The sequence below is a fragment of the Robiginitalea myxolifaciens genome, from assembly GCF_900115205.1.
Taxonomy (GTDB): Bacteria; Bacteroidota; Bacteroidia; order Flavobacteriales; family Flavobacteriaceae; genus Robiginitalea; species Robiginitalea myxolifaciens.
This window is the reverse complement of record NZ_FOYQ01000002.1, coordinates 171342-228227: the sequence shown is the minus strand read 5'-3', so window position 1 is coordinate 228227 and position 56886 is coordinate 171342. Positions and strand designations below refer to the sequence as shown.

The following is a 56886-nucleotide window of genomic DNA, read 5'->3' as shown; positions in this document are numbered from 1 at the left end:
TATCGGAGTGGTGACTGCTAAAAGCAGAAAATCAGGGGTTTTTATAGCTCTAAAAATCCCATTCTACATGCCTTCTGACAATTAAATGTTCCCTATCTTCCTTATAGTGTTGTCAATCTGCCTAAATTGTAGGTCTAAACTTAAAATCATGCGATTATTCTCACTTTTCCTCCTGCTTGTATTATGCTGTCAATGTGCCGAAAAAAAGGAGCCTGAAGCACAGGATCCCGATGTCCTGGCACAGGAAATTCACTCCAGGGTCATTACCATTGACACCCACGACGATATCAATGTTGCCAATTTCACGGATAGCGTGAATTATACCCAACGACTCAATACGCAGATAAACCTTCCCAAGATGGAGGAAGGTGGATTGGATGTAGCCTGGTTAATCGTCTACACTGGGCAGGATACCCTGACAGCCGAAGGCTACCAGAAAGCCTCCGAAAATGCCCTGTCCAAATTCGAGGCCATACACCGGCTTTGCGAGGAATTTGCCCCGGATCAAATCGGTCTTGCCACAACTTCACAGGAGGTTCGGGAAATACATGCTTCCGGGCGGAAAGTAGCCATGATCGGCGTGGAAAACGCTTATCCAATGGGCGAGGATATCGCAAATTTTGAACGGTATTATGAAATGGGCGCCCGATATGTTTCCCTGGCGCACAACGGGCATAGCCAGTTTTCAGATTCCAATACCGGGGAAGCCGATTCGGTTTGGCTGCATAATGGCTTAAGTGAATTGGGCAAACAAGCCGTTGCCGAAATGAACCGACTGGGCATTATGATAGACCTTTCGCATCCTTCCAAAGAAGCGAATATGCAGATGCTGGAATTATCTCAAGCTCCCGTAATTGCGTCGCATTCCTCGGCCCGTGCGCTATGTAATCACAGCCGTAATATGGACGACGAATTATTAATGGCATTGAAAGAAAATGGCGGGGTTATCCAGACTGTTGCATTTGCCTCCTACCTGAACGAAGAGAAAAGCGCAGCCCGGGCCGAATTTCTAACAGAACTCCGTAAAAAAGTAGCGGATTCCCTGGATTTGGAGTGGTACGATCGCTCCCAGTTTGCGAGCCTTACGCCTGAGCAACGCCAGGCCATGTTTGCCAACTGGCCCAGAATTCGCGCTGCTGCCGATGAACTTGCAGAGCAATCTCCCGACGCTCCCCCTGGAGTGGATGTATCCGACTTTGTAGATCACATTGACTATTTGGTCGATTTAATTGGAATTGACCATGTCGGTATAAGTTCAGATTTTGACGGTGGAGGCGGAATTGTTGGTTGGTCCGATGCTTCAGAAACGCTGAACGTAACCAAAGAATTAGTAGCCAGGGGCTATACCGAGGAGGAAATCGCTAAACTTTGGGGCGAAAACCTCTTGCGAGTCCTGGATGATGTCCAAGCCTATGCCCAAAGCCAGAAGTAAAATTCGGCGCTGTTTACGACTTTTTTGAAGCTTCTCCCCCTTCCCTGGCAAGGCGGTCAGTCACATATTCGATTTGTGTCTTGCCGTGGGGAGTGGCCTTGCCGGCCTCATTCAGGTTAACCATGATCAGCTGATCCACGGTAACGATACTTTCCTGGGTCATCTTGTTGCGCGCTTCACACTTTAACGTCAGGGAGGAAGTGCCAAAACGAACAACTTCGATCCCGATTTCCACGATATCTCCTGCTTCTGCTGTGCTCAGGAAGTTTATCTCGGACATGTATTTGGTGACCACCCGCTTATTCTCCAACTGAATAATGCTGTAGAGTACGGCTTCTTCGTCGATCCATGACAGCAGCCGCCCGCCAAAGAGGGTGCCATTGGCGTTTAGATCTTCGGGCTTTACCCATTTCCTCGTATTAAATCGCATGTCTCCGAGCTTTACCCAAAGATATTTCAACCCAGTTGAATACGGATACCCAGGAGCTATTTCCCGAAAAGAATTAAGATATTCCTAAAAAACGCCAGAGTGGTTTTAAAGTTTTGCTAAAATGCCCAAGGGACAGCTTTCAATTCCCTAATTTCAGGGTAACCAAAAACAAGCTAATCGTGTACACTTTCGTCAAAATCCTAATATTGCTGGCATTGAGCCTGATCACTTACCTCTTCTAGACTGCATTGTTGCTGTTCATAAAGCCGTTGACAACTGCCGAGGTCAAGTAGCGGAGCATGTTCCAATATCCCTACCTTTAATTAAAACTCCACCATGGACACCCGTAGTGAGGCTTTAAAAGCTATCCGGCCGGTAATTCAGCTTGCCGCTGGCCGGGAAGAGAGTTCTGACGAAGAGCACTTTCAAAACCATACCCTAAGACCCATAATCAAATTTCAAAACGAGCTACTTCTAGTGGCTTTTCGGAATTACGTGGTTAAGCACAAGGGGCACTTTTTTACCCTGAATCCGGAGAAGCAATTGAATTATATCGAGAATGCTATCCAGAAGGATATTAAATTTCGCAATAGCCTGAAGGGTATGATCATCGGACAGTTTACCGTCCCGGAATACGAAAACTATATCCTGAATTCCTCCCGCCTCAATAAACGAATGATGCGGATGGTAATGGAAAGGTTAAAGAGCCAGCTGCAGTTATTGCAGGATCATCTCCCGGTATAGTCGGATATAGAAGCTATTGGCCTGACTGGAATTCTCAGGATTCGAGCAGTGAAACCCCGTTAAGATCCGTGGTCAGGATGTCGCTCATTAGATCGAACCAGGGCCTTATCGCTCTAAAGTTTTGGTCTACCTGATCCATAAAACCCGGGGCAGTCACTTCTTTATCCGATAACTCACGAACGAATATAAACTGCTTGTGGCGAATCAGGTCAATATCCGGATGCTCTTTGTCGAATCCCTTAGGTGCAGTTTTAACAGCATCGCCCTGCAGTGTACCCCAGCTTTCCTTGAGCGTTTTAGCTTCAATAGTTTCCCGAAACTCCTGGGCATCTAATTCGAGTTCTTTCCGAATGCGTAACAGGTCGTCCTTATTGGGATCCCAGAACCCTGCAGCCATAAAGGACTCTCCGGGGCGCACCCGCAAATAGTACCCGCCTCTCCGGGCGGCTCCTTCCCGGGCAAAAGAAGCGGCAAAATGCGGTTTATAGGGTGTTTTATCCTTTGAAAACCGAACGTCGCGGTAGATCCTGAATAGCTTGTACTTTTCGATCTGATCGTGAGCGTTCATTTTTGTGATGAGCTGTTCCAACCATTGCTTCATTGCCGTCTGGTGATCCTTGAACTGAGACTTGTGCGCTTCGAACCAGGGGCGGTTGTTGTTCTCTTTCAAATCTTTTAAAAAGCTAAGCAATGCTTTATCCAGTTTAATGGCTCCCATAATAAATGATATTTTATTGGACTTTGCCCGACTAAATGCGGGATTCGGGCCTGAAGACGAATGCTAAAGTTACGCAAATATCAAACCCCGCCTTCCCTATAATACCTACATTTGAAGTAAGCCAATTACGATGGATAGGAGCAAAATTACCCGAGCGATACTCGAACATAAAAACAATCCCGGTCTGAAGTTTCGGCTGAAACATCGTACCGAAGCCTTTACAGACCGGTTATTTCTAACCTTATTTGATCAGGAAACGCCTGTTGCAGAGAACATGAACGTTCTGGAAAGGGAGTTTGAGGAATTAGTAGAACTCGCGTGCTGGGATCCCGATTTGCAATGCAAAAAGCTATGGGATCAGTATCTGGATCTGCTTCCGGACATTCTCAGACGCCTGAACATGGACGCCCAGGCTATTGTAAACTGCGACCCGGCTAGCCTTTCTATCGAAGAGGTGTACATGGCGTATCCTGGTTTTTACGCTATAGCCATTTACCGCCTGGCCCATGAACTCTTCAGTTTTGGTTTTCCCCTGGTTCCCCGCTTAATGACCGAATATGCGCATCGGCAAACCGGAGTAGACATTCACCCGGGCGCCAAGATCGGCGACTCCTTTTTCATTGACCACGCCACCGGGGTAGTCATTGGTGAAACGGCGGAAATACACAACAACGTAAAAGTTTATCAGGGGGTAACCCTGGGCGCCTTGTATGTAGCAAAAAGCCTGCAACGTACTAAAAGACACCCCACTATTGAGGATAATGTTACCATTTATGCCAATGCCACTATTCTAGGGGGAAGCACGGTTATAGGAGCGAATTCCGTTATAGGCGGTAATGCCTGGTTAACCGAGTCGGTACCCCCGTATTCCAAGGTCTTTCACAGTCCGGAAATCGTTATTAAAACCCGGGCAAATGTCGAATAACATCGAAGGACTCATTGGCAACACTCCCCTGGTTAAATCCCGGGCATTATGTCAAAAAGAAGGCGTATCCCTCTACTTTAAACTCGAAGGTCAGAATCCGGGAGGAAGCGTTAAGGACAGGGCAGCCTACAACATGATTAGCGCCGCCCTGGAACGCGGGGATATCAACGAGGATATCCCGCTGATTGAAGCGACGAGCGGTAATACCGGAATAGCCCTGGCCATGATTGCCAGCCTTTACAAACTCAGGATGGTTCTGGTGATGCCTGAAAATGCCACGCAGGAACGCGTCGATACCATGCGTGCCTTTGGCGCCGAAGTAGTATTGACCCCTGCCAGTGACGGGATTGAAGGCGCGCGGGATTATGCCGAAAAGCGCAGGGACAAAGATGGCTACTTTATGCTCAATCAGTTTGGCAACCCGGATAACTGGAAGGCGCACTATAAAACCACGGGGCCTGAGATCTGGGCAGATTCCAAAGGGAAAGTGACGCATTTTGTATCGTCCATGGGCACTACTGGAACCATTATGGGCACCAGCAGGTATCTGAAAGAACAGTCCGAGGATGTTCGGATAATCGGGGTGCAACCCAACGAAGGATCGAGTATCCCAGGGATCCGTAAATGGCCTGAAGCTTACCTGCCTAAAATTTACGAACCACCCCGTGTGGATACCATTTTGGAGGTCTCAGAATCGGAGGCGAAGGCAATGGCCAGAAGATTGGCCAGGGAAGAGGGAATATTTGCAGGCATGAGCAGTGGCGGTGCAGCAGCCGCGGCCTTGAAGCTTGCAGAAACCCTGGACTCGGGCTATATCGTTTCCATTGTCTGTGACAGAGGTGATCGTTATCTGTCTTCTGATTTGTTTTCGACAGATTAGACTAATCCCGATATAAAACAAACAAAAAAGCGTCCGAAAGGGACGCTTTTTGATTCATATGGGATGCGCCGGCTTAGGCAACGACTTCTTTCAGGTTATCTGAAGTGTTTTTGCTCCATGCATTCAGCATCCAACTGGTCTTCTCCAGTTCTCTGATATAGGCTCCGATAAGGTCAATGGTACCTTCATCTCCAATTTTATCGGCTTCTTCAACTGCTTTGGTCATTTGTGCCAACAGCATTTTATGCGCCTCTAAAATCTCTGATACCATCGTTACATCGTCCAGATTACTTTTGCTTTCGGGGATATTGGAAGTTTGCAGATACTCCGTGAGGTTACTCAGTGGATGGTAGCGCAAAGTCAGAATTCGCTCGGCTATCTCATCGATTTTGGTACGGGCATCTTCGTATAATTCTTCGAACTTCTCATGTAAATCAAAGAAATTACGCCCCATAATATTCCAGTGGAAGTTTCGTAGCTTTTGATAGTACAGATGGTAATCTGCCAACAAGGTGTTGAGCTCTATTACTACTGGGGTTACTTTTTCTTCGTTGATATTCAGGTAATTCATATTATTATTTAAATCTATTTTTAGGATTAATCAATTATTAATTCTTTCATATATAGTATAATATATAATATGCTTAATATCAAATATTTAACTAAGTTTAATATTATTTAAAGAAGATTGTGTTAATCGATGTTAAAGCCAGCCTTTTCTCTTAAAGAAAATTAACAATCCGATGAAAGTTACGACCATTACGCCCCAGACGGTCTCGTACCCATATTCCCAACTAAGCTCTGGCATATCCTGAAAATTCATCCCGTATATCCCGGCAATAAAGGTTAACGGAATAAATATGGAGGCCATAATAGTCAACACCTTCATCACCTCATTCATCCGGTTACTCACGTTACTCATGTACATATCCATGAGGCTGACGGCCATTTCCCGCTGGATTTGCAGGGTGTCGTTGATTTCAAAGGTGTGGTCGAGGACATCGCGGAGGAATATCCGCGTTTCCTTCTGAATTAGCGGGGAATCGGACTCCATAAGCCGGTTAACCAACTCCCGAACAGGACTGATCCATCTTCTGAGCGCATTGATTTCCTTTCTCAGCTGCTGAATATGGAAGGGTGTATCCGAATCCGGTTTCTGAAACACTGTGTTTTCTAATTCGTATAACCGCTCTTCCGTTAGCTCCAACACTACCAAATAGTTGTCCACAAGCGCATCGAGCAAGGCAAAGAACAGGTAGTCCGCGCCTCTCTGGCGAATCTTGCCCCACTTCTGTTCGATTCGACCACGTACACCTCCAAAAACATCGGCTTCCACCTCCTGGAATACCAGGACACGCTGAGAGGTTAATACCAAAGCCACGTGTTCCTTTACAATTTTCCGGGCTTCATTGAGGTAACACATCTTAAAGACAGCGAAAATATGATCTTCGTATTCATCGAGCTTGGGGCGTTGCTGGGTATTGACGATATCCTCCAAAACCAGGTTATTCAGCCCGGCCAAAGACCCGATCTCACTAATAGCAGATTCATCGCTCAACCCAATAACATTAATCCACTCCGTCCGGTCGTTGGCAGGTTTGTTCTTAAGGAATTGGTAGTTGGTAGGTTCTTCGCCTTCCATGGTTTTCAGGTCGTAGGAGAGTTTCTCGACCTGAGTACCTTCCCCTTCGCGTTCTCCAAGGTAGGTAATGGTCCCCGGGGCTTTTCCCAGGGTCCTGCCACGCCTGGGGACTTTTGCATTGGGGATTCTGAACTTTGGTTTCTTAACCATGTTGCTCGTTATTTATTCTTAAAGATAGCGGGAATGCCGCAATCTCAGAAGGAAGTATGCATCAGATGCAGCCCTGAACCCGGCGCAATAGACTTGCCTGGCCAGGGCGCACCTTTATCCAGGGACTCCCGTAAATCAGATAAACCGGCCTCTCCCCTGCCAATGACTACCAGGGCCGACATCATAAGACGAACCTGATAGCGGCCAAAACCGGCACCCCTGGCATGCATAACATAGGATTTCTCCGGGAAAAAGCTTGCCGTTAAGGCCGTATTCTCGGAAATCTCACAACGGACTATCCTCCGCCGATTTGCCCCCGGTTTATCAGATGAAATAAAGGCTTGAAAATCATGTTCTCCCTGGAATAAAACTGCGGCCTCCTTCATGCAATCAATATCCAAAGGTCCGGGGAAGTAACCCAGCAATGGGGCGCAATACGGGTGGGGCTTTTCACCAAATGAAAAATAATAAGCATAGTGTTTTTCGCTGGCATCACGAATTGCGTTGAATGTCCCTGCCACTGGTTCTATGGAATGAGCCATCATATCCTGAGGCAGATTGTCATTGATACGTTCTAAGACGGATTCCAGAGGCTCTACAAGGTCCGGGTCGCACCCAAGCTGAACTGCGAAATCAAAGGCCGAAACCTTGGCATCCGTTCTCCCAGCCCCCAAAATACTTACCCGATGGTCAGGGAGTACAAAGCGAAATGTCTTCTGTAATTTTTCCTCAAGGGTGTGCTGACCGGGTTGTACTTGCCAACCGTGATAGCGGAATCCCAGAAAAGCGATTCGCAACAGGTATTTCCCTCCCTTGGTTGTACTCATAGGGCTAAAGTTCTTACATTTCTTTTAGGTTAGCGTAACAATTCTGGAATTTAGACATCTTATAAGCAACAACCCAGCAATTAATTACAAGCCAACGACATGAGTACAAAAAGAATGACCATCATAGACGCGCTAAGGGGATTTGCGCTCGCGGGAATCGTAATTGTTCACATGACGGAGCAGTATGTTGGTGGGCCCGTCCCCGAAGCCGCTTCCAGCCAACTTTATTCCGGAATAGCCGATTCCATTACCATGGGGCTGATTCAGTTGTTCCTCAGAGGTAAGTTCTTTGCCCTGTTCTCCTTCCTGTTTGGTCTTAGCTTTTTTATTCAAATGTCCAAGGCAGATAGTGCCGGACGCCGTTTTGAGGGCCGATTTTTGTGGCGACTCCTGATATTACTCGCTATTGGATACCTGCACCATCTCTTTTACCGTGGCGACATCCTGACCATTTATGCCGTACTCGGAATCTTACTTATTCCGTTTTACCGGGTTCCGAACAAGGTCTTATGGCTTATTTCCGGATTGCTTTTCCTTGGGATAGCGCGTTACATCCTCTTTGCCACTACCCACAGCACATCCCTGTTTATGGAGAATGTTACCGATCCGAACGCCCCTTGGATTGCTTCCTACTTTGAAACTATTAAGAATGGTAGTTTTTGGGAAGTGGCCCGTTCCAATGCCTGGTCCGGCCATATTATGAAAGCAGACTTTCAGCTCAACACCTTCGGCCGCGGGTATCTGACCTTTGGCTTTTTCCTTTTAGGACTCTGGGTAGGGCGAACTTCCTACTTTCAAAATTTCAGGGAAAACCTCTCGATCACCAAAAGACTACTGTGGATTTCGTTGGGTGTTTTTGTGCTGAGCATCATTGCCACTATCGGGATTTTCGCGACCATGGGGCCTACCCCAAATATGGAATCGTGGACAGCGATGTTCGGCTTGACCGCTTACGATCTCAATAATCTGGGAATGACTGGACTGATCCTTGGGCTTTTTGTACTGGCTTACCGCAAATCAAAAATCAGTGGATGGCTGGAGTCTTTTGCTCCCTACGGCAGGATGGCCCTCACGAACTATGTAGCCCAAAGCATTATTGGGACATTTTTCTTCTACGGTTGGGGGTTGGGATTCCTGGCCGAAATTGGAGTCTTTTATTCGGCGCTGATTGCACTGGCGATCATATTTGTTCAAATGAAATTCAGTAGCTGGTGGTTGAAACGCTACCATTATGGTCCTCTGGAATGGGTTTGGCGCAGCCTCACTTTTGGTAAAAGCTTTCCATTCCGACGGGAAAGCCTGGCCTAATTTGCAGTTCGTCGATAGCGCTTTGGAATAAAATTGTGAGTTTACCACAGTTTTGCCTGCCTTGACAACATTGGATGTCGTTCATCGAAAAGGCAGAAATAATGAATATCGCTTGCCGTTTTCTATGGTAAAGCAAGCAAATCTGTGAACCCCGACACCACGCAACATACGGATAAATTACAAAAGCACTGGAGAATATGCCTGTATGGAACCCTGTGTATTTTGCCTTTATCCGTGATTCTGAATTACTACGGCCTATATACGGATAAGTTCTACTTCTTTAAGATAGATAACTATATCCTCCCGGTTCTAGTTATCCTCCACCTTATCTATTTATACGCTATACATTTTAAGCTACGGGAAAATGAATATCCCGATGCCCCCCTGCGCAATGTTGAGTTTGGAATGTACGCACTGCTAGCCATTTATCTTTTCAAGGCCCTGGATACGTTTTGGATTTTGATAACTTCTGGTCAGTATAGTGAAGTGCTCATCCCAGGAGCATTCTTTCCCATGGGAATATTTATCATCTTACTCCAATTGACTCTGGTAGCTTTTACTTGCTACACATTCTTTATTCGAAAAACGTTAATCGGCAGTTTCGATATCGATTTCAATGAGAATGTGGATTCGTTTTCCTAAAGGCCGCTGATATAGCTTCCGTATAAATCCCGGAAACTGAATCCCTCTTCAAATCGGCTTTTGTTGAGCTTATCGTGAGCGACTAATCCCCATAAGACTAATTCCATGAGGAAGTATTTTTCATCTGGATCGGCATCGGGTTGATGCGTTGTGACCAGAGATTTCAAAGGCGACACGCTATCGAGCATTTCCCGATAGATATCATCAGAAGCTTCGTCGTCTAATTCAATGCCCTCGCCTTCAAAAAACCAGAGAATCAAGGAGTCGTAAGGAGTTTCTTCGTCCTTTCTTTCCAGTTTCTTGATCTCCGGAAATTTTGCGCTGAACAAAGACTTTGCCGCAGACTCAATTAAGTGCATGGCAACTGAATCTGCCCCTTCCTGTTCCCCTTCATATACCAATTCGATTTTCCCGGTTATGGCTGGAATCACACCCACAAAATCGCTTAAACGAATAGTGGTGCTCGTTTCCCCGCTTCGGAGCATCCTGCGTTCTGCAGTAGACACCAGATTTTCAAAGGCAGTGATACTGGTACGGGCACTTACCCCACTTTTCCAGTCTACATAATCGCTTTCGCGTGCTTCAAAACTGATTTGCTCCAAAAGGTCGCGGGCAATTTCAGGGAGGGTGATCCCTTTGGCATCGAGATCCCCGGTTGCCGCCTCCTGGGCGGTAATTTTCTTAGCCGTTTCCAGGTCGGTGGGATAATGCGTGAGAATTTGAGATCCAATCCTGTCCTTAAGCGGAGTCACGATACTACCCCGGTTCGTATAGTCCTCGGGGTTTGCGGTAAACACGAATTGAAGGTCCAGCGGCAAGCGCACTTTGAACCCACGGATCTGGACATCGCCTTCCTCCAGGATGTTGAATAACGCCACCTGAATCCGGGATTGCAAATCGGGCAATTCATTTATGGTGAAGATGCAGCGATTGGCGCGGGGAATCATTCCAAAATGGACAACTCTATCGTCGGCGTAGCTCAGGCGTAAATTGGCAGCCTTTATGGGGTCCACGTCTCCTATCAGGTCGGCAACGGTCACATCGGGAGTGGCCAATTTTTCGTAAAACCGCTCGTTTCTGGAGACCCAGTTAATCGGGCAATCATCTCCCATTTCGGCAATCTTTTCGCGCGCAAATCGGGATATAGGATTTAAGGGGTCGTCATGGATTTCAGAACCTTCAATTTCCGGCATCCAGGGATCCAGCAGGTCTACCATGAGCCGGGCAATCCGTGTTTTAGCTTGCCCCCGAAGCCCCAGTAAATTAATGTGGTGTCCGGACAAGATAGCCTGTTCTACCTGGGGAATCACAGTATTTTCGTAGCCCCAAATCCCTTCGAAACTCGGTTTTCCGGATTGAATTCGTTCCACCAGGTTTTGTCGGAGTTCCTCCTTGATGGAGCGAGATGTGTACCCTGACTTCTTTAACTCTCCTAATGTCTTAATCGTTGGTTTTGCCTCAGCGTTCTTTTTCATAAGTTATTTTCGCAAGCGTTTTCTTCGATTTGTTTCGTAGTCCTCAAAAATCATTTCTCCCAGTCCTTTAATCCCTGTGAAGAGGGCCTTTCCTTTATTGGCTTCTGTGAAGTGACGCACAAATTGCATCAGGTAGGGATCTTTAGCAATCATAAAGGTGGTAATGGGAATATGCAGTTTCCGGGCCTGGGCAGCCATATTATAACACTGCTCCACAATCATTTCGTCCAGTCCTACACTATTCTTATAATAAGTGCCATCGGACATGCGTAAGCAGGAAGGTTTCCCGTCGGTGATCATGAATATTTGCTTGTTGGTGTTGCGTTTACGCCGCAACATATCCAACGCCAATTGCAGGCCGGCTACCGTATTGGTGTGATAGGGCCCTACCTTCAGGTAAGGCAGTTCTTTTAAGCTAATGGGCCAGGCATCATTACCAAAAACAAGGATGTCGAGGGTGTCTTTTGGATACCGGGTGGTAATGAGTTCGGCCAGGGCCATGGCTACTTTCTTGGCCGGGGTAATCCGGTCCTCCCCATAGAGGATCATACTATGGCTAATATCGATCATCAGCACCGTACTCATCTGGGCCTTAAAATGCGTGTCTTCTACGACCAGGTCGTTTTCATCGAGCATGAAGCTGTCCATGCCGTGATTAATTTGCGCATTCCGAAGGCTTTCCGTCATGGATATGCGTTCCAGGGCATCGCCGAAGCGATACGATCGAAAATCCCCTGTATGTTCATCGCCCTGTCCGGACTTTCCGGTCCGGTGGTTCCCGCTACCCCTGCGTTTGAGTTTCCCAAAAATCTGGTTTAGTGCCCTCAGGCGAAGCATCCGTTCGAGTTTATCGGACATGGTAAGACCCGGATTCCCGCCTTCGCCAGCTTCCCCATCCGGGTTATCCGGCCCGAAACGCGGCTCCTCCCTGAGGAATCCTTTTTCCTTCAGGTCTTCTATAAAATCGTCTATCGTGTAGTTCTCATCCGTAAGCTCATACTCCTTGTCCAGCTCGCGCAACCAATCCAGGGCCTCGTCCACATCACCAGAGGTGTGGGTTATGAGTTCCTGAAAGATGTCGAAGAGCTTTTCGAACGGACTGAGTTCCGGGGCTTCATAAGTGGTGAAGCGAAAGCCTTTTCTTCCTTCCATAGCAGTCCCCTAAAATTAATGCATTTTAGCGGGAATTGTGGCGGTCTTTCAAAACTCTTAACACATCGTTCAGACGGAATCCCCGGGCCTGTAAAAGGATGAGTTGGTGAAACAGTAAATCGGCGTTTTCATTGAGAAATAAATCATCCGGACCATCCAGCGCTTCGATAACGGTTTCTACCGCCTCCTCACCTACTTTCTGAGCAATTTTTGCTTTCCCCTTTACGAAGAGGCTGCTGACATAGCTATCCTTTTTTCCCTGCTCCTGCCCGGCATTCCGCTTGCGGTCAGCGATGATATCTTCCAACGTATTGATAAATCCCAGCGGGTTTTGATTTTCTTCCTCCCAACAGGTATCGCTACCGGTATGGCAAACCGGCCCGGTTGGCCGTGCCTGGATCAAGAGCGCGTCCTTATCACAATCTGCCTTTACCCCGACAAATTCCATGAAATTGCCGCTTTGTTCCCCCTTAACCCAGAGTCGGTTCTTGCTTCGACTAAAGAAGGTGATTTTACCAGAGCTTTTGGTTTTCTCCAAAGCTTCTTCGTTCATGTAGCCGAGCATGAGGACCTTCGCTGTTTCCGCGTCCTGGATTATTGCAGGAACGAGTCCGCCTCCTTTTTCAAAATCTATTTTCATGATGTGCTATATTCTAACGGGTAACCCCGCTTTATTCAAGTAGTTTTTTAATTCAGGGATGGGTATCTCCCCAAAGTGAAATACACTGGCCGCTAAGGCTGCATCGGCCTTACCCTGGACAAAAGCATCTTTGAAATGCTCTCGGGTTCCAGCACCTCCGGAGGCAATTACCGGGACGCTAACCCGCTCACTCAAAGTCGCCAGCGCCTCATTGGCGAAGCCGTTTTTGGTGCCATCGTGATCCATGCTGGTAAATAGGATTTCCCCACAACCGCGATCAACTACTTCTTCGGCCCACTCAAAAAGGTCGAGTTCTGTGGGTACCTTTCCCCCTACGAGATGGATTTTCCATTCCCCGTTAATTTGCTTGGCGTCTACCGCCACGACAATACACTGCGATCCAAATTTTCCAGCTAATCGATTGATCAATTCAGGATCACGTACCGCAGCTGAATTGATAGATACTTTATCCGCCCCGTTTTTAAGCAATACATCGACGTCTGCAACGGAAGAAATCCCTCCGCCTACAGTAAATGGAATGTCGATCTCTGCCGCGATCCTCAGCACGAGTTTGGCCAGGGTAGCCCTTCGCTCCTCTGTAGCTGAAATATCGAGGAATACCAATTCGTCGGCACCGGATTTGGCATAAGCCGCAGCCAATTGAACCGGGTCTCCGGCATCCCGAAGGTCTACAAAATTTATGCCCTTGACGGTGCGTCCGTCTTTAATATCGAGGCAGGGTATTATTCGTTTTGTTAGCATGCTATGGCTTCTAGGGGATATTATAAATCAACATCTGATTTGTTGGCCTATTCATTGTGGATATTCAGATCAATGCCATCGTAAAAACCCAAATCCTGGTCGTTTCGCAGTTTTAGGGCAAAGGCAATTTGACCGGTATGATAGCTGAGGTGTTCCACTGCATGCACAACCATCCCCATTCCGGTTAGCTCAAATCCCTGCACCGTACGCGTGCTTAACAGGGAATCGGCATCTGCCTCTTTTATCGCCAGAATCCCCTGGTCGAGGGTGCTTAGGAATAACTCCCACACCTCCCCGGGATTTCCCTGGGGTTCCGGAAGGAATTCACGATCCCGATCCCTGGTGTCCGGTGCTCCGGCAAGACCACTCAACAGGTATTGACGCAAATTTCCGCTGAGATGTAAGAGCAGATTCCCGATGCTGTTGCTGGAGGGATTTGGTCGGGCCCAAAAATACTCCTCCTCCAGCTGTTCCCTGCAGATCTCGAGCATCCTCCGAGATTCAGAAAGTCTGAAAACACAACTGGTTTTAAAGGCATCCAGCCAATCTGCTTGTTCTTTCTTGCTACTTAACTCAGTTCCCATTATTCGCGGGTTATCCTATTTTATTTCCGAGGGCAAATCTTCAAATGCTATTCTGCCCTCATAGATTGCTTTTCCAACGATAGCTCCCTCACATCCAATAGCGGCGAGTTGTTCCAAATCGTTCAGGTCGCGTATGCCACCACTGGCAATGAGTTTAATCCCTTCGTTGGTTGGTGCATTTTCACTTTGCGAAATGATTTCAGCATATAACTCGGTAGCAGGACCTTGCAACATTCCATCACGGGCTATGTCGGTAGTTACAATATAGCTGATCCCCTGCTTTACATATTCCCGGATAAAAGGCAGCAACTCCTGATCGCTTTCTTCTTTCCATCCGGAAACGGCTATTTTCTTATCGCGCGCATCGGCTCCCAGAATAATTTTATCCGGGCCGTACTTCCCCAGCCATTGCAGTACAATTTCCGGATTCTTTACTGCAATACTCCCTGCCGTGATTTGATTTGCCCCACTTTCAAAGGCGATCCGGATGTCCTCGTCGGATTTAATACCTCCGCCAAAATCAATTTTCAAAGCGGTTTTGCCAGCCAGTTTTTCCAGGACCTTATAGTTTACGATTCTGGAAGAACGGGCGCCATCGAGATCCACCAGGTGGAGGTACTTAATCCCAACCCCTTCGAATTTCAGCGCTACTTCAAGCGGATCTTCGAAATAAGTGGTTTGCCTGCTGTAATCGCCCTGTGAGAGCCGGACGCATTTACCATCGATGATATCAATTGCCGGAATTACCCTCATAATCAGCGATTCAGAAAATTTTGCAGGATGCGAGCTCCTGCGGTACTGCTCTTTTCCGGGTGAAACTGAACCCCGGTAAAATTATCACGGGTTAATGCCGCGCTATATTCAAACCCATACTCAGCGACCGCTGCGGTATCCACGCCTAAAGGAACGTAGTAACTGTGCACCAGATAAATAAAGGTACCCGGGTCAATCCCTTCAAATACGGGACCACGGAGTCGGTCAATGCTATTCCACCCGATCTGCGGCACCTTAAGGCCAGCGGGAAATCGTTTGACTTCTTCCTCAAAGATTCCAAGACCTTCGGTATTGCCTTCCTCACTGTATCGGCACATCAGTTGCATCCCCAGGCAAATGCCCAATACGGGTTGTTTCAACTCTGGAATTAGCTTGTGCAGGCCAGACTGTTTTAGTTTGTCCATGGCGTTGCCCGCTTCCCCAACTCCAGGAAAAATAACATGCTCTGCTGAAGCTATTCTCTCCGGATCGCTGCTGAGTACACCCGTTACGCCTAATCGTTCCAGGGCAAATTGTACGCTCTGGATATTACCGGCTCCATAATCTATTATTACTACCTGATCACTCATAATACTCCTTTGGTAGAAGGTAAAAACGGATGGTCGGGATCCCTTTTCACGGCATGCTTAATGGCCTTTGCAAAGGCTTTAAAAATTGCCTCGATCTTATGGTGTTCGTTGGTTCCACTCGCCTGGATATTGATATTGGCTTTAGCACTGTCGGCAAAGGATTTGAAAAAATGAAGGAACATTTCTGTAGGCATATCCCCGATCTTCTCACGTTTAAACTCGGCATCCCATACCAACCAACTACGCCCGCCAAAATCCAAAGCAACCTGGGCCAGACAATCGTCCATGGGCAGGCAGAATCCGTAGCGTTCTATCCCCAGCTTATTTCCCAATGCCTGGGAAAATGCTTCCCCTAAAGCAATGGCCGTATCTTCTATGGTGTGGTGTTCATCTACCTCCAGGTCGCCCTTTGTGGTAATACGTACGTCCATCTGTCCGTGCCGCGCCAACTGATCCAGCATGTGGTCAAAGAATTTCAGCCCTGTTTCGTTCTCTGCCTTGCCGCTACCGTCTAATTTTATATAAACCGAGACATCTGTTTCCGCTGTTTTTCGGTGGACTTCCCCGGTGCGATCCCCCATTTTTAACAGGGTATAAATTTCTTTCCACGAAGTACCCCGCCAGGCAATGGTCTCGGATAGACCTTCCAGGTTCGTAGTCACTTCCTCTGCCCCCATTTCCGGGTGGGTATCGATAAATAATCCCCTGGCGCCCAGATTCGCGGCTAATTCCATATCGGTATAGCGATCTCCGATTACAAAGCTGCCGGGCAGATCATAATCGCCTTTGATGTAGTCCTGAAGTAATCCCGTGCCCGGTTTTCGCGTGGGTAACCCTTCGGCCGCAAAGCTGCGATCGATATGAATGGCGGAAAATTGAATGCCCTCCCCTTCCAGGATTTTTAGCATCAAATTGTGGACCGGCCAAAAATTATCCTCCGGAAAACTATCGGTACCCAGACCGTCCTGGTTGGTAACCATGACCAGTTCGTAATCCAGTTCCCGTGCAATACGACCTAAATAGGACAGGGTTTCGGGTAAAAATTCCAACTTCTCGAACGCATCGATCTGTTGGTCTTCGGGTTCCTTTATCAGGGTACCGTCGCGGTCTATAAAAAGTACTTTTTTCATTTCAGATTATGGCTGTCTGAGTTCCTATGATTTCCTGGCTTTTAAGGCGGCCACCAGAGCTTTGTTCTCCTCCGGCGTACCTACCGTAAAACGCAAGGTGTTTTCGCAATTCAATTGTTTGGATCGATTGCGCACTACAATACCCTGGCCAATCAGGTATTGATAAAGATTATCCGCATCGTCTACACGAGCCAGGATGAAATTTGCCGCTGACGGCAACACTTCCTGTACGCATGCTATTTCCTCAAGAGCCTCTGCAAGCCTGGCTCTTTCCGTTTTAAGGATGCTTACCTGCTCTGACTTTAGTTTCAGTTCATCCAAAGCCTCCAAAGCTGCCTTTTGTGTAAGCCCGTTGACATTATATGGAGGTTTTATCGCATTGAGGTACCCAATTACTTCCTCCCGGGCAAACAACATCCCCAAACGAATTCCAGCGAGGCCCATGGCTTTGGAGAAGGTCTGCACAACAACCAGGTTGGCATATTGGTCTAATAGCTCAGTAAGGCTGTCTTCATCGGTAAAGTCAATATAGGCCTCGTCTACTACTACAATTCCATCAAAGCCCTCTAGCAATTCAATAATCGATTCTCTAGGCATAAGGTTCGCCGTGGGATTATTCGGGGAGCAGACAAAGACCATTTTAGTCCGGTCGCTATTGCATTCGAGTATGCCGGAAACATTGGGGTGGAACTCCGCATCGAGGGGTATCGCCACGGTTTCCACACTATTGATTGCCGCCAGCACACTGTACATCCCGTAGGTAGGTGGAAGGACCACAACCCGATCCTGTTCGGGTACACAAAAGAGACGAAAGAGTAAATCCAGTACTTCATCGCTGCCATTACCCAGTAAAATTCGCTCAGGCGCAACATTCCTCCAGCTGGCAATCCGCTCTTTCAATTCGCGCTGCAACGGATCCGGGTAACGGTTCATTCCCGAATCAAAAGGATTTTCATTGGCATCCAGGAAAATCATATCCTCCCGGCTTTCCCCGTATTCATCGCGTGCCGAAGTATACGGCTTCAAGTTGGCCATCGCAGGCCTGATCCAATGCTTTATCCGGCTGTCCATATCAGGCGTTTCGATTTACAACGGTGTTATCTTCTTTGGCTTCTATATCGGCCAACCTCAGGCGAACGGCTTCTCCGTGTGCACTAAGGCCTTCGGCTTCGGCCATTTCCACGATGGCAGGCCCAATAGTTGCAAGGCCAGTGGGACTTATTCGCTGATAGGTAATTTGCTTGGTAAAGCTGGCGAGATTAACCCCGCTGTATTGTTTCGCAAAACCGTTGGTAGGTAGCGTGTGATTGGTACCGGATGCATAGTCTCCGGCGCTTTCCGGACTGTAATTCCCGAGAAACACGGAACCGGCGTTGCGCAAGTGCTGTAAGAGGAAGGCTTCTTCCCTGTGGCAGATAATCAGGTGCTCCGGGGCGTAGGCGTTTACGAAATCTGCCAGTTCCTCCCGATCCTCCATCACGACGAACCGACTATTTTCCAGGGCCTTGGTAGCCATGTCTTTTCTAGGCAATTGAGACAGTTGCTGTGCTAATTCAGCCTGAACACCCTCGGCAATTTCTTCCTGATCCGTTATCAGGATCACCTGGCTGTCGTTCCCGTGCTCGGCCTGACTCAAAAGGTCTGCGGCCACATATGCGGGATTTGAAGTGGTATCCGCAACCACGAGCACCTCGCTGGGCCCGGCAGGCATATCGATTGCTACCCCCAGGCGGGATGCCCATTGTTTGGCCTGGGTTACGTACTGGTTTCCAGGTCCGAATATTTTGTACACTGCAGGAACTTGTTGGGTGCCATAGGTAAGGGCTGCAATAGCCTGAATGCCACCAACACGGCAAACCGTGGTTATTCCGCACTTAATTGCTGCGTAACAAATGGCAGAATGCAATTCCCCCTGGGCATTCGGTGGGGAGCATAGCACTACCTCCCTGCAACCCGCGACCCGGGCAGGTACACCAAGCATTAATACGGTAGAGAATAATGGAGCCGTTCCCCCTGGTATATAGATTCCAACCTTATCGATAGGTTTCTGTTCTACCCAGCAACGCACCCCTTCCTGAGTTTCCATATCTACGGTAGCAGGCTGCTGAGCCTGGTGAAAACGCAATATGTTCTCATAGGCCTGGTCTATCGCCTGCTTCAGGCTTTCAGGAGTCTTAGCTGCCTGGCTGGCAACGGCTTCCTGGCTGTAGGCTATATCCTGGCTATCCCATGCATCAAAACGCCGGGTATACCCCGATACCGCACTGTCGCCCTCTTGCTGAACGGCATTGAATACTTCCATCACTACCGCCTCCAGATCTTCCTTCGAAGTCTGTGGTCGTGAAATGATCTGATTCCACTGCGCACGCTGGGGTCTCGAGTATGTCTTCATAATGTTGTTCATACCATTATTCAATAGGTGGTGTTCCCTATCAGAGTACCATTTTTTCAATAGGGCAAACCAGGATACCTTCGGCACCTGCCGCCTTAACCTTGTCGATTACTTCCCAAAAACTATCCCGGGCAATCACGGAGTGTACGGAACTCCAACCTTCTTCGGCCAAAGGCAGGACCGTGGGACTACGCATACCGGGTAACAAATCGATTACTTCGGTTAAGCGGTCGTTTGGGACATTCATGAGCACGTAGCGATTTTGCCTGGCCTTCAGGACCGACTGGACGCGGAAGCGCAATTGCTCTAAAATTGCCGTAAGGGATGCTGTGATTTTCGGGGAAACAGCCAGAACAGCTTCGCTTTTCAAAAGGATTTCCACCTCCTTAAGGTTATTCTTAAAAAGCGTGCTTCCGCTGGAAACGATATCACAAATAGCATCTGACAACCCAATATTCGGGGCAATTTCTACCGAACCATTGATAATATGGAGATCCGCATTGACACCATTCTTCTTTAAAAAGTGTGCCACCGTGTTGGGATAGGAAGTCGCGATACGTTTCCCTTCCAAATCCTTGATGTTTGTGTACGACTGCGCTTTTGGCATAGCCAGGGAAACCCGGCATTTGGAAAAACCAAGGCGTTCGCAAACCGTAATATCCTCTCCTTTTTCAAAGAGTACATTTTCTCCTATGATGGCTACATCAACCACCCCATCTCTGAGGTATTGGGGTATGTCGCCATTTCTCAAATAGAGGACCTCCAGGGGAAAGTCCCTGGCGGCAGCCTTTAACTGATCCCGGCCGTTATCGATAGATATCCCGCAATCCTTCAGGATCCTTAGGGAATCTTCGTTGAGTCGGCCACTTTTCTGTATGGCAATTTTTAGCTTCTCCATTACAAGTTTTAAGTTCAGGAAATAAAAAAACCCGCTTGAATACTCAAACGGGTCTTGATTTATGTTGATAACACAGCATACATCGTCACCTCGCCTGAGCGTGCGAAATCAGATGATGATGTGTATGGGTTGTTTTCATTTGAGGTCAAAAATAAGGCAAAGTATTTTTAATTAAAAATTAATTGTTGCCTAAAATTATCGGCAATCCCTCGTCGCCAGATCCTACAACCACAATTTTAGAGTTCGGAGACTCGGCTAATTTCAGGGTAGCTTCGATTCCCTTATCGGTGAGAATTTTATCGGTCAGGGAAGCACTCAGGATGCGGTTTGCGTCCGCCTTACCCTGAGCTTCGATTCGTTGGCGCTCTGCCTCCTTTTCGGCACTGACCAAACGAAATTCATACTCCAGGGCTTCCTGCTCCTGGCGTAACTTCCGCTCAATAGCTTCCTTAATAGTCTCTGGCAGGGTCACATCGCGTACCAGTACCTCATTAAGCTGGATGTACTGATCGTCTACAATGCGCTTGGTTTCTTCAAAAATTTCCTGTTGGATAGCATCTCGCTTGGTGGAATAGAGCTGTTCCGGAGTATACCGACCCACAACAGATCGGGCAGCCGAGCGAATGGCTGGCAACAAGATGCGCTCTTTGTATTTATCGCTCTTCTCCTGGTGTAACTTCCCTAAAACTTCAATTTTAGGCTGATACCAGGCCGAAGCATCTAACTGAATATCCAAACCATTACTGGATAGTACTTTCATGTTTTCGTAAACCTCCTGCTGGCGCACTTCATAAATGTACACCCTGTTCCAGGGGGCTACCAGGTGGAATCCTTCGCCCATAGGAGGTTGGTCAGTAACTACTCCCCCACCAAAGGTACGGTACAGGACCCCGGCTTCTCCGGATCCGATAGTCACCGCACTTTTGGCAATGAGAACTGCGAGTAAAATAAAAATGATGATTGCCGGTAAGGCAATCTTAGGTAATCTGTCCATAGTATTTTTAATTAAATAAGTCCGTAATATTTACGGGTAAACCACTCTCCGGCCAGGAAGGCGATGATAAGCGGGAGCAGCCACCTGTAATCGATTAAAGATACGACTTTAACCTGGCTTTTTTCCATAGGACGGAAGCGATCTGCCCCTAATAAGCTGTCGCGCAACACCCCAAAAGATTGTGGAAAAAACAAACGCCCACCGGTTCTAGCTCCCAACTGATTCATCAGGTCCAGGTCGCTGCTCGTTTGTCTGGCCTCCAGGTCAAAAGCACGTAAAACAAAATTCCCGGAAGCGGTAAAGGCTGTACCCACAGCTTCCACGGTAAAATTGTATTCTCCAGGAGGAATTGCGGCCAAATCAAACTCGAAATATCCCGTTCTCAAACTCATAGGCCGCACGGGCAAGTCCTGGCCGCTGCTGTCTTGCAGGCGAATGCGCAACTGGGCCTGCTGATCAAAATCATAAGCCTCATCCACAAATCGTGCACGAATTCGGGCACCCTGAATCCCTTCATAAATGGGTTCGTAATCCAGGGTTAGGCGTTGCTCAGCCGCAGAGGCAGCCAAAAAGAGTACGATACGGGAGAGCGCCTGATCAAATTCAAGAGTACTGCCCGTATTCCGGTATTCCCCCAGGCTCCATTGCCATAATCCCGATCCGAATAACACCGCCTCCCTGGGTTCCCCCTCGAGGAGTGCTAATAAGGGCTGGTCAAGGTTTATACCCCGAATGCGTTGTTCCAGGAGTACCTGGTGCGGCTCATAAATCGAATATTCACCTAAAAGCCCGCTGAGCGGAGGATACTCAGCAACTTCCCAACTGCTGTTGTCAAAATAGTCGAAAGAAGCATTGCGCATGGGAAAGAGGTCTTCTGGCGGTCCCTGCTCTTCGAGGCCAAACCGCGATTGTGCCTGATTCAGAAAAGTCCAGGAGGTTCCCGGTCCGGTAATAGTAAACAAGGGTATGCTTCTATCCTTGATGGCGCCATACAATTCCCTGAATTGCCTGTTTGGATTAAAGAAGATCAACAGGTCTATGTCCTGCAGGGTTCTCAGTGCTTCGGAGGGGGTTACGATTTCACATCGGCGTTGCGGATTGCGTAACAGGCTTCGTTTCAACGCACCCAAATCGGGATGATTATCACTACTTACGATTCTGATTTCCAAGCTCTCATCGAGCACCTCCAGACCCGCCGTACGCGTATTGTTACGGGTATTTCGCTCCTCCGGGAGTGCTTGTAAACCAGCGCTTATTCTGTGTACTCCAACTTCCCGGGCCTCGATAAAGAATTCCTCCTGCCGGCTTTCCGCGCCAGAGGAGAAAGTCAGTGTTTTACGGGCTACTACCCTACCGTTATCCCGAATCACCAATTCCGAGGTAGCGGCCGTTGTACCCGTGTAGGAATAGAGGACTTCCACAGGAAAACTATTGCCCAGGAAAGCAAACCGGTTCAAATCAATACGATCGATTCGGATATCGCGATACTTGGTGGTGTCTCCGAAAATTACGGGATAGATAAGCGGCCCCTGATCGGCTATGCCGCTAATGTCCATGCCGGTATTATCATTACCGTCGCTTAAAAGAACAACAGTGGCTTCGCGTTGCTTCAGGGCCGATCGTATTCCCTCGAGAGAACCGGCAATATCCGTTGCTTCCGAATTAAAGTTGAGGGTGTCTGAACGGTTGGCAGAATTGCCAAAACTATAGGGCGAAATAGTAAATCGCTCCTGTAATTCGCCGTCCTGGATCAGGGCATTCCTGAAGGCTAGCAGGTTGGTGTCTGCACCCTTGAAACGAACGGATCTGCTATTGTCGGTAAGTACAACAAGTTCATGTTTGCGGATTTCAGAGGTGCGTTTACTGATCTTGACATCCGCAAGGAGGAGCAAAATTCCCAACAAGGCAAAGAATCGCAAGATTGCTAATGGCCAGTGGAAGGGCTTGGCAGGCCGCTGTGCCAAATAGTGGATCCAAACCAGGGCCGCACTAACAAGCACACAAAGCAAGATCCATAAAAAGGGGTATTCACCCATGTACGCTACATTCAGGTAAGCATTCCGCCATCGACATTGAGAACCTGCCCGGTAACATAGGCCGAAAGGTCAGAAGCCAGGAACAAACAGGCATTTGCGATATCTTCCGGACTTCCGCCGCGCTTAAGCGGAATAGCATCGCGCCATCCCTGAACTGTTTTCTCGTCGAGCTTATCAGTCATCTCAGTTTCAATGAAGCCAGGGGCTATCGCATTGCAGCGAATATTACGGGAGCCCAATTCCAGGGCAACACTTTTGGTAAACCCGATCATTCCGGCTTTGGAGGCAGCATAATTGGCCTGGCCAGCATTTCCTTTTACCCCAACAACACTACTCATATTGATAATACTTCCATGTCGCTGCTTTAAAAAGGTTCGTTGTATGGCCTTGGTCATGTTAAAAACCGATTTGAGATTGACCTCGATAACCTTGTCAAAATCGGCTTCGCTCATGCGCATGAGCAAATTGTCCATGGTGATTCCTGCGTTGTTGATCAGTATGTCCACACCTCCAAAATCCTCCAGTACCTGGGCTACAAGGGCTTCGGCTTCTTCATAGCTGGCGGCGTTACTTTTGTATGCCTTTGCTTTTACCCCTTCTTTCTCCAGGGCTGCCTGAAGCTCAAGGGCGGGGCCTTCACTGCTGCTGTAGGTAAAGGCAACATTGGCACCTTCACGGGCAAAGACCTCTGCGATTCCTTTACCGATACCCCGGCTTGCTCCGGTAATAATTGCTGTTTTTCCTTTCAGGATGTCCATGGTATGTTTTTTAGTTGGTTTGTTTTGGCCAAAAGCCTCGTCCGAACAGGAGCCGGCTTCTACTCAAAGATAGTTATGTTTCGTGCTGGTAGCAACAAAAAAGCCCGCCTGAGCGGACTTTAATATAGAATTAACGAGGTTTAAGAAAGTACTTCTTTTACCTTGATTCCGATTTGTGCGGGAGATTCAACTACGTGAATTCCGCATTCTTTCATGATTCGTTTTTTGGCTTGTGCCGTGTCGTCACTACCGCCTACAATGGCACCGGCATGTCCCATAGTCCTTCCTGCAGGAGCCGTTTCACCAGCGATAAACCCGACAACCGGTTTCTTGCTTCCGCTTTCCTTATACCAGCGGGCAGCCTCTGCTTCTAATTGGCCTCCGATCTCCCCGATCATTACCACACAGGAAGTTTCCGGATCGCCAACGAGCATTTCGAGTGCTTCTTTGGTAGTAGTTCCGATAATCGGATCTCCTCCGATACCGATTGCAGTAGTGATCCCCAATCCCTGTCGAACAACCTGATCGGCTGCTTCATAGGTAAGGGTACCCGATTTTGAAACAATTCCTACATTACCTTTTTTGAAAACAAAGCCAGGCATGATTCCCACTTTGGCTTCCCCCGGAGTGATCACTCCCGGGCAGTTTGGACCTACAAGCCGCGCCCCACGGGATTGCACATAATCGTATGCTTTGATCATGTCCGCAACGGGAATACCTTCAGTAATGGTAATAATTACGCCAATCCCTGCATCCGCAGCTTCCATAATGGCGTCGGCTGCAAAAGCCGGGGGGACAAAGATTATCGTGGTATCGGCACCAGTTTCTTTAACCGCATCTGCAACGGTATTAAAAACGGGTTTTCCCAAGTGTTCCTGACCGCCTTTACCTGGAGTTACCCCACCGACTACGTTGGTCCCGTATTCGATCATCTGGCCGGCGTGGAAAGTTCCTTCGCTACCGGTAAATCCCTGGACGATTATTTTAGAATCTTTATTGACTAGAACACTCATTTAGTAAAATTTTGGTTTACGCAAAAATAGCCTATAACGATTAATTCGGCTAAGCTTTGCCTTGCTTTTTTAGGGTTTCCAGGATGGCTGGAATTTGGCGTACCCCTGCGAGCTGCTTGAGTCGGTCCCGTGCTTCTTCGGCTGGGCTGCCGAAATAGGTTTTTCCACCTTCAAGCGATTTGGCAATCCCCGATTGCGCCAATACAACAGCACCTTTTCCAACCGTGATGGCACTGGTAACGCCTACCTGACCCCAAAGGGTAACCCCATCCTCAATAATCACACAACCTGCTATTCCCGCCTGTGAGGCAATCAGACAGCCGGCTCCAATTACGGTGTCATGGCCAACATGGACCTGGTTGTCCAGCTTGCTTCCGGTTCCGATACGGGTATCGCCGGTAACCCCTCGATCAATGGTACACAAGGCTCCTAATTCTACCCTGTCCTCCAGGATTACCCGTCCTCCGGAAATCAACCGATCATAGCCTTCAGGCCTTTTTTTATAGTAGAAAGCATTAGAGCCAATTACCGTGCCTGCCTGTACTACCACATCCTTCCCAAGGATACAATTGTCTCCGATACTCACATTGGGATGGATAACGGATCCAGCACCAATAACTACGTTGGCTCCAATGACCACATTAGCCCCAATTATAGCGTCGGGACTAATTTTGGCAGTTGGGTCAATCGGCTGTTTGGGTACCGCCGGTGGGCCAAAATGGTTGATAAGCTTATTAAAATCGCGAAATGGATCGTCTGAGATAAGAAGTGCTTTACCGTCCGGGCAGTCTACGCTTTTATTGATCAACACTACGGTTGCCTTACTTTCCAGCGCTTTGTCGTAGTATTTCGGGTGGTCTACAAAGACGATGTCCCCGGGCTCTACAACGTGAATCTCGTTGAGTCCTAAAACGGGAAACGATTCAGGGCCAACGAACTCAACGCCCAGTAGCCCTGCAATTTCTTTAAGGGTATGTTCCCGTGGGAATTTCATTATTCCTTGGCGCGTTCCAGATAGGAACCATTGGAGGTATCTACCTTGATTTTGTCGCCTTCATTGATAAAGAGGGGAACATTTACCTCAGCGCCAGTCTCCAGCTTAGCAGGCTTGGTCGCGTTGGTAGCGGTATTTCCCTTTACGCCGGGTTCGGTATGGGTCACCTCCAGGATTACACTGGCTGGCATATCTACAGAAAGCGGCATGCTATCCTCCGTATTAAAGACAATGGTTACCACTTCCCCTTCCTTCATGAGGTCTGGGGAATCCAGCGCACTTTCCTGAAGCGCGATCTGGTTGTAATCGTCCGTATTCATAAAGTGATACGTCTCCCCTTCTGAATACAGGTATTGATAGGAGCGCGTTTCGACACGTACGTCCTCGATCTTATGTCCTGCTGAAAAAGTGTTATCCAACACTTTCCCTGTAGTCAGGCTTTTCAGTTTAGTTCTTACAAAAGCGGGGCCTTTACCAGGTTTTACATGGAGGAACTCCACGATTTTGTAGATATCGTTATTGTAACGGATGCACAATCCTTTGCGAATGTCCGAAGTACTTGCCATAATTATGTGTTGCTGCTGATATAACCTTTCATAATACCACGCTGGGAATCCCGGATAAACTGCAGGATTTCGTCCCGCTCGGGAGTTGCCTCCATTTCCGCCTCAATAATTTGGGTAGCACGGGTATTATTATAGTTCTGTTGATAGAGTATGCGATATATATTCTGGATTTCCCGGATTTTTTCGGCCGTAAATCCACGGCGACGCAAGCCAACAGAGTTTATCCCTACATAGGACATTGGCTCCCGCGCCCCTTTGACAAAGGGAGGAACGTCTTTCCGAACCAGGGATCCCCCGGTTACAAAAGCATGGTTCCCAATCGAAACAAACTGGTGGACGGCAACCAGTCCTGCGAGGACCACATTATCCCCGATAGTGACGTGGCCGGCGAGCGTACTGTTGTTGGAAAAAATACAATTATTCCCTACCACGCAATCGTGCGCCACGTGGCAATACGCCATAATAAGGCAATTGTCCCCTATAGAAGTCTTCATCCGGTCCGAAGTACCCTTGTTAATGGTGGCACATTCGCGGATGGTAACGTTGTTGCCGATTTCCACAGTGGTTTCTTCGCCCTGATACTTTAAATCCTGCGGGGTGGCCGAGATAACGGCTCCCGGGAAAATATTACAATTCTTGCCGATACGTGCACCTTCCATAATGGTGACGTTCGAACCAATCCAGGTCCCCTCCCCTATAGTTACATTATTATGTATAGTGGCAAAGGGCTCAATCACTACATTTTTAGCGATTTTGGCTCCCGGATGCACGTAGGCCAGCGGCTGATTCATGCTAGTCGTTTTTTGTTTTGACGATCTGCGCCATCAATTCCGCTTCTGACACCAATTTTCCATTGGCATAGGCATAGGCTTGCATGTGGCAGATTCCCCTACGGATAGGAGACATCAGGTCGCATTTAAATATTAGGGTATCCCCGGGAAGTACCTGCTGCTTGAATTTTACGTTATCGATTTTCATAAAATACGTCAGGTAGTTCTCCGGATCAGGAACCGTACTTAGTACGAGTATTCCCCCTGTTTGGGCCATTGCTTCAATCTGGAGGACCCCAGGCATAACCGGTGCTCCCGGGAAGTGTCCCACAAAGAATGGCTCGTTCATGGTCACATTCTTAAGCCCTACCACATGAGTATCGCTCAATTCCAGGATCTTATCGACCAGGAGGAATGGTGGCCGGTGCGGCAACATGCCCATGATCTGTGTGGTATCCATAAGTGGAGTCTGATTCAGATCGTATTTAGGGACGTTGTTGCGCTTTTCGAGTTTAATTTGCTTGGCCAGTTTTTTAGCAAACTGGGTGTTTACGTAATGGCCTGGTTTATTGGCAATTACCTTACCTTTTATGCGGGTTCCGATTAAGGCCAGATCCCCGATCACATCGAGAAGTTTGTGCCGCGCAGCTTCATTGGGATAATGCAGGGTAAGGTTGTCCAGGATTCCATTCGGCTTAACGGAAAGCTTCTTCTTTTTGAAGGCTTTCTCCAGCTTTTTCATGGTAACCTCTGAGATCTCCTTATCTACATATACGATTGCATTATTGAGGTCTCCTCCCTTAATGAGGCCATGCTCCAGCAACATTTCCAGTTCATGGAGAAAGCTAAAGGTCCTGGCGTCTGCAATTTCGGTTTTGAATTCGCTTAAATGCTCCAGCGTGGCATTCTGTGTTCCCAATACCTTGGTTCCAAAATCCACCATGGTAGTTACCTGGTACTCATCCGAAGGAATCACCGTAATTTCACTACCTGTAGCTTCGTCCCGGTAAGAGATCACTTCGGTGATCTCAAAGACTTCTCGTTCGGCTTCCTGCTCTACGATACCTGCCTTTTCCAGGGCTTCCACGAAAAACTTGGAAGAGCCATCCATAATAGGAGGCTCGCTGGAATCCAACTCAATCATCACGTTGTCGATCTCCAACCCTACCAGGGCGGCCAACACGTGTTCTGAGGTTTGGATTTTAACCCCGTTCTTTTCGAGGTTTGTTCCTCGCTGGGTATTGATCACATAATTCGCGTCTGCCTCAATAATAGGCTCGCCTTCCAAATCGACACGCTTAAAGGCATACCCATGGTTTTCAGGGGCAGGTACAAACTTCATCGTAACGTTTTCGCCGGTATGCAATCCCACTCCCTGGAGTGTTATAGCTTCGGCAATTGTACGTTGCTTGGTCATATTATGATTCGCCGTTATTTTTTTCCAGGTCCTCAATCCTACTCACCAGTTTGGGGAGGTTGCGGAAATGGACATAAGATTTGTTGTAGTCTCCGTAATTAAGGGCCGGACTACCCTGTAATACTTCATCGTCTTTGACATTGCGGCCAACCCCAGTCTGTGCCTGGATTTTAACCCGGTCTCCGATAATGATATGGCCAACAATACCAACCTGTCCGCCAATCATACAATGCTTCCCGATTTTGGTCGATCCCGCGATACCCGTTTGCGCTGCGATAACCGTGTGCTCGCCAATCTCTACATTGTGTGCAATCTGGATCTGATTGTCCAGTTTCACTCCCCGGCGCAATACCGTCGAGCCAAGGGTTGCCCGGTCTATTGTGGTGCCGGCACCCACGTCTACATTATCTTCGAGGATTACATTTCCCGTCTGGGGTACCTTGGTGAATTCCCCCTTCTCGTCCGGGGTAAATCCAAATCCATCGGCGCCTAAGATTGCTCCGCTGTGAATGACACAGCCTTCGCCGATAATACTTTCAGAATAGATCTTGGCACCCGCAAAAACCTGGCTATTATCGCCTATGGTTACATTATCGCCAATATAGACGTTGGGGAAAATCTTGACATTATCCCCAATCTTGACGTTGTTCCCGAGATATGAGAAAGCCCCGAGGTAAAACCCTTCCCCGTATTGGGCGGTTTCGGAAATAAATGAGGGTTCCTCAATCCCCAGCTTATTATTTTTTACCTGGTTGTAATACTCCAACAATTTGGAAAACGACTTATAGGCATCGTCTACCTTAATAAGCGTTGGTTTAACCGATTGTTCGGGGGTAAAATCCTTATTTACAATAATAATAGAAGCCTCTGTACGGTAGAGATAAGGCGTATATTTTGGATTGGCCAGAAAAGTCAGGGAGCCTGCCTCGCCTTCTTCTATCTTAGATAATTTATGGACCGCAATCTCCGGGTTGCCTTCAACCTCGCCTTCCAGGATGCCTGCGATCTGACTGGCCGTGAATTCCAAAGGTCCTAAGGGGTATAAGGTTTAAGTGGTGACAAAAGTAAGAAAAATTAGATTACGCCTTTTTTCGGATAACAGAAGTAATGTTTAACGACAGGTTTGGAAAGCACCTTCAAATTTAACTGGTCGGACAGGCGTGCAACATCTGCCACCTTCCCACTCTCACTCAGGATGTTAATGTTCTGGCGGGCCATGTCGTATGCCCTGTTCTCTAAGGTTCCGGTAAAAACAAAATACCCGGCCTCCTCTTCAGTTAAACCCCATCCCCGGGTAACTTCAGCTAGCTTCCGATTGAACTTTTCGGGATTTACAGCCTTTTCCCTGATCTTGATCTTTAATAGCCTCCTGTTGAGCAGCATATCGCAGAGTCGCGACAAAACCGGATCCTGATGCGATTTCCAATTTTTCAGTGCAGCCATGATATCGACATCGTCGAGCAGGGCAAATTGACGCAGGTCTTCCCCCTGAAAAGTATCCGAGGTGGAACGCATTAGAAAATAACTCAAGGCCTGACTGCATTGGAGTTTTTCCCCGCTTTGCAGAAGTAAACGGGCCCTGCGGATTACCCGAACCAGTAACTGCTCGGCAACCAATCCTGTTTTATGCAGGTAAACCTGCCAATACATGAATCGGCGGGCCATCAGGAACTTCTCCACAGAATAGATTCCTTTCGCTTCCACCATGAGGTCTTCCCCATGGACAGTAAGCATCGTAATAAGCCGCTCAGAATTAATATTCCCCTCGGCAACCCCGGTGTAAAAGCTATCGCGCTTCAGATAATCGAGCCGATCCATATCGAGCTGGCTCGAAACAAGCTGATTAAAGAACTGACGCGGATGGTTTCCCTTAAATATGGTAATTGCCTCCGAGAGACTTCCCTGAAATTCCTCATTGAGGGCTTCCATAAAATGAAGAGAGAGCTCCTCGTGGTCTATGCCGGGGATCAATTCATTTTCCAGCGCATGAGAAAAAGGGCCGTGGCCAATATCGTGCAGGAGTATGGCCAAATACAAACTGTGTTCTTCCTCCCTGCTGAACTGAACCCCTTTCAAACGAAGCATGCTTACAGCCACCTGCATCAGGTGCATGGCTCCAAGGGCGTGGTGAAAGCGTGTATGATGTGCTCCGGGGTATACCAGGTAGCTCATTCCCATCTGGGAAATCCTGCGTAGCCGCTGAAAGTAAGGGTGGGCAATTAAATCAAATAACGGCCTACTGGGAATGCGTATAAATCCGTAAATTGGATCGTTGAAAATCTTTAGCTTGGGAGATTGCTTCAACTAGGACGGTTTTTGGATGCTCAAAGGTAGAAAATTGCCCCCATTTAGCCGTTTATTAACCGTTTATCGCCACTCCTCCCCCATATCAATCAAAAATTTATGAAGAACTTCGGTATACTCTGGGTAGATGATGAAATTGATTTACTCAAATCTCATTTACTCTTTCTGGAGGAAAGGAATTATGTTGTAACCACCTGTAATAGCGGACAAGACGCGTTGGAGGAAATCCGGAACAACACCTTTGATATCGTTTTCCTCGATGAGAATATGCCCGGACTTTCCGGATTGGAAACCCTGACCGAACTTAAGCAGATAGAACCTTCCATTCCTGTGGTTATGATTACCAAAAATGAGGAAGAGTCTATTATGGAAGAGGCCATTGGTTCCAAAATTGCCGATTACCTGATCAAGCCCGTTAATCCAAACCAGATCTTACTCTGCCTGAAGAAGAACCTGGACCATTCCCGCCTGGTTTCCGAAAAAACCACAGCAAACTACCAGCAAGAGTTCCGGAAAATTGCTATGGACCTTTCGATGGTTAACTCTTATGAGGAATGGGCGGAGTTATACCGCAAACTCATCTTCTGGGAATTACAACTGGAATCTATCGAGGACAGCAGTATGTTCGAGATACTGGAATCTCAGAAATCAGAAGCCAACCAGCAATTCGGAAAGTTTATTGAAAAGCACTATGCCGATTGGTTTTCGGATGCCGATGCGCCGGTAATGTCGCATACCCTGTTCCGGGAATGGGTACAGCCAGTAATCGCTGAAGGGCCTACCTTATTGGTAGTTATTGACAACCTGAGATACGACCAATGGTTCACTATTGAGGACACCATTGCTCCGCATTACAGAAAGGTAAAGGAGCAACCCTATTTCAGTATACTTCCAACCGCTACCCAATACGCACGTAACGCTATGTTTTCGGGGTTAATGCCAGCCGATATGGAGAAGCGACATCCGGAATGGTGGAAAAATGATACGGACGAAGGTGGCAAAAATCTACACGAACGAGACTTTCTGGGTGCACAACTCAAAAGGCTGGGGCTAGACCTGGATTGGGATTACCATAAAATAAGCAGCCTCAAACAGGGGCGTCATCTTTCGCAACAGTTTAATTCACTTAAGTCCAAAGACTTAATAGCGGTGGTGTATAATTTCGTGGATATGCTCTCCCACGCAAGAACAGAAATGGAGGTTATCAAAGAGCTGGCTTCTAACGATAAAGCATACCGTTCTTTAACCCATAGCTGGTTTCGAAACTCACCGCTACTGGATCTTATTCAGGCGGCACAGACAGCAGGATTCCAACTCATCATTACAACAGATCACGGTACCATCAATGTAAAGCAACCATCTAAGGTAATTGGGGACCGGGATACCAGCTTAAACCTGCGCTATAAAACGGGCCGAAGCCTAACTTATGAAGACAAGGATGTATTGGCAGCGAAAGACCCAACGGCCCTACGACTCCCAAAAATTAACATGAGTAGTAGCTTTATCTTTGCGAAGAATGATTTGTTCTTTGCTTATCCCAACAATTACAATCACTACGTAAGTTATTACCGCAATACCTATCAGCATGGTGGTGTAAGCCTGGAGGAAATGATTGTACCGTTTATATGGATGAAGCCGAAATAAAGGGTAGATTCTAGCTTTTGGATATTTAATGCCTATTAAATCTACTCTTATTTTTATTGTGGAGATAACTTCCTTCCATTATTTCCATAACCTCGTCGTGCGACCCTATACAGATCGAAAAATTTACTTCGAGCACGAAGTCAGACTTGTAGAAATAAGAACGACGTGATCTATCATACCCGATTTTGGCGTCATAATCCTTTAATTGTTCTAATAAATAGTAGATGGTCCTTTCACTAACGTCCATTCTTTTTGCTAGATCTGTTGGTGACCCAGTACATTCGTCTACAATAAGATTGTGAAGCTGCTGAAGTCGTTCGATGTGTTTAATGTTTTTCATAGAAGTGAGGATAAGGATTAGAAATCTATGATACGAGATATAACAAATATAGTATATATTCTATATTAAATTACAAACAAAAATATATTTATAGTATATTTTCTTATTACGCCAACTTACACTATCTTTATGCAAGCAAACATCACATTATGTCAAAAACCATAGATCGCTTAATGCAATTCATAGATCACCTGGGTGTTAGCGCTCGGAAATTTGATATGTCTATAGGCGCGAGCAACGGCTATACCCTTAGAATGGTAAAAAACCATGCCTCTATAGGAAGCGATGTGATTGAGCGTATCTTGAAAACTTACCCAGAGCTTAACGTAGTTTGGCTTATTACTGGTGATGGGGTAATGCTAAATTCTCAGAAGGAAGAAGAAATCCTTGATTTTGAGAAATTACCACGTTCACAACAAGAAGAAATAGAAAGAATTATAGAAAACAAAATTCAGGAACGACGCCGTTCTGAATTGAAGGAAATAATCTTAGAAGTTCAGAAGGAGATTAGGCCCTGATTATACGGCTTGGTCTAATCTTCTCTCCATTTCATCCTCCAAATATTCTATATTATCCAGTAGTTGTGCTTTTGTCAGGACCAGTTTGGTTATCACACTAGAGAAAATCACAACAGCTATCGTTAAGGGTATTGCTTGAATTGTAATATCAGTTTCTAAAGACAGCTTCGACTGAAAAATTTCCCAGAATTGTAGACAGTAAAGGCAAATGCCAGGTAAAATAACATATTTCCACCATGACTCAGAATAAATTATCCATGCAATAGAATAAACTATGATCTCCAACTTTCCTGTGAAATACCATGCAAATGATTTTGCGTCAACGAATCCAAAGCTGTGACTGAACCAGACACCAAACAGATTAAATTCCCGATTGCTCTCATCAAAATAATAAACCCAAATTTTAAGCATAAGCATCAATATCAGACATATCGGAATTATCCAATTTTTGATGAAGTGTCTATTACCATTCTTAGCAACTACATTATCATATTTTTGCAATTCTTTTTTAGCTAATACCTTAAGGTAGTAAAGTTGATAAATGTCCCGAATGCTTCGTGAATCGTCTATCTGCTTCCTAACTTCCAGTATTTTCTTGTTTAATTTTTGATTACGCCCCTCTATTGCTTCAATAAACAGTTCTAAGCTAGAAGTGTTATCGTCAAACAAGAATATTCTTTTTATATACTTACTATTTCGTATTAGAATTAGCTCGAAAAAGAAAACCATCAAGACCAGGCCCTCTGAACTAAAAACTATTTTGGAGCTTAATCCAAAGCCCAGGATTTCAGCGAAGAATGCCATGTAGTGGTAAAATGACATTAAAAGAAAAATGATTCTTATTCTTGTTGGAGTGAAAATGTAAAAAAGCGAGTATAATCCGAATAAAGATAATTGAGTCAATACATACCACATGAATGTTTGACTATCCTGATATTGACTGCTAATTGTAATACCAAAGAGTAAATTAGAATTATCTGGCCATATCATATGTAATAATGGAAAAAAGGGTAGCAATAAAATCATAATCGCCACTATCAGTTCATCGCTAACAATATTTCTCCAAGCTCTTAATTTCATACTTTAAGATCTCGACCTTATCGATCCAATAAAACTTCAATATAATGATTATTTACTATAAACTTGAGGAAATAGAAGATATAGCGAAAATAATTTTAAGTTTTGGAGCAAATAATATTTGTCTTCAAGGTCAAATGGGTTCTGGTAAAACCACCTTAATTAGATCTATTATGGATCACTTGAACACGGTTGATAATGTTTCAAGTCCCACATACGGCCTGCTCAATCAATATCAAAATTCGACTGGCGAAGTGATTGGCTATCATTTTGATCTGTTTCGTGTAGAATCTCAAGAAGAGTTGAAGGGATTAGATATCGAAACATACTTGGAATCACCTGTATTAACATTTATTGAATGGCCAGAGCTCATTGAAGGTAAGAGTCTCGAAAACACTCTTCATATAAATTTCTCGACTATCGACAATAATAAAAGGGGTTTGGAGATAACCCGTTTAAGCTGATGCGCCATATCGACAAACCTGAATTATTATTGCATTATATTCGATGAAATACCAGATAATCGCCAAAAGGTTTGGTTTTATCGATGAAATGCACTACTATTGTCAAAGTTTTGTTAGGGAATTTAAGCCAATTTCCTACTTTTGGTATTACACGAAAATGAAAAACCGAGACACTATGAAGTTTGCCAATAAATTCTTTTTTGGAGCATTTGCTATCTGCATCCTAATGGTAGCATCATGCAGTAATGATAGTTCTGACGGTCTTTATGATTCAATTGATCGAGATAAGGTTAAAGTTCTGAGGCCTAAGAGTATCGATCGTGATAAAGTAAAAGTTCTCCGACCTAAAACCGAAAGCATTGATCGCGATAAGGTAAAGGTTCTAAGGAAACAATAAGTCGCTGAGACAGAATATAGGATTTTATCGTTTCATCGATATTATTCAACATTCATCGATATTAGGAAAGGGATAACCAATATGTTGTCCCTTTTTTCGTTGGTATAATATTCGCCAAACACCCAAATCGATGGAATCATTAAGAACTAAAGCTGCTTCATTGACTAAGAAAAGGCTGTTAATCGAAAGCCTAGCTCTCTTACTCATTATAAGCACACCGTTCGTTTTTAAATCTCACGAATATTTTCCAGTAGATCCGGATGAAACAATTTCATTTCTAGGAATTGAAATTACACGCAACGGATTTTCTGATATCGGAGCTTACATTTGGTTTCTATTGGGGAAAATTATCCCCCTCTATCTCTTGGTAATATGGTTTTTCACTTGCAAACACTGGTGGTATCATACCATATTGATTCCAATTTGTATGTACGCTTTCCAAATCTTTGAAGCTGTCTATTTTGAAGATCCGGCTGTAGATACTGAGAATGTACTTTGGATTCTCCCTATCTGTATGGTCATAATTCCTTTTGTGTACTTTGTAAGATTAAAGCTTTTTGATAAGTATGTTCACGGAATAGACCTGGAGGCGATGAATGCTGAGTTACAGTATTACAAGACCAAGGAAAAGGAGCAGATGCAGAAAGCAGGTATATATACCGATGAATCAATTACTGCAGAAACAGTTGAGCAGGATCTTTCGGATGCTACTCCAAAACGCACAATAAATCAATTACTGAGCAGTGTTCAGGCCTCTTTCAGAAGCCTGTTCTAAAAGTTGATAACTTCTATAAGAGGAGGGCAATGCCCTCCTTTTTTTGTGCCCAGCCGAAAGGCATTTATTTGTAAATTTGAATAACACCAACCACTTAGCAACCAGCACTGTTGCCAATGACTGAGCCGTCGTCCCCCTTTAGTAAACAACAATTACTCCCTCAAGAGGAAAAACTCGAAATCCTTAGGCAAAAAGGGGAACTCTATATTGGAATTCCTAAAGAAAGTCAGTTCCAGGAGAAAAGAATTTGCCTTACCCCGGACGCCGTGGGCGCGATAACCGCACACGGGCACAAAGTACTTATTGAATCTGAAGCTGGCGAAGGAGCTGGATTTTCGGATTTGGATTATACCAATGCAGGAGCTAAGATTACCCGAGATACCAAGAAAGTCTTTGGGTGCCCGATAATCCTGAAAGTAGAGCCCCCTACCCTGGGCGAATTAGAGTTTATCAATCCGCAGAGCACCTTAATTTCCGCCTTGCAGATCAAAATGCAGAATAAGGAATACTTTGAAGCCCTTGCGCGCAAAAGAATTACCGCGGTTGCCTTTGAATATATTCGCGACGACGATGGTAAATACCCTGCCGTCAGGTCCCTGAGCGAAATTGCAGGTACCGCCTCCGTACTCATTGCTTCGGAGATCATGGCTGCCGATGAGGGGAACGGGCTTATGTTTGGGAATATCAGCGGGGTCCCACCTGTGGAAGTTGTGATCATCGGTGCGGGAACTGTAGGCGAATTCGCTGCCCGCTCGGCCTTAGGGTTGGGCGCTAATGTAAAGGTGTTCGACAATTCCCTTACCAAGCTCAGGAATATTCAACGCAATCTCAATCAAACGCTTTATACCTCTACAATACAACCTAAAAATTTGTTGAAGGCCCTGCGGCGTTGCGATGTAGCCATTGGTGCAGTACGCGGCACCGACCGCGCTCCGGTTATTGTTACCGAGACTATGGTGGAGCACATGAAGAAAAGCGCCATCATTATCGATGTTAGCATAGATATGGGAGGTTGTTTTGAAACCAGTGAAATAACCACCCATAAAAAACCCACCTACCGCAAATACGATGTGATACATTACGCTGTTCCCAATATCCCAGCGCGCTATCCCAAGACCTCTTCTGTTTCTATAAGTAATATCTTTACGCCTTATTTGCTGAGCATTGGCGACGATGGCGGACTGGAGAATGCCCTTCGCTTCGATAAAGGGCTGCGGAATGGTCTGTATATGTATCATGGGATTTTGACCAACAGATCCGTCGGAGAATGGTTCGACCTGAAATTCAGCGATATCAACTTTCTGATTTTTTAAATCATGGGATTCTTAAAGCGATTTGGCTGGTACCTTATGGGCCTCTCTATTGGTTTGATTTTTCTGGCGTTTTTCTGGAAGAAAAAGTCTCAGGAAACTGGTGTGGAATTCTGTTACCTACCCAATTGCAGGGTACTTAAAGCATTACGGGAGAGTCCGTTAGAAGTAAATGAAGAACTCCGGCAATATGCAGATACCGCTGCTGTAACCTTTTTATTGCGGGAAGGGGATGTGGAATTTGATCTCAGTGATCCTCGCGGCGAACCCTGTCCTTCGTATTTCGTGGTGGGAAATTATCAGGGGGAAATAATCAATCTTCTCCTGGAACGATGCGATTCTACCACCCGACTTATACGCTATGATGTTGTGGTGGATTAAGCTGCTGCAGGCTTCTTCGACCCTTATATACTCCGACGCTTACGCTCTTTCTTAAGCAATTCCAATTCCCTGTTTGTTTGTCCGGCCACTGAGGTATTCTCCTCGGCCCGCCGTATCAAGTAAGGCATTACATCCTTAACCGGACCAAAAGGCAGGTATTTCGCGACGTTATATCCGGCGTTGGCCAGGTTAAAAGAAATATGGTCGCTCATCCCGTAGAGCTGTCCGAACCAAATACGGGGATCGTTTTTCTTAAGGTTGCGGGATTCAATTTCGGACATAAGTTTATAAGAGCTCATCTCGTTGTGGGTACCCGCAAATAAGGCCACGTTATCCAGGTGATCCAGTGCCATGGTTATGGCATTGTCAAAATTCTGGTCTGTTTCCAATTTGGAGGCGCATATTGGCGTGGGATACCCTTTGCGTTCGGCACGGTCGTTCTCCTTTTCGAGATAAGCTCCGCGAACCACTTTAACGCCCACTTTGTATCCTCCGCTCCTGGCCTTCTCGATCTGATCCCTGAAAAAATCTGCCCGATCCCAGCGATACATCTGCAGGGTATTGAATACGATAAAATCCTTTTTGTTGTAGGCGCGCATCATTTCTTCTACCAACTGATCTGCAGCCGGTTGCATCCAGCTTTCCTCGGCATCAATGAGTAAAGATACCCCCAGGTCGTAGGCCTTTTTACAGCTCTGGTCAAAACGCCGCACTACCCTATCCCATTCCGACGATTCGCTTGCTGTTAACTGCTGGCCCGCACTGATTTTTTTATACAATTCAAACCTTCCATATCCGGTGGGTTTGAAAACGGCAAATGGGATGGCGTCTTTTTGCTTTACGAAATCGAGCATCTCCAAGGTTTTGGCCAGGGCATCGTCCAGGGGGTCCTCGGTATCCTTTCCTTCAACGGAGTAATCCAGTACCGTACACACCCCTTTATCCCACATTTTTTCGACTACCGGCATACAATCCTCCTCGCTTACCCCTCCACAGAAATGATCGAAGACGGTTGTTCGGATCAATCCCTCTACCGGCAAGTTGGCTTTAATGGCAAAGTTGGTGAGGCTGGTTCCAATCTTAACCAGGGGCTCCACGGAAATCATACGAAACAGATAATAGGCCCTTTCGAGTTCAGCATCGGATTTTAAGGCAAAAGCCGTTTCGGTATTCTCAAAAATTTCCATCATTTATAACGATTTCGCAAAGCACAAATATAGTTTACCGCGCAATAAAGCGAAGTGGAAAAAATTCGGTTATTTTGCCTTCAAACCCAAGGGAAAGATGGAGTCGCTTCGCTCAGACGCTCACGACGTATTTTTCGGATCAAACGGCTTTCAGGAATTATCCGCGTTTCTGGAAAAGAAAGGGTATTCCAAAGTATTCCTGCTTACAGATACCAATACGCGTCGCGATTGCCTTCCTGTACTGCTGGAGCACTTGCCGGAAGCAGCCACATGGGAATTACTCGAAATGGCTCCCGGCGAATCCAACAAACAGGTAAGCGCCTGTATTCCCCTATGGCAAGCACTTTCCGATAAGGGTGCAGATCGCAAAAGTATCCTGATTAGCCTGGGTGGTGGGGTAGTCACCGATTTGGGAGGATTTGTAGCGTGCACGTATCAGCGCGGTATAGACTTTATAAATATCCCAACTTCCCTCCTGGCCATGGTAGATGCGTCTGTAGGAGGAAAAACCGGGGTAGACCTTGGCAGTCTTAAGAATCAGGTTGGTATTATCCGCCAGCCCGAAATGGTACTGGTCCATTCGCAATTCCTGAAAACCCTGGAAAAGCGTGAGCTTTACAGCGGATTTGCGGAAATGCTAAAGCATGGATTAATTCAGGATCAGGGCTATTGGGAAAACCTGATTACCCGAAAACCGGAGGATATCGGGATTGCGGATATTGCCCATTCGGTCCAAATAAAGAACCAGGTGGTGATACAGGATCCTACGGAAAAAGGCCTGAGAAAAATCCTGAACTTCGGACACACCCTGGGCCATGCCATTGAGTCTTATTTCCTCACGGCCGAAAACCTGCCTACCTTATTGCATGGTGAGGCTATTGCCGCCGGCATGATTCTGGAAGCCCACCTTGCAACAAAGGTATGCCAGCTTCCATCAGAAGCATGCGATCAAATCAAAAACGGGTTTAACCAGTATTTCGAAAAGGTAGCCTTTGAACCCGAACAGATTACTGCCATCAAATCCCTGATGAGCCACGACAAGAAAAATGCCTTTGGCACAGTCAAATTTGCTTTGCTTGAGACTATCGGAGGGGCTACCTATAACTGTGAAGTGAGCGATTCCCAGTTAGATGCCGCTTTTGAATACTACAAGGTTTAGCGGATTTACCTACTATAATCCCCTACTTCACAACTCTTTTATTTGCTGAAATTATTATTGGTTTAGATTCGGAAGGGTAATGCAACTAAGTTATTCAACCAAGCAACCGAATCATGAAGCGTATCATTATCGATTACAAAAAACTGACCCAGGAAATGGCTGCTGCGCTCCTGCAACAGTATCCTCAAGGTTATGGAGATGAAGACATTATCTCATTTAAGAATGCCAAAGGAGAATGGGTCGAAGCTGTAGAACTTCCCGCAGGGGATGTACTCTACCTGGTAAAAATCAGCCAGAATCTGAGCTACCTCATGTCGCACTTCGATGACTTTAGCGAGGAAACTGCTGAGGCCAAACCAGCTGCACTGGAAAATGAGTATGACGGATCGCTCGAGAGCGACCTGGCGCTTGAAGATTAAAGGTAGCGTTCTCGCAAGATGCCACGGTGGTAGCGAATGTGCCCGCACATTATAAAGCCAAGGGCTCCAAGGCTTATAAACTGGTCACTTGCACGTCCTTTAAAGTCGAGGTCTTCCCTTGAAAACCTGCTGAAGAGCTCAATAGATGCTTTTCTTACGGTCTGGAAACTCTCAACGATTTCGGCCCGGGAATAATCCGCTTCGGGATTTTGGGCTGCCCACTCGTCCTGATCAAAACCAGCCAGAGGCGTTGTATCCTTCCGGCCAAATCGCAAAGCGCGATACTGAAAAACCCGCTCTGTATCTAACAGATGTAAAAACACCTGAGCTACTGTCCACTTTCCGGGAGCGTAACTATAATTCCACTTCTCTTCAGGAATACTCCGGATAAACTGCGGGAAATTATTCAATTGGTTCTCCAGGAACTGAACCAATTCCATATCCTCCGGGATAACATTTAGATAGCCTCTATAGAATTCCGGACAATCCGAATCTTTGACTTCCGACCGCTTCATTACAGTTCGTTGAAGATGGTGTGCATCAAACGTTTCTTGTCGTTGATGCTTTCCTCCAGGGAAATCATGGTCTCCGTTCGGGATATTCCTTCAATATCATCGATACGGAAAATGATGTTTTTGGCGTGATTGGTATCCCTTGCCCGTATTTTGCAGAAAATATTAAACTTACCAGTGGTGATGTGCGCTACAGTAACGTATGGGATCTCCGTGAGGCGCTCCAAAACAAATTTGGTCTGATGTGTCTTTTCCAGAAAAATCCCTACATATGCGATAAAGGAATATCCCAGCTTAACATAATCCAGCGTCAGGGAACTCCCCTTTATGATGCCGGCCTCTTCCATCTTTTTCACACGCACATGAACCGTCCCCGCAGAAATAAGCAACTTCTTGGCAATATCTGTGAAAGGAGTCCGGGTATTGTCGATTAACATGTCCAGAATCTGGTGGTCAATCTCGTCTAGCTTGACTTTGCCCATGCTTAAATAATTTTTGACAAAAATAAAGAATTAAGGAATAAACGCTAACAAAAACCTCGTTTTTTTGAATATACTGCAATTAATGGCGCTGCAATAAAGACAAGAGGTCGGGCTTGTTTTCGATGTAAATGCGGTCATCGGGATTCTTAGCGTCTAATTCGCGATGGCCATAAGTTGCTGTGGAGAGCGCTGGATCTGCCCATTGTGGAGCCCAGCTAATCGCATCAGCTTTCAACTCTTCTGCATATTGAATGGCTATGGGGTCCTCATCGCCTGCATACCCCAAAACCGATGGATTATGGATCAGGATATCTACAAAGTCCTTGGTGTTTTCCGGGATCGCCCGGTACTGCTCAGTGGAATACTTTTGATGGCTTCCTCCCGACAAACTTTCCAAAGCCGCTACTAGTGCACAGAAAACAAAATAGCGGGTGGTATGCCGATGGTAATCTCCGGGAAAGTGGCCCGCCTCAAATAACAGGGTAGCACTCCCCTTCTTCTGAAAACTATCTCCCACGCAATTGGGATTAAAACTATCATCGTACAATCCTATAGCCCCTGGTAATGCTTCAGACAACTCGTTGTGGATCGCGGCAATTAACTGCATGGCCTGGGAGCGGTTACCTCCTGCTGAACGTTCCTCGTTAAAAGCCGGCGCAAGAAAAGAAAGGGTTGCAGGCTTTCGGCTTCCTCCTACATTATAAATAGTGCGTTGGTCGTGCAGGTTAAAACAGAACTGTGGCGCAAAGGATTGGTATATCTGGCTCAAGGCCTGGCTCTCGGGCTGGGTTTGATCTACGGCATCCCGGTTCAGGTCAATCCCGTTCGCATTTTCACGGGTGTAGGCAAAAGCCCCATCGGGATTTAGCATGGGGACTATCCCCAACGTGAGTTTTTTGAGAATTACAGGCTTTTCCTCCCGGACATACTTTATTGTATCCAGTAATGCCCTTGTGGTGGTGGACTCGTTTCCATGCATCTGTGACCACAACAAAACGCGAATAGGCCCGGTTCCCAATTCCAAAAATGAAATGGATTGTCCCGAAACCGATGAACCGATTTGCCTTAAATCCCCAGCCAGGTTCAAAGCATTCAAAGCTTCTTTTAAGGTTTGAGGGGGAAGGTACCTGCCATCCAGATCGGGTAGTCGAAAATCATTAAATGCCTCCCGGGTCATCCTTTCATTTTGTTACAAAGTTAAGTGGTTACATTGTTACAGAACTAAGCTTATTTTTTACATTTGTAACTAAAATTAGCAGGGGAAACCGGGTTATTTTTTAATTCTGTAACTACAAGTTATGTCTACGTGCTATATAATTTGTTTTCAGTGTTTTATAGTGTTTTAAATATTTTAATACTTGAAATTTTTTATCCCCTAAAGTACCGGATTACACCCTTTTTATGCTGATAACACCGCTCAAATCGTAACCTATGGTCAACAGTAAAGAATTCGCCGCAAGACTAGAGAAAATGCTAGATTTTTACGAGCTAAGTGCTTCGGCTTTTGCCCGGGCAATTGGCATTCAGCCTTCGGGTATTTCACACTTAATCAGTGGGAGAAACAAGCCTAGCCTCGACTTTGTGATGAAGGTGAATTCGGTTTACCAGGAAGTGAGTTTGGAATGGCTGCTTTACGGAAAGGGATCGTTTCCTTCGACTAAAGCAGATACCGATGTAAAATCGGTTGCCCCTACCCCGGTCAAGGATAATTTAGTTGAGACTGCCCTTGCCGAAGCTCGTATCCAAAGCGAGCAGCCTACCAAAACTTCAAGCGCAAAAGCAGCCTCGGTAATCTCAAAAAGCGTTAGTAGGATTATTATCTGCTATACCGATGGCACTTTTGAGATGCTGCACCAAGATTTGGCGTAATTGAATAACTTCCAAGACAAATTCATAAATAGTGAGCGTATTCCTTTCTGCAGCAAACCGCCAGGGCTTATCTTTACTTCGCGCTTGGGTTTCACTAAGAGCTACCTGTAACCAATGATCAAATTCTTCAGGAAAATCAGACAAAACCTGCTTGCAAAAGGCAAAGCAGTTCAGTATCTCAAATACGCTGTCGGAGAAATTATCCTGGTTGTTATAGGGATTTTGATTGCACTTCAGATCAATAATTGGAATGAACAGCGAAAAGACAACGCAAAAGAGCAGGCGATTCTCAAAAGACTAAAAAAGGAGTTCATAGCCAACAAGGAACAACTCCTGGAAAAGATTGAGAGTAGAAATGATATCAATAAGAAATGCGTTCGATTACTCACTTTGTACAATGAACCAGAAAAAGCCGAATTAGACAGTATTATTTTATACTTCGGGAGCATTATTCCAACAACCTTTGATCCGATTCAAAACGACCTGGTCCGTTCAGGAAATATCGAAATCGTCAAAAGCGAAGAGCTCAAACAACTACTGATTAATTGGAGTACGGATGTTGTGCAACTCAGAGAGGTTGAGCAAATGTTTTTAAGATACTGGGAAACACAATTTTCGAATTACACCAATGAAATAGGCATTCAACGGGATTTCGGATACAGTTTTTGGCAAAAAGCAACTTCAAGCATGTTGGAGGTAACAGAAATCCGAAATCCTATTCCGGGTAAATCCACCATCGCTGAGGTCAGTAAGGAAGCATTACTATCTGATGCGAGACTTGAAGGTATCATTACCTGGAGCTTAAATTTAAATTCCTTTACCAATCAAGAAAGCCAAACCCTTTTAAAGCGAATCGATTATATTCTCGAAGTTATAACTGCTGAGATCAAAGAATAAGATCACCTTGATTATGATGAGTTCCTTTCAAAAACCCGCACCCTTGAAATTCGCATTACTTTTTATCCCCCTGCTTTTTACCTCCTGCTATCAGCCAGAGCGCGACTGCTCAAAATTTAAGGAAGGGACTTTTCAATTTTCAGTCGAAGAGAATGGAGAAACCCTCACCACGGAGTTTACCCGATATGGGGAATTGGAAGTGTCGGAGTTTAATGGCCAAACAGACAGCGCCCGCATCCGCTGGATTAACGACTGCGAATACGTACTCACAAGCCTTACAGATACTACTATTGGAGGCGACAAGCCCATCCATATGAAGATTTTGTCCACCACGGAAGATTCCTATACATTTGAGTACAAATTTGTGGGAACCCAGAACATTTCGAGGGGAACCGCTGTAAAGATCGATTGAAATGTTCGAAATTTTTGCCAGCCCTGATGCCTGGTTCGCCCTGTTAACCCTTACGTTCCTGGAAATAATCCTGGGGATCGACAACATTATCTTTATCACCATTGCCGCTGGCAAGCTGGAACCTTCTCAGCGAAAAAGGGCTACCAATATTGGTTTGGTACTGGCCATGGCCATGCGAATCCTTTTATTATTTGGAATCACCTGGCTTACTGCCCTGAAAAAACCATTACATGTTTTCGATGAGCCCTGGCTTCACGGAGCTATCAGCGGACAAGCACTGATTTTGTTCTTCGGTGGATTATTCCTCCTGTTTAAGGCTACCAAGGAAATCCATGAAAAGGTAGAAGACCGGGGCCATGACGAACGCGAGGTGCGTAAAGCGCGATCCTCGACCATGACCAATGCAATCCTTCAGATTACGGTGATTAATATTGTTTTCTCCTTTGATTCCATACTAACCGCAATTGGGATGACCAACGGAATTTCCCCCAATCCCAACGATGCACTGATCCTGATGATTGTTGCCGTGGTGATTTCGGTAATTATTATGATGCTGTTTGCGAACCCGGTTGGGAATTTTGTCAACCGGCACCCCTCTATCCAAATCCTGGGGCTTTCCTTCCTTATCCTAATCGGATTTATGCTTATCGCGGAAGCCGCCCACCTCTCCCACCTGGTGGTATTCGACAATGAAATCGGAGCGATACCTAAAGGATACCTCTACTTTGCGATTGCCTTTTCGCTAATGGTAGAATTCCTGGATTTACGCAGGGTGAAAAATAAAACTCCGGAGGAAGAGACCGCTGATAGTTAAGAAGCCTGCACAGGCGCCTTTATTTCCATGCCTTTGCGCAGCAAACGCTGTTGCTGCCTAACACTGAGGGTGCTGCCGTCGGGACTCCAGCCAGGAGGTCCGAAAATGTACATCAGGGCGTGCGAAAACTTCTTTGCGCTTTTGACATCCTTCCAGATATCGCTGAACTCATGGGTTAGGATAACCATGGGATTATAGGAGTTCGGCGGATGGGTTACTCCGTATTCGATATCGATTTCATCATTAAGCGGTTTCCATGTCCCGAAAAGGCGGTCAAAAATATTGAGGATTCCCCCGTGATTCTTATCCATGTACTCGATATTTCGGGCATGGTGCACCTGATGCATGGTATGCGTATTGATGAATCGCTCGAAAATTCCCAGCTTGGGAACATAGGTGGAATGCAATTGAAATTGCCACAAGGCCTCTATTCCCAGACAAACCAACACCATTTCTGGCGGGAAGCCAAGGGCTGGCATCCACATGTAGAATAAAGGCTTATAAATCAGGGTAAACCATCCATTTCGAATAGCTGTACCCAAATTGAAATTGTCGGAAGAGTGGTGCACGATGTGTGCTGCCCAGAGGATGCGGATCTCGTGATTGGCCCGGTGAAACCAGTAATAGGTGAAATCATCGCCTAGCATGCACAGCAACCAAACGTACCAGGCATAACCAAAGGATTCATATCCCAACAGGTTTTCCCTAATGCCTGCGGCGTTTTCAGGATTACAGAGCTCATAGACCGCAGTGAAAAGGGCTATGGAAAAAACAACCTTCAGAAGCGACCCAAGGATGGCTGAGCCTACGCCCATGAATCCACTGGCAAATAAATCCTTCCAGTGATAAATATGATGGTCTCCATTGACTTTGCTGTAGGTAAGCTCTAAAATGATAAAGGCAATGAAACAGGGAACGCCGTATACCAGCGGATCGGATAAATCCATTCTTATTTTTAAGTTTTGGGATTAGGTTGCGGTCCCGATGATACTAAAAAAAAGGCAGTTTGCGGGTATGAAACGATCTTTTTTACAATACCCAAAGCTGTAGACGGACTCATTATTCTTAAAATAAGGAGCCTTGTTGCTCTTCGCCGGGTTTCGTATCGGAATTCGGAGTCTTCGTATCCTTTTCTCTTGAAGCGCTGGCCGGAACATCTTCTTCGTCTACAACTTCCATGTCTTCGGCCTTTGGCGGATCTGGTTCTTCATAAGGCAATGGGTCCAGCGCGTTGATTTCCAGAACTTTATCCTTGGTAAGCTGATTCCCCATAGCAGCAATCCCCTTTACTGCAATAAATTCTTCCAGATCTATTTCCCAGTTAGGTTTGCGCTCTTGCCCCCGCGCTTTGGCGTAGACTACCTCAGCAACGGGCCGGTAATCCGTAAAGATTTTTTCGAGATACGATTTGGGGTGGTCAGTCAGGATATTTTCCTCCTTATCCGGCTGTTCAATCAAAAATCGCTTGACATAAAAGAGTTCCCGGGCGCCTTCCCAATAAATCGCAGACAAAGGCTTTTTCGGATTCCACTTTTCCAATACGATCATTTCCGGATCAAAGTGCATGGTAAGCTCCGGGATTACGGTTTTCACCACTCCCTTTTGGTTTACGATCAGCAAGCGATCCTCAGAGGTGAATTCCCCGAGTAATTCTCCCCTCCCGTCTACATTGAGTCGTTGTACCGTTTCGTCGAACCAAATTTTACGAGGCTTCAGGGTAGAGAGCCCTTTCTCTTTGAGTTCTACGCGCTTAATGGAGTATTTGGTCACGACATTACCCTTGGCATTCCGTCCTTTGATAAGCACGTCGGCAAAGTCGAGGTCCCACTTTAATTTTTTGACACTGCCGGCTTTACGCAGGTTAATGGTTACAACCTCCGCCTCCCCATTGGGGTTTGCACTGAAATAAAGGACCTTGGAAGCGGCTTTACCGTTGGTAAGATCGTAGGAACGATCCCGGGTCACCGAGGTGACGTTGAAGCGCTTAACATAGCTCGCTCCTCCCCGCCCATCGCGATAGATCATGTTGTAGGTGGTGCGCTTATCCTTTTTCTTAAACACCGCTACGTGAATGATATTCTTACCGATAAACGTCTTGGTATCCACTTTGGTGACCATCATTTGACCCTCTTCGGTGAAAACGATGATATCGTCAATATCGCTGCAATCGGTAACGTATTCGTCGCGGCGCAGGGAGGTTCCCACAAAACCTTCCTCACGGTTTACATAAAGCTTGGTGTTTCGGATTACAACCTTGGTGGCCTCGATTTCGTCGAATACCCGAATCTCGGATTTTCGCTCCCGTCCCTGGCCGTATTTCTTTTTGAGATCCTGGAAATAGGCGATGGCAAAATCGGTAAGGTTGTCGAGGTTATGCTGGGTTTCCGCGATATCTTTTTCCAGATTATCCAGATGCTGCTGCGCCTTATCCAGGTCAAAACGGGAGATTCGCTTGATTCGAATCTCGGTAAGCCTGGTAATGTCGGCTTCTACTACCGGGCGTTTCAGGTTCTTGATATGGGGTTTCAGCCCTTTGTCAATTGCAGAGAGGACTCCTTCCCAGGTTTCCTCCTCCTCGATATCCCTGTAGATTCGATTTTCGATAAAGATTCGCTCGAGGGAAGCAAAATGCCATTGATCTTCTAATTCGCCCAATCGGATTTCCAATTCGGCTTTGAGCATTTCCACAGTATGGTCTGTAGATCGGCGGAGCATCTCGCTGACGCCCATAAACACTGGCTTGTTATCTTCGATAATACATGCCAGAGGCGAAATAGACGACTCGCAGGAAGTAAAGGCGTACAGCGCATCAATAGTTTTATCCGGGGAAATTCCGGAAGGAAGGTGGATGAGGATTTCTACCTCGGCCGCCGTATTGTCCTCGATTCGCTTGATTTTGATTTTGCCTTTATCATTGGCTTTGAGGATGGAATCAATGAGGCTTGAGGTATTGCTGCCAAAAGGAATTTCATTGATAACCAGCGTATTCTTATCGCGTTGCGAAATACGGGCGCGCACCCGGATTTTACCCCCGCGCATGCCATCGTTGTAATTCCCGATATCGATAATCCCGCCGGTAGGAAAGTCAGGGTACAAGGTAAATCGCTTGCCTTTGAGATGTTTTACCGAGGCATCGATAAGCTCCTTAAAATTGTGCGGCATTATTTTGGTGGAAAGCCCCACGGCAATACCTTCAGCACCCTGGGCCAAAAGCAGTGGAAATTTTACAGGAAGGTTTACCGGCTCCTTTTTTCGGCCGTCATAACTGAGCTGCCACTCCGTAATTTTCGGGCTGAAGACAACTTCCAGGGCAAACTTAGATAGGCGTGCTTCGATATACCGCGAAGCAGCCGCCCCATCGCCAGTCAGGATATTCCCCCAGTTTCCCTGAGTATCTATCAGGAGGTCCTTCTGCCCTATTTGTACCATGGCATCGGCAATACTCGCATCGCCATGGGGGTGGTATTGCATGGTATTCCCGACAACGTTGGCCACCTTGTTGTACCGGCCGTCATCCATTTCCTTGAGGGAATGCATGATCCGGCGCTGCACGGGCTTGAAACCATCTTCAATGGCAGGAACCGCCCGCTCCAGGATAACATAGGATGCATAGTCCAGGAACCAGTCTTTGTACATACCGGTTACCCGGGTCAAAGCCTCGCTTTCCTGGTTTTGGACTTCCCCTTCATGGGTCTGTTCCTCACCTTCGCTTTCGGGATGTTGTTCGGGATTTAGCTCCTTTTCGTTCTCTTCCATGCGCTCCGCAGGCTCAGGGCTTTATACTTGATTTTCTTCGACCAGATCTACTTCTACCTTGAGGTTTTCGATTATGAATTCCTGTCGGTCCGGGGTATTTTTCCCCATATAAAATTTAAGTAATTCTTCTATTGACATGGCCTTGTCCAGCATTACCGGTTCCAGGCGGATATCGTCGCCAATAAAGTGCTTGAATTCGTCCGGGGAGATTTCCCCCAACCCCTTAAAGCGGGTGATTTCGGGTTTCCCTTTCAAAGCACCGATTGCATCCCTTTTTTCTTCTTCGCTGTAGCAGTAAATGGTCTGCTTTTTATCGCGAACCCTAAAGAGCGGGGTTTGCAAAATATAGAGGTGTCCTTCCTTGATCAATTCCGGGAAGAACTGCAGGAAGAAGGTAATGAGCAACAGGCGAATGTGCATACCATCCACGTCGGCATCTGTGGCAATTACAATGTTGTTATATCGGAGGTCCTCCATGGATTCCTCGATATTCAGGGCTGCCTGCAAGAGGTTGAACTCTTCGTTTTCGTACACGATCTTCTTGGACATCCCGTAGGAATTCAAGGGCTTCCCCCTCAGGCTGAATACGGCCTGCGTGTTGACATCCCGGGACTTCGTTATGGATCCGGACGCGGAATCCCCCTCGGTAATAAACAGGGTCGATTCTAATCGGCGGTCGTTTTTCATATCGCCCAGATGCACCCGGCAGTCCCGTAGTTTTTTGTTGTGCAGGCTGGCCTTCTTGGCACGTTCCCGAGCCAGCTTTCGAATTCCGGAAAGCTCTTTGCGCTCTTTCTCGGCCTGGACAATCTTTCTTTGGATCTTCTCGGCGGTTTCCGGGTTTTTGTGCAGGTAATTATCGAGCTCCCTTTTCAGGAAATCATTGATGTACGTGCGCACTGTGGGTAAGTCCCCGCCCATATCCGTGGAACCCAGTTTGGTTTTGGTCTGGCTTTCAAAGACCGGTTCCATTACTTTAATGGAGATGGCCGATATCACTGATTTTCGGATATCCGAGGCATCGTAGTTCTTGTTGTAAAACTCGCGCAGTGTTTTTACGAGAGCTTCCCGAAAGGCAGCCTGGTGCGTACCCCCCTGCGTGGTGTGCTGTCCGTTTACAAAGGAGTGGTATTCCTCGCTGTATTGGGTTTTGGAATGCGTGAGGGCTACCTCAATATCATTCCCTTTGAGATGGATTATCGGATAAAGTAAGTCGTCCGGACTGTTGTAATCTTCCAACAGGTCCTTTAGCCCGTTTTCTGAATGGAATTTCTCGCCATTAAAAACAATGGTAAGTCCCGGGTTGAGGTACACATAGTTGCGGAGCATCTTCTCCACATACTCGTTGCGGTACTTGAATTTCTTAAAGATGGTTTCGTCCGGGGTGAAGCTAACCTTGGTGCCTCTCTTGCGTGAGGTTTCATCCAGATGTTCCTCCTGCTCCAGGTTCCCTTGCGTGAATTCCGCAGCATGCGACTGCCCGTCCCTGTTGGATTCGACCCTGAAATATGAAGAAAGTGCATTGACCGCCTTGGTCCCTACCCCATTGAGCCCTACGGATTTCTTGAAGGCGCGGGTGTCGTACTTTCCTCCTGTATTCATCTTGGATACCACGTCGACCACCTTGCCCAGCGGAATGCCACGACCGTAGTCGCGGACAGTAACCTTGTCTTCGCGTATTGAGATCTCGATGGTTTTACCCGCCCCCATTACGAATTCGTCGATACAGTTATCGATTACCTCTTTTAGCAGGATATAGATACCGTCGTCTGCTGAAGAACCATCCCCGAGTTTTCCGATATACATCCCGGGACGCATACGGATATGCTCCTTCCAGTCCAGCGACCGGATATTGTCCTCGGTATATTGCGTTTCCGCCATGTTCAGGGGTTTGACCTGCTAATATAAAATTATGGCAGACAAAACAAAATCAGGCGGTCCCAAAGTAATTAACAATGGGGAAAGTATGTGTTGATTACTTTGCTAGACGTTAAATCGGAAGTGCATGACATCGCCATCTTTTACGATGTACTCCTTTCCTTCCACCCGCATTTTGCCTGCTTCGCGAACCTTGGCCTCACTACCGTATCCGACGTAATCGTCATAGGCAATTACCTCTGCCCGAATAAAGCCTTTCTCAAAATCAGTATGGATAACCCCGGCTGCCTGAGGTGCGGTAGCTCCCACAGGGATCGTCCAGGCACGGACTTCCTTTTCCCCTGCTGTAAAGTAGGTTTGGAGGTTCAAGAGTGAGTAGGCAGCGCGAATCATCTTTGAAGCTCCAGGCTCGTCCAACCCAATATCCTCCAGGAAAAGCTGGCGTTCTTCAAAACTCTCCAACTCGGCAATATCGGCTTCGGTTCCTACCGCCAGCACCAGTACCTCGGCCTGCTCTGCGGCAACCTCCTCGCGTACCTGGTCTACATAAGCATTGCCTGAAACTGCAGCACCTTCGTCGACGTTGCAGACGTAGAGGACGGGTTTATCCGTAATGAGCTGCAAGTGTTTGATGTATTCTTTGTAATCGTCCTCTTTAAGTTCTAAGGCGCGAACGGAGGATCCGGCTTCCAGGCCATTCTTGACCTGTTGCAATACCTCAACTTCTTTCTGGGCTTCCTTATTTCCTGTACGCGCTGTACGCCCAACCCGGTCCAGGCGTTTCCCCACGGATTCCAGATCTTTTAGCTGCAGTTCCATGTCGATGGTCTCCTTATCCCGTATGGGATCCACGGAACCGTCTACGTGAACCACGTTGTCGTTATCAAAGCAACGCAATACGTGCAGGATGGCATCAGTTTCCCGGATATTCCCGAGAAATTGGTTACCCAGGCCCTCCCCCTTGCTGGCCCCTTTGACCAAACCGGCAATATCGACGATTTCTACCGTAGCGGGAATTACCCGTTGCGGATTTACAAGGGACTCCAGCTTCTCCAGGCGCTGGTCGGGGACGTTGACTACCCCAATATTGGGTTCAATGGTGCAGAACGGGAAGTTTGCACTTTGGGCCTTTGCATTGGAAAGGCAATTAAAAAGGGTGGATTTCCCAACGTTGGGCAGTCCGACGATACCAGCTTTCATAGGCATTTGAATTCGCCGGCAAATATAAGACGAATTAATGCAGTTATCCACCTTTAACAAAACCTTCGGTAACAAACCACTGGCTCACTCGTCTTACCACTTTATATTCGCAATTATCAATCAAAATCCAACTCCATGAGATCGATAAGGCTCGCACTCTTATTCCTCCTTATTTCCCCCTGTATTTTAGCCCAATCCCTGACCCTTCAATTAAAAGATTCGGAAACAGGAAATCCCGTTCCATACGCTTCGGTAGTTACCGGGGCCCAAACCGGGACCATTAGCAATGGCGAAGGCTATTTTACCGTAGAGCTGCAACGCGTCGATGAAATACTGAAAATCAGCTGTATGGGATACCGCACCCTGGAAATCCCTAAAACAGAACTTTCTGAGGATGCGACAGCGCTGCGCTTGGTTCCTGCCGCCATAAACCTGAATGAGGTTCGTGTTGGCGAACGCATACCTTCGGCAGATGAAATTATCCGTAATGTCGTAGCCAATCTGGATAAAAACTATGCCCCTGGCGATGAGGGCTATGAAGTATTTCTCCGGGAATCGGAACACATGAAATTCAACGAATTGCTGCTGGAACTGGAAAAGGCATCCGATCTGAATAAAAAGGATTTACGAACTGCCGACGCCCGGCTGCGCCAACTGGGGACCGATATCGTAAAATCCAATCCCCGGAATTACATGGACCTTAAAGCATCCTGGAAGAAGACTTCGGACACCACTACTGCGATTCAGGTGGCCCGGGTTACGGAATTGATCGACATGAGCCAGGACTTTTCCATGGATAATATTGAAGAACGTGCGAAAGGAATAATCATGGACCATCTGGACCCGGACCAAACTTACAAAGTCAAGTCTGGTATGTTCAAAATTGAGGACAGCATTTCCCCGGCCATGGAATTCGAAGAAAGCGAAGCAGAGGCCGATAGCATTAGCATGGGATACCTAAAACCTAAGATAAGCCGGATGATGAAAGTGGCCAGCCTTCAAGAGGGGACGTTTATACGCCGGTTCCTGGATCCTGATGCTTATAAATACACCTTTCTGGAAGCGACCTATTTCGATGGCTACTATGTTTACGCAATCCGCTTCCAACCCGATCGCAGGAAGTCTAAATACACTGGAGTCCTCTATGTAGAATCCCAGTCTTATGGCATATTAAAGGCCGATTGGAATTACGCTAAGGGAAAACACGGCTCCAAGATGAATCTGAGATTATTGCTTGGGGTCAAATACAGCGAAGACCTCAGTCGCGGAACGGTCATTTATAAAAGGGATCAGAATCTGCAATTGGTGCCTTACTTCCTGGAGCAAGAATATGGGAGTTATGTATATCTCCATCGCGACCTTAAATTCATAGAGAACAGCCCGAAAAAGAAAAAGGTACGCTTTGATTTCTTACTGGAAGGGCGGAGCCGTGAAAAGGCTGCCCTGCTGGTTAAACCAGCAACACCAGGAGCCTTGAGTAGCATGCCGGAATCGGAGCCGGAAAAAATCCCCCTGATCCGTTTGGATCGCTACGAACCCACGGTATGGCAGGACTCAGAGATCATCGAGCCGCTTGAAGAAATGAAAAACTTTAAGGTAAGTACTAAGAAAAAGCGCTGAAGACTTAGCCTTCAGGATGCATAAAACGCTGTTTTCCGAGCAGCGTTTCTTCGTCCTCTACATGGTCTTCATCGGGTACGCAACAGTCGACCGGGCATACAGCTGCACATTGAGGCTCTTCATGGAAGCCCATGCATTCGGTACACTTGTCCGGGGCAATATAATAGACTTCATCGCTAATGGGCTCCTGTACTTCATCGGCATTAACCTGGTTGCCGTTGGGCAAAACCACATCGCCTTTCAAAGAGGTCCCATCGCTGTATCGCCATTCATCGGCACCTTCATAGATGGCCGTATTGGGGCATTCTGGTTCACAAGCCCCACAATTGATACACTCGTCTGTAATTATGATCGCCATGAGCTATTTTTGCACAAAGGTAAGTGCAAAGCCAAAGCATAGCAAATCATGTCAGCGTTAAAATATCCTTTAAATTCCCTGGTCTCACTTGGCGATTACTTGCGGGAGCAGGTGGCGATGATAACGGCCGAAGCGTCCCATTCAGCAGGAGATCCCGAGTTTATCGCAATGATGGACCGGGCGGAAATCGCGAATCCCTGGTTTACCCGCGAACAACTCCTTTATGCGTTTGGTTCGTGGGCTTCCTTATTGACCGAAGAAAAGCTGAATGCATGGCTTGCCCCATATGCCATTGGCGAGAATAAGCCCGAAGATCAGAAATCCATTGCCCTGGTTCTGGCCGGGAATATTCCACTTGTGGGCTTTCACGATTTGTTGTGCGTATTGTGCAGTGGACATCGCGCCCTGGTGCGCTGCGCCTCGAACGACCAGGTGCTCCTCCCCTTCCTGGCAGATAAACTAATAAGCTGGGATCCTGAGTTTGCCTCGACTATTGAATTCGTATCTGGCACCCTGGAAGGGCAAGATGCAGTGATCGCCACAGGCAGTAATAACACCAGCCGTTATTTCGATTACTATTTCGGGAAGCAGCCGAATATTATTCGCAAGAATCGCAACAGCCTGGCAGTACTGGAAGGAGCTGAGTCCAGCGCGGACCTGCAAGGCGTCGCAGAGGACATTTTCCGGTATTTCGGGATGGGGTGCCGAAGTGTTTCCAAGATCTATGTTCCGGAGGGTTACGATTTTGATTCATTATTTGAGGCTTTTTACCGCTTTAAGGATTATATAAACCATCCGAAATACGCCAATAACTACGATTACAACAAGGCGGTCTATTTAATGAGTGGTTCTAAAATGCTGGACAATGGTTTCCTCCTGCTTAAAGAAGACCCAGGTATGGGCTCTCCTATTGGGACGCTGTTTTATGAAACCTACTCAGATCGGGACGCCCTTACAAATCGATTGGAGGGTGAGGCTGATTCCATTCAGTGCGTGATCAACGGCGCTTCAACTTCAAATGCGATTCCTTTTGGCCAAAGCCAGCTACCCGGCCTGTCGGATTATGCCGATGGCGTAGATACCCTGAAATTCCTCCTGGATTTACGCTTAAATTAATTCCCCAAACTTTGAATTTCAAACTTATTTCAGACCTTTGCCCATCTTAAACCCGCTATGATGAAAATGCACAATTTTAGTGCTGGCCCTTGTATCCTGCCAGCTGAAGTCATGAAAAAAGCAGCCCAGGCTGTGGTAGAACTCGATGGCTCCGGCCTTTCTCTCATCGAAATTTCTCACAGAAGTGTTGAGTTTGTCGCCATCATGGAGAAGGCGCGTAGTCTGGTACTGGAATTGATGGATCTCAAGGGTAAAGGCTATGAAGTTCTTTTTATGCAGGGTGGCGCCAGTATGGAATTTCTTCGCGTAGCCTATAACCTCTTAGAAAACGAAGCGGGTTACATCAATACAGGTACCTGGAGTACCAAAGCTATTAAGGAAGCCAGGTTGTTTGGAAAGGTAGCCGAAGTGGCCTCCTCTGAGGCCGACGGTTTTCGTTCCGTCCCGAAAGGCTATACGATACCGGAAGGGCTGGATTACCTCCACCTGACCACGAACAACACTATTTTCGGAACCCAGTTCAAGGCAATTCCGCAAACGGATGCTCCCCTTGTGGCCGACATGAGCTCGGATATCTTCTCGCGCAACTTCGCCTACGACGCCTTTGACCTGATCTATGCCGGTGCGCAGAAAAATATGGGACCGGCCGGAACTACCGTAGTCATTGTTAAGGGGGAATTACTGGGAAAAGTTAGCCGTAAAATTCCATCGATGCTGGATTACAGCGTGCACCTTTCTAAAGACAGCATGTTCAATACCCCGCCGGTCTTTGCAGTTTATACCTCCATGCTCAATCTGGAGTGGCTGAAAGAACAGGGCGGAATTGGGGCTATCGAAGAAGTTAACGAGAAAAAAGCCAAGCTGCTGTATTCGGAAATTGATTTAAATCCGCTCTTCGAAGGATTTGCGGCCAAGGAGGACCGATCTTCCATGAATGCCACCTTTACCCTCACCAAACCCGAGCTGAAAGAGAAATTCGATAGCATGTGGCGGGCTGCTGGAATTAATGGTCTGAACGGACACCGCTCTGTTGGTGGATACCGGGCTTCGATGTACAATGCCCTGAGCCTGGAAAGTGTTGGGGTACTGGTAGACGTCATGAGCGATCTGGAACGCAACGCCTGATCGTAAACGCGAATTGAGGAACTGAACCTATGAGAATACTTGCCAACGACGGGATAGATCCTGCAGGAAAAGAGGCCCTGGAAGCTGCAGGCTTTGAAGTACTTACTGTTAATGTAGCTCAGGAGCAACTGGCCAACTTTATAAATGACCAAAGTATTCGCGTGCTTTTTGTTCGTTCTGCAACCAAGGTTCGCAAGGAATTGCTGGATGCCTGTCCCGATCTGCGCTTGATTGGCCGGGGTGGCGTTGG

Annotated in this window: 59 protein-coding genes (2 of these 59 running past the window's edge); 22 read left to right on the top strand and 37 right to left on the bottom strand. The window is 46.7% G+C overall.

Going from position 1 to position 56886, the window contains the following annotated elements:
- Position 1, bottom strand: a 1-nt sliver of a protein-coding gene (locus BM318_RS09170) for an ATP-binding protein (RefSeq protein WP_092982325.1). The gene continues 1772 nt to the left of window position 1, outside the view; just 1 of its 1773 coding nucleotides falls inside the window; only part of the start codon is in view: it crosses the left edge, with 1 base visible at position 1; the stop codon falls past the left edge of the window.
- Positions 2–148: 147 nt separating this feature from the next.
- On the opposite strand from BM318_RS09170, the gene BM318_RS09165 reads away from it, so the two are divergent.
- On the top strand, positions 149–1432 hold the full coding sequence (locus BM318_RS09165; protein WP_092982324.1) for a dipeptidase: 1284 nt from the start codon (positions 149–151) through the stop codon (positions 1430–1432).
- Positions 1433–1445: 13 nt separating this feature from the next.
- Here the strand turns inward: BM318_RS09165 and BM318_RS09160 are convergent, their stop codons facing one another.
- Positions 1446–1862 (bottom strand): acyl-CoA thioesterase, encoded by a 417-nt coding sequence (locus BM318_RS09160; RefSeq protein ID WP_092982323.1) that lies wholly within the window; start codon positions 1860–1862, stop codon positions 1446–1448.
- A gap of 336 nt (positions 1863–2198) precedes the next feature.
- Here BM318_RS09160 and BM318_RS09155 point away from each other — a divergent pair, with 336 nt between their 5' ends.
- A complete protein-coding gene (locus BM318_RS09155; protein WP_092982322.1) occupies positions 2199–2606 on the top strand; it encodes a glyoxalase in 408 nt (135 codons plus the stop codon).
- Between the two features lie 34 nt (positions 2607–2640).
- Here the strand turns inward: BM318_RS09155 and BM318_RS09150 are convergent, their stop codons facing one another.
- On the bottom strand, positions 2641–3324 hold the full coding sequence (locus BM318_RS09150; protein ID WP_092982321.1) for a DUF2461 domain-containing protein: 684 nt from the start codon (positions 3322–3324) through the stop codon (positions 2641–2643).
- Between the two features lie 130 nt (positions 3325–3454).
- On the opposite strand from BM318_RS09150, the gene epsC reads away from it, so the two are divergent.
- Positions 3455–4249 (top strand): serine O-acetyltransferase EpsC, encoded by a 795-nt coding sequence (gene epsC, locus BM318_RS09145; RefSeq protein ID WP_092982320.1) that lies wholly within the window; start codon positions 3455–3457, stop codon positions 4247–4249.
- Entirely contained in the window at positions 4239–5129 is an 891-nt protein-coding gene (cysM, locus tag BM318_RS09140; protein WP_092982319.1) for a cysteine synthase CysM, read from the top strand. The genes epsC and cysM overlap by 11 nt, the downstream gene beginning before the upstream one ends.
- Positions 5130–5202: 73 nt before the next feature.
- Here the strand turns inward: cysM and BM318_RS09135 are convergent, their stop codons facing one another.
- The 3 genes from BM318_RS09135 to BM318_RS09125 all read right to left on the bottom strand — a co-directional run bounded on the left by BM318_RS09135 (position 5203) and on the right by BM318_RS09125 (position 7748).
- Positions 5203–5700 carry a Dps family protein gene (locus tag BM318_RS09135; protein WP_092982318.1) on the bottom strand — a complete coding sequence of 166 codons (498 nt, stop codon included), beginning with the start codon at positions 5698–5700 and terminating at the stop codon, positions 5203–5205.
- A 132-nt stretch (positions 5701–5832) separates the two neighbouring features.
- Complete coding sequence (gene corA / locus BM318_RS09130; RefSeq protein ID WP_092982317.1) at positions 5833–6921, bottom strand: magnesium/cobalt transporter CorA; 1089 nt, start codon at positions 6919–6921, stop codon at positions 5833–5835.
- Positions 6922–6965: 44 nt separating this feature from the next.
- Positions 6966–7748, bottom strand: a complete 783-nt coding sequence (locus BM318_RS09125; protein ID WP_092982316.1) for a tRNA pseudouridine synthase A — start codon at positions 7746–7748, stop codon at positions 6966–6968.
- A gap of 99 nt (positions 7749–7847) precedes the next feature.
- Between BM318_RS09125 and BM318_RS09120 the strand changes: the two genes are divergently transcribed.
- On the top strand, positions 7848–9056 hold the full coding sequence (locus tag BM318_RS09120; protein WP_092982315.1) for a DUF418 domain-containing protein: 1209 nt from the start codon (positions 7848–7850) through the stop codon (positions 9054–9056).
- Between the two features lie 144 nt (positions 9057–9200).
- Entirely contained in the window at positions 9201–9698 is a 498-nt protein-coding gene (locus BM318_RS09115) for a hypothetical protein (RefSeq protein WP_092982314.1), read from the top strand.
- Here BM318_RS09115 and BM318_RS09110 read toward each other — a convergent pair.
- From BM318_RS09110 to BM318_RS09010, 21 genes are all read right to left on the bottom strand, one after another.
- Complete coding sequence (locus BM318_RS09110; RefSeq protein WP_092982313.1) at positions 9695–11173, bottom strand: AAA family ATPase; 1479 nt, start codon at positions 11171–11173, stop codon at positions 9695–9697. The two genes, BM318_RS09115 and BM318_RS09110, sit on opposite strands and share 4 nt — an antisense overlap.
- A gap of 3 nt (positions 11174–11176) precedes the next feature.
- Entirely contained in the window at positions 11177–12325 is a 1149-nt protein-coding gene (locus BM318_RS09105) for a vWA domain-containing protein (RefSeq protein WP_092982312.1), read from the bottom strand.
- 25 nt (positions 12326–12350) lie between these two features.
- A complete protein-coding gene (gene hisIE, locus BM318_RS09100; protein ID WP_092982311.1) occupies positions 12351–12965 on the bottom strand; it encodes a bifunctional phosphoribosyl-AMP cyclohydrolase/phosphoribosyl-ATP diphosphatase HisIE in 615 nt (204 codons plus the stop codon).
- A gap of 6 nt (positions 12966–12971) precedes the next feature.
- Positions 12972–13727 carry an imidazole glycerol phosphate synthase subunit HisF gene (gene hisF / locus BM318_RS09095; protein ID WP_092982310.1) on the bottom strand — a complete coding sequence of 252 codons (756 nt, stop codon included), beginning with the start codon at positions 13725–13727 and terminating at the stop codon, positions 12972–12974.
- A gap of 47 nt (positions 13728–13774) precedes the next feature.
- Complete coding sequence (locus BM318_RS09090) at positions 13775–14311, bottom strand: DinB family protein (protein ID WP_092982309.1); 537 nt, start codon at positions 14309–14311, stop codon at positions 13775–13777.
- A gap of 15 nt (positions 14312–14326) precedes the next feature.
- Positions 14327–15064: a 1-(5-phosphoribosyl)-5-[(5-phosphoribosylamino)methylideneamino]imidazole-4-carboxamide isomerase gene (gene hisA, locus BM318_RS09085; protein ID WP_092982308.1), complete on the bottom strand. Its 738-nt coding sequence runs from the start codon at positions 15062–15064 to the stop codon at positions 14327–14329.
- A 2-nt stretch (positions 15065–15066) separates the two neighbouring features.
- Complete coding sequence (hisH, locus tag BM318_RS09080) at positions 15067–15654, bottom strand: imidazole glycerol phosphate synthase subunit HisH (protein ID WP_092982307.1); 588 nt, start codon at positions 15652–15654, stop codon at positions 15067–15069.
- The gene (gene hisB / locus BM318_RS09075; protein WP_092982306.1) at positions 15651–16784 is read right to left on the bottom strand and encodes a bifunctional histidinol-phosphatase/imidazoleglycerol-phosphate dehydratase HisB; all 1134 of its coding nucleotides are present in this window, start codon (positions 16782–16784) and stop codon (positions 15651–15653) included. Before hisB ends, hisH begins: the two co-directional genes overlap by 4 nt.
- 24 nt (positions 16785–16808) lie before the next feature.
- Positions 16809–17855, bottom strand: coding sequence for a histidinol-phosphate transaminase (gene hisC, locus BM318_RS09070; RefSeq protein WP_092982305.1), 1047 nt, complete (start codon positions 17853–17855; stop codon positions 16809–16811).
- A gap of 1 nt (position 17856) precedes the next feature.
- Positions 17857–19176: a histidinol dehydrogenase gene (gene hisD / locus BM318_RS09065; protein WP_092983466.1), complete on the bottom strand. Its 1320-nt coding sequence runs from the start codon at positions 19174–19176 to the stop codon at positions 17857–17859.
- Positions 19177–19216: 40 nt separating this feature from the next.
- A complete protein-coding gene (gene hisG, locus BM318_RS09060; RefSeq protein ID WP_092982304.1) occupies positions 19217–20074 on the bottom strand; it encodes an ATP phosphoribosyltransferase in 858 nt (285 codons plus the stop codon).
- A 178-nt stretch (positions 20075–20252) separates the two neighbouring features.
- Entirely contained in the window at positions 20253–21068 is an 816-nt protein-coding gene (locus BM318_RS09055) for a prohibitin family protein (protein WP_092982303.1), read from the bottom strand.
- An 11-nt stretch (positions 21069–21079) separates the two neighbouring features.
- Complete coding sequence (locus tag BM318_RS09050) at positions 21080–23104, bottom strand: hypothetical protein (protein ID WP_143099950.1); 2025 nt, start codon at positions 23102–23104, stop codon at positions 21080–21082.
- 11 nt (positions 23105–23115) lie between these two features.
- Positions 23116–23862 (bottom strand): 3-oxoacyl-[acyl-carrier-protein] reductase, encoded by a 747-nt coding sequence (fabG, locus tag BM318_RS09045; RefSeq protein ID WP_092982301.1) that lies wholly within the window; start codon positions 23860–23862, stop codon positions 23116–23118.
- A 140-nt stretch (positions 23863–24002) separates the two neighbouring features.
- Positions 24003–24875, bottom strand: coding sequence for a succinate--CoA ligase subunit alpha (sucD, locus tag BM318_RS09040; protein ID WP_092982300.1), 873 nt, complete (start codon positions 24873–24875; stop codon positions 24003–24005).
- 49 nt (positions 24876–24924) lie between these two features.
- The gene (locus BM318_RS09035; RefSeq protein WP_092982299.1) at positions 24925–25869 is read right to left on the bottom strand and encodes a UDP-3-O-(3-hydroxymyristoyl)glucosamine N-acyltransferase; all 945 of its coding nucleotides are present in this window, start codon (positions 25867–25869) and stop codon (positions 24925–24927) included.
- Positions 25869–26435, bottom strand: a complete 567-nt coding sequence (efp, locus tag BM318_RS09030; RefSeq protein WP_092982298.1) for an elongation factor P — start codon at positions 26433–26435, stop codon at positions 25869–25871. Before efp ends, BM318_RS09035 begins: the two co-directional genes overlap by 1 nt.
- Before the next feature lie 2 nt (positions 26436–26437).
- Positions 26438–27226, bottom strand: coding sequence for an acyl-ACP--UDP-N-acetylglucosamine O-acyltransferase (gene lpxA, locus BM318_RS09025; protein WP_092982297.1), 789 nt, complete (start codon positions 27224–27226; stop codon positions 26438–26440).
- A gap of 1 nt (position 27227) precedes the next feature.
- Positions 27228–28622, bottom strand: a complete 1395-nt coding sequence (locus tag BM318_RS09020) for a bifunctional UDP-3-O-[3-hydroxymyristoyl] N-acetylglucosamine deacetylase/3-hydroxyacyl-ACP dehydratase (RefSeq protein WP_092982296.1) — start codon at positions 28620–28622, stop codon at positions 27228–27230.
- Position 28623: 1 nt separating this feature from the next.
- On the bottom strand, positions 28624–29649 hold the full coding sequence (lpxD, locus tag BM318_RS09015; RefSeq protein ID WP_092982295.1) for a UDP-3-O-(3-hydroxymyristoyl)glucosamine N-acyltransferase: 1026 nt from the start codon (positions 29647–29649) through the stop codon (positions 28624–28626).
- 47 nt (positions 29650–29696) lie between these two features.
- Positions 29697–30926 (bottom strand): HD domain-containing protein, encoded by a 1230-nt coding sequence (locus tag BM318_RS09010; RefSeq protein ID WP_092982294.1) that lies wholly within the window; start codon positions 30924–30926, stop codon positions 29697–29699.
- Positions 30927–31025: 99 nt separating this feature from the next.
- Here BM318_RS09010 and porX point away from each other — a divergent pair, with 99 nt between their 5' ends.
- Together porX and BM318_RS08995 are read left to right on the top strand one after the other, a co-directional pair.
- On the top strand, positions 31026–32570 hold the full coding sequence (gene porX, locus BM318_RS09005; protein ID WP_092982293.1) for a T9SS response regulator signal transducer PorX: 1545 nt from the start codon (positions 31026–31028) through the stop codon (positions 32568–32570).
- Between the two features lie 489 nt (positions 32571–33059).
- Positions 33060–33428, top strand: a complete 369-nt coding sequence (locus tag BM318_RS08995; RefSeq protein WP_092982291.1) for a hypothetical protein — start codon at positions 33060–33062, stop codon at positions 33426–33428.
- On the opposite strand, the gene BM318_RS08990 is transcribed toward BM318_RS08995, so the two are convergent.
- On the bottom strand, positions 33429–34508 hold the full coding sequence (locus BM318_RS08990; protein ID WP_092982290.1) for a hypothetical protein: 1080 nt from the start codon (positions 34506–34508) through the stop codon (positions 33429–33431).
- 44 nt (positions 34509–34552) lie between these two features.
- Between BM318_RS08990 and tsaE the strand changes: the two genes are divergently transcribed.
- The 4 genes from tsaE to BM318_RS08965 all read left to right on the top strand — a co-directional run bounded on the left by tsaE (position 34553) and on the right by BM318_RS08965 (position 37832).
- Positions 34553–34969 (top strand): tRNA (adenosine(37)-N6)-threonylcarbamoyltransferase complex ATPase subunit type 1 TsaE, encoded by a 417-nt coding sequence (gene tsaE / locus BM318_RS08985; RefSeq protein ID WP_092982289.1) that lies wholly within the window; start codon positions 34553–34555, stop codon positions 34967–34969.
- A gap of 824 nt (positions 34970–35793) precedes the next feature.
- Positions 35794–36141, top strand: coding sequence for a hypothetical protein (locus BM318_RS14495; protein WP_245759794.1), 348 nt, complete (start codon positions 35794–35796; stop codon positions 36139–36141).
- A gap of 116 nt (positions 36142–36257) precedes the next feature.
- Positions 36258–37454, top strand: coding sequence for an alanine dehydrogenase (locus BM318_RS08970; protein WP_092982286.1), 1197 nt, complete (start codon positions 36258–36260; stop codon positions 37452–37454).
- A gap of 3 nt (positions 37455–37457) precedes the next feature.
- On the top strand, positions 37458–37832 hold the full coding sequence (locus BM318_RS08965) for a hypothetical protein (RefSeq protein WP_092982285.1): 375 nt from the start codon (positions 37458–37460) through the stop codon (positions 37830–37832).
- A 23-nt stretch (positions 37833–37855) separates the two neighbouring features.
- Here the strand turns inward: BM318_RS08965 and BM318_RS08960 are convergent, their stop codons facing one another.
- Positions 37856–39022: a proline dehydrogenase family protein gene (locus BM318_RS08960; RefSeq protein WP_092982284.1), complete on the bottom strand. Its 1167-nt coding sequence runs from the start codon at positions 39020–39022 to the stop codon at positions 37856–37858.
- A 94-nt stretch (positions 39023–39116) separates the two neighbouring features.
- Here BM318_RS08960 and aroB point away from each other — a divergent pair, with 94 nt between their 5' ends.
- Both aroB and BM318_RS08950 read left to right on the top strand, forming a co-directional pair.
- Positions 39117–40178: a 3-dehydroquinate synthase gene (gene aroB / locus BM318_RS08955; RefSeq protein WP_092982283.1), complete on the top strand. Its 1062-nt coding sequence runs from the start codon at positions 39117–39119 to the stop codon at positions 40176–40178.
- Between the two features lie 113 nt (positions 40179–40291).
- The gene (locus BM318_RS08950) at positions 40292–40597 is read left to right on the top strand and encodes a hypothetical protein (protein WP_092982282.1); all 306 of its coding nucleotides are present in this window, start codon (positions 40292–40294) and stop codon (positions 40595–40597) included.
- Here BM318_RS08950 and BM318_RS08945 read toward each other — a convergent pair.
- The 3 genes from BM318_RS08945 to BM318_RS08935 all read right to left on the bottom strand — a co-directional run bounded on the left by BM318_RS08945 (position 40594) and on the right by BM318_RS08935 (position 42768).
- Positions 40594–41112: a DinB family protein gene (locus tag BM318_RS08945; RefSeq protein ID WP_092982281.1), complete on the bottom strand. Its 519-nt coding sequence runs from the start codon at positions 41110–41112 to the stop codon at positions 40594–40596. The genes BM318_RS08950 and BM318_RS08945 overlap by 4 nt on opposite strands.
- Complete coding sequence (locus BM318_RS08940; protein ID WP_092982280.1) at positions 41112–41591, bottom strand: Lrp/AsnC family transcriptional regulator; 480 nt, start codon at positions 41589–41591, stop codon at positions 41112–41114. The genes BM318_RS08945 and BM318_RS08940 overlap by 1 nt, the downstream gene beginning before the upstream one ends.
- A gap of 79 nt (positions 41592–41670) precedes the next feature.
- On the bottom strand, positions 41671–42768 hold the full coding sequence (locus tag BM318_RS08935; protein WP_092982279.1) for a M14 family zinc carboxypeptidase: 1098 nt from the start codon (positions 42766–42768) through the stop codon (positions 41671–41673).
- Between the two features lie 254 nt (positions 42769–43022).
- Here BM318_RS08935 and BM318_RS08930 point away from each other — a divergent pair, with 254 nt between their 5' ends.
- The 4 genes from BM318_RS08930 to BM318_RS08915 all read left to right on the top strand — a co-directional run bounded on the left by BM318_RS08930 (position 43023) and on the right by BM318_RS08915 (position 45583).
- Entirely contained in the window at positions 43023–43460 is a 438-nt protein-coding gene (locus BM318_RS08930) for a helix-turn-helix domain-containing protein (RefSeq protein WP_092982278.1), read from the top strand.
- Between the two features lie 114 nt (positions 43461–43574).
- The gene (locus BM318_RS08925; RefSeq protein ID WP_092982277.1) at positions 43575–44357 is read left to right on the top strand and encodes a DUF6090 family protein; all 783 of its coding nucleotides are present in this window, start codon (positions 43575–43577) and stop codon (positions 44355–44357) included.
- Between the two features lie 43 nt (positions 44358–44400).
- Complete coding sequence (locus BM318_RS08920) at positions 44401–44769, top strand: DNA topoisomerase IV (protein WP_092983464.1); 369 nt, start codon at positions 44401–44403, stop codon at positions 44767–44769.
- A 1-nt stretch (position 44770) separates the two neighbouring features.
- A complete protein-coding gene (locus BM318_RS08915; RefSeq protein WP_092982276.1) occupies positions 44771–45583 on the top strand; it encodes a TerC family protein in 813 nt (270 codons plus the stop codon).
- Here the strand turns inward: BM318_RS08915 and BM318_RS08910 are convergent.
- The 4 genes from BM318_RS08910 to ychF form a co-directional block, all read right to left on the bottom strand.
- On the bottom strand, positions 45580–46530 hold the full coding sequence (locus tag BM318_RS08910) for a sterol desaturase family protein (protein ID WP_092982275.1): 951 nt from the start codon (positions 46528–46530) through the stop codon (positions 45580–45582). The two genes, BM318_RS08915 and BM318_RS08910, sit on opposite strands and share 4 nt — an antisense overlap.
- A gap of 118 nt (positions 46531–46648) precedes the next feature.
- Positions 46649–49339 carry a DNA gyrase/topoisomerase IV subunit A gene (locus tag BM318_RS08905; protein WP_092982274.1) on the bottom strand — a complete coding sequence of 897 codons (2691 nt, stop codon included), beginning with the start codon at positions 49337–49339 and terminating at the stop codon, positions 46649–46651.
- A gap of 21 nt (positions 49340–49360) precedes the next feature.
- Positions 49361–51220 carry a DNA topoisomerase IV subunit B gene (locus BM318_RS08900; protein ID WP_092982273.1) on the bottom strand — a complete coding sequence of 620 codons (1860 nt, stop codon included), beginning with the start codon at positions 51218–51220 and terminating at the stop codon, positions 49361–49363.
- A gap of 102 nt (positions 51221–51322) precedes the next feature.
- Positions 51323–52417 carry a redox-regulated ATPase YchF gene (gene ychF, locus BM318_RS08895; protein WP_092982272.1) on the bottom strand — a complete coding sequence of 365 codons (1095 nt, stop codon included), beginning with the start codon at positions 52415–52417 and terminating at the stop codon, positions 51323–51325.
- A gap of 135 nt (positions 52418–52552) precedes the next feature.
- Here ychF and BM318_RS08890 point away from each other — a divergent pair, with 135 nt between their 5' ends.
- The gene (locus tag BM318_RS08890) at positions 52553–54037 is read left to right on the top strand and encodes a carboxypeptidase-like regulatory domain-containing protein (protein WP_092982271.1); all 1485 of its coding nucleotides are present in this window, start codon (positions 52553–52555) and stop codon (positions 54035–54037) included.
- A gap of 4 nt (positions 54038–54041) precedes the next feature.
- Here BM318_RS08890 and BM318_RS08885 read toward each other — a convergent pair whose 3' ends face one another.
- The gene (locus BM318_RS08885; protein ID WP_092982270.1) at positions 54042–54395 is read right to left on the bottom strand and encodes a 4Fe-4S dicluster domain-containing protein; all 354 of its coding nucleotides are present in this window, start codon (positions 54393–54395) and stop codon (positions 54042–54044) included.
- Positions 54396–54443: 48 nt separating this feature from the next.
- Between BM318_RS08885 and BM318_RS08880 the strand changes: the two genes are divergently transcribed.
- The 3 genes in view from BM318_RS08880 to BM318_RS08870 are tightly spaced (at most 60 nt apart) and all read left to right on the top strand, a layout consistent with a single transcriptional unit that may run on beyond the window.
- Positions 54444–55511, top strand: a complete 1068-nt coding sequence (locus BM318_RS08880; protein ID WP_092982269.1) for an acyl-CoA reductase — start codon at positions 54444–54446, stop codon at positions 55509–55511.
- A 60-nt stretch (positions 55512–55571) separates the two neighbouring features.
- Positions 55572–56636, top strand: a complete 1065-nt coding sequence (gene serC / locus BM318_RS08875) for a 3-phosphoserine/phosphohydroxythreonine transaminase (RefSeq protein ID WP_092983462.1) — start codon at positions 55572–55574, stop codon at positions 56634–56636.
- Between the two features lie 29 nt (positions 56637–56665).
- Positions 56666–56886, top strand: the start of a protein-coding gene (locus BM318_RS08870; RefSeq protein WP_092982268.1) for a D-2-hydroxyacid dehydrogenase. Its footprint extends 733 nt past the window's final position; only the first 221 of its 954 coding nucleotides appear in the window; it begins with the start codon at positions 56666–56668; the stop codon falls past the right edge of the window.

Excerpts from the sequence above, each read along its gene's own strand:
- hisH (WP_092982307.1), bottom strand. The coding sequence starts at position 15,654 with ATGAGTGATCAGGTAGTAATAATAGATTATGGAGCCGGTAATATCCAG.
- cysM (WP_092982319.1), top strand. The coding sequence starts at position 4,239 with ATGTCGAATAACATCGAAGGACTCATTGGCAACACTCCCCTGGTTAAA.
- BM318_RS09165 (WP_092982324.1), top strand. The coding sequence starts at position 149 with ATGCGATTATTCTCACTTTTCCTCCTGCTTGTATTATGCTGTCAATGT.
- BM318_RS08940 (WP_092982280.1), bottom strand. The coding sequence starts at position 41,591 with ATGGGCAAAGTCAAGCTAGACGAGATTGACCACCAGATTCTGGACATG.
- BM318_RS09035 (WP_092982299.1), bottom strand. The coding sequence starts at position 25,869 with ATGAAATTCCCACGGGAACATACCCTTAAAGAAATTGCAGGGCTACTG.
- fabG (WP_092982301.1), bottom strand. The coding sequence starts at position 23,862 with ATGGACATCCTGAAAGGAAAAACAGCAATTATTACCGGAGCAAGCCGG.
- hisB (WP_092982306.1), bottom strand. The coding sequence starts at position 16,784 with ATGAAAAAAGTACTTTTTATAGACCGCGACGGTACCCTGATAAAGGAA.
- BM318_RS09135 (WP_092982318.1), bottom strand. The coding sequence starts at position 5,700 with ATGAATTACCTGAATATCAACGAAGAAAAAGTAACCCCAGTAGTAATA.
- porX (WP_092982293.1), top strand. The coding sequence starts at position 31,026 with ATGAAGAACTTCGGTATACTCTGGGTAGATGATGAAATTGATTTACTC.
- BM318_RS08990 (WP_092982290.1), bottom strand. The coding sequence starts at position 34,508 with ATGAAATTAAGAGCTTGGAGAAATATTGTTAGCGATGAACTGATAGTG.
- BM318_RS09020 (WP_092982296.1), bottom strand. The coding sequence starts at position 28,622 with ATGACCAAGCAACGTACAATTGCCGAAGCTATAACACTCCAGGGAGTG.
- BM318_RS08945 (WP_092982281.1), bottom strand. The coding sequence starts at position 41,112 with ATGAAGCGGTCGGAAGTCAAAGATTCGGATTGTCCGGAATTCTATAGA.
- tsaE (WP_092982289.1), top strand. The coding sequence starts at position 34,553 with ATGATTATTTACTATAAACTTGAGGAAATAGAAGATATAGCGAAAATA.
- BM318_RS08995 (WP_092982291.1), top strand. The coding sequence starts at position 33,060 with ATGTCAAAAACCATAGATCGCTTAATGCAATTCATAGATCACCTGGGT.
- BM318_RS08930 (WP_092982278.1), top strand. The coding sequence starts at position 43,023 with ATGGTCAACAGTAAAGAATTCGCCGCAAGACTAGAGAAAATGCTAGAT.
- BM318_RS08885 (WP_092982270.1), bottom strand. The coding sequence starts at position 54,395 with ATGGCGATCATAATTACAGACGAGTGTATCAATTGTGGGGCTTGTGAA.
- BM318_RS08935 (WP_092982279.1), bottom strand. The coding sequence starts at position 42,768 with ATGACCCGGGAGGCATTTAATGATTTTCGACTACCCGATCTGGATGGC.
- ychF (WP_092982272.1), bottom strand. The coding sequence starts at position 52,417 with ATGAAAGCTGGTATCGTCGGACTGCCCAACGTTGGGAAATCCACCCTT.
- BM318_RS09160 (WP_092982323.1), bottom strand. The coding sequence starts at position 1,862 with ATGCGATTTAATACGAGGAAATGGGTAAAGCCCGAAGATCTAAACGCC.
- hisF (WP_092982310.1), bottom strand. The coding sequence starts at position 13,727 with ATGCTAACAAAACGAATAATACCCTGCCTCGATATTAAAGACGGACGC.
- sucD (WP_092982300.1), bottom strand. The coding sequence starts at position 24,875 with ATGAGTGTTCTAGTCAATAAAGATTCTAAAATAATCGTCCAGGGATTT.
- aroB (WP_092982283.1), top strand. The coding sequence starts at position 39,117 with ATGGAGTCGCTTCGCTCAGACGCTCACGACGTATTTTTCGGATCAAAC.
- BM318_RS08960 (WP_092982284.1), bottom strand. The coding sequence starts at position 39,022 with ATGATGGAAATTTTTGAGAATACCGAAACGGCTTTTGCCTTAAAATCC.
- BM318_RS08915 (WP_092982276.1), top strand. The coding sequence starts at position 44,771 with ATGTTCGAAATTTTTGCCAGCCCTGATGCCTGGTTCGCCCTGTTAACC.
- efp (WP_092982298.1), bottom strand. The coding sequence starts at position 26,435 with ATGGCAAGTACTTCGGACATTCGCAAAGGATTGTGCATCCGTTACAAT.
- corA (WP_092982317.1), bottom strand. The coding sequence starts at position 6,921 with ATGGTTAAGAAACCAAAGTTCAGAATCCCCAATGCAAAAGTCCCCAGG.
- BM318_RS09150 (WP_092982321.1), bottom strand. The coding sequence starts at position 3,324 with ATGGGAGCCATTAAACTGGATAAAGCATTGCTTAGCTTTTTAAAAGAT.
- hisG (WP_092982304.1), bottom strand. The coding sequence starts at position 20,074 with ATGGAGAAGCTAAAAATTGCCATACAGAAAAGTGGCCGACTCAACGAA.
- BM318_RS08880 (WP_092982269.1), top strand. The coding sequence starts at position 54,444 with ATGTCAGCGTTAAAATATCCTTTAAATTCCCTGGTCTCACTTGGCGAT.
- BM318_RS09120 (WP_092982315.1), top strand. The coding sequence starts at position 7,848 with ATGAGTACAAAAAGAATGACCATCATAGACGCGCTAAGGGGATTTGCG.
- BM318_RS14495 (WP_245759794.1), top strand. The coding sequence starts at position 35,794 with ATGTACGCTTTCCAAATCTTTGAAGCTGTCTATTTTGAAGATCCGGCT.
- BM318_RS08890 (WP_092982271.1), top strand. The coding sequence starts at position 52,553 with ATGAGATCGATAAGGCTCGCACTCTTATTCCTCCTTATTTCCCCCTGT.
- BM318_RS09155 (WP_092982322.1), top strand. The coding sequence starts at position 2,199 with ATGGACACCCGTAGTGAGGCTTTAAAAGCTATCCGGCCGGTAATTCAG.
- lpxA (WP_092982297.1), bottom strand. The coding sequence starts at position 27,226 with ATGAATCAGCCGCTGGCCTACGTGCATCCGGGAGCCAAAATCGCTAAA.
- hisC (WP_092982305.1), bottom strand. The coding sequence starts at position 17,855 with ATGGACAGCCGGATAAAGCATTGGATCAGGCCTGCGATGGCCAACTTG.
- serC (WP_092983462.1), top strand. The coding sequence starts at position 55,572 with ATGAAAATGCACAATTTTAGTGCTGGCCCTTGTATCCTGCCAGCTGAA.
- BM318_RS08950 (WP_092982282.1), top strand. The coding sequence starts at position 40,292 with ATGAAGCGTATCATTATCGATTACAAAAAACTGACCCAGGAAATGGCT.
- BM318_RS08970 (WP_092982286.1), top strand. The coding sequence starts at position 36,258 with ATGACTGAGCCGTCGTCCCCCTTTAGTAAACAACAATTACTCCCTCAA.
- BM318_RS08965 (WP_092982285.1), top strand. The coding sequence starts at position 37,458 with ATGGGATTCTTAAAGCGATTTGGCTGGTACCTTATGGGCCTCTCTATT.
- BM318_RS09110 (WP_092982313.1), bottom strand. The coding sequence starts at position 11,173 with ATGAAAAAGAACGCTGAGGCAAAACCAACGATTAAGACATTAGGAGAG.
- BM318_RS09055 (WP_092982303.1), bottom strand. The coding sequence starts at position 21,068 with ATGGACAGATTACCTAAGATTGCCTTACCGGCAATCATCATTTTTATT.
- BM318_RS08925 (WP_092982277.1), top strand. The coding sequence starts at position 43,575 with ATGATCAAATTCTTCAGGAAAATCAGACAAAACCTGCTTGCAAAAGGC.
- BM318_RS09090 (WP_092982309.1), bottom strand. The coding sequence starts at position 14,311 with ATGGGAACTGAGTTAAGTAGCAAGAAAGAACAAGCAGATTGGCTGGAT.
- BM318_RS08910 (WP_092982275.1), bottom strand. The coding sequence starts at position 46,530 with ATGGATTTATCCGATCCGCTGGTATACGGCGTTCCCTGTTTCATTGCC.
- BM318_RS09125 (WP_092982316.1), bottom strand. The coding sequence starts at position 7,748 with ATGAGTACAACCAAGGGAGGGAAATACCTGTTGCGAATCGCTTTTCTG.
- BM318_RS09105 (WP_092982312.1), bottom strand. The coding sequence starts at position 12,325 with ATGGAAGGAAGAAAAGGCTTTCGCTTCACCACTTATGAAGCCCCGGAA.
- hisA (WP_092982308.1), bottom strand. The coding sequence starts at position 15,064 with ATGAGGGTAATTCCGGCAATTGATATCATCGATGGTAAATGCGTCCGG.
- BM318_RS08900 (WP_092982273.1), bottom strand. The coding sequence starts at position 51,220 with ATGGCGGAAACGCAATATACCGAGGACAATATCCGGTCGCTGGACTGG.
- hisIE (WP_092982311.1), bottom strand. The coding sequence starts at position 12,965 with ATGAAAATAGATTTTGAAAAAGGAGGCGGACTCGTTCCTGCAATAATC.
- BM318_RS08905 (WP_092982274.1), bottom strand. The coding sequence starts at position 49,339 with ATGGAAGAGAACGAAAAGGAGCTAAATCCCGAACAACATCCCGAAAGC.
- BM318_RS09050 (WP_143099950.1), bottom strand. The coding sequence starts at position 23,104 with ATGGGTGAATACCCCTTTTTATGGATCTTGCTTTGTGTGCTTGTTAGT.
- epsC (WP_092982320.1), top strand. The coding sequence starts at position 3,455 with ATGGATAGGAGCAAAATTACCCGAGCGATACTCGAACATAAAAACAAT.
- hisD (WP_092983466.1), bottom strand. The coding sequence starts at position 19,176 with ATGAAGACATACTCGAGACCCCAGCGTGCGCAGTGGAATCAGATCATT.